Source organism: Cellvibrio polysaccharolyticus, assembly GCF_015182315.1.
Taxonomy (GTDB): Bacteria; Pseudomonadota; Gammaproteobacteria; order Pseudomonadales; family Cellvibrionaceae; genus Cellvibrio; species Cellvibrio polysaccharolyticus.
The window spans coordinates 3,224,771-3,282,441 of record NZ_PRDL01000001.1; the positions used below are offsets into that span (position 1 = coordinate 3,224,771).

General features: G+C 50.6%; 41 protein-coding genes and 2 pseudogenes. 19 read left to right on the forward strand and 24 right to left on the reverse strand.

Annotation, left to right across the window (positions count from 1 at the left end; all coding sequences use genetic code 11):
* Positions 1–381 precede the first annotated feature (381 nt).
* Together C4F51_RS13675 and C4F51_RS13680 are read left to right on the forward strand one after the other, a co-directional pair.
* A complete protein-coding gene (locus C4F51_RS13675) occupies positions 382–1,368 on the forward strand; it encodes a hypothetical protein (protein WP_193910692.1) in 987 nt (328 codons plus the stop codon).
* A 212-nt stretch (positions 1,369–1,580) separates the two neighbouring features.
* The gene (locus C4F51_RS13680; protein ID WP_193910695.1) at positions 1,581–4,178 is read left to right on the forward strand and encodes an AAA family ATPase; all 2,598 of its coding nucleotides are present in this window, start codon (positions 1,581–1,583) and stop codon (positions 4,176–4,178) included.
* Positions 4,179–4,389: 211 nt separating this feature from the next.
* On the opposite strand, the gene C4F51_RS13685 is transcribed toward C4F51_RS13680, so the two are convergent.
* The 8 genes from C4F51_RS13685 to C4F51_RS13720 form a co-directional block, all read right to left on the reverse strand.
* Positions 4,390–6,282, reverse strand: coding sequence for a methyl-accepting chemotaxis protein (locus tag C4F51_RS13685; RefSeq protein WP_193910697.1), 1,893 nt, complete (start codon positions 6,280–6,282; stop codon positions 4,390–4,392).
* Between the two features lie 215 nt (positions 6,283–6,497).
* On the reverse strand, positions 6,498–9,263 hold the full coding sequence (locus tag C4F51_RS13690; RefSeq protein ID WP_193910699.1) for a family 78 glycoside hydrolase catalytic domain: 2,766 nt from the start codon (positions 9,261–9,263) through the stop codon (positions 6,498–6,500).
* Between the two features lie 576 nt (positions 9,264–9,839).
* Entirely contained in the window at positions 9,840–10,976 is a 1,137-nt protein-coding gene (locus C4F51_RS13695) for a sialidase family protein (protein WP_193910701.1), read from the reverse strand.
* 34 nt (positions 10,977–11,010) lie between these two features.
* On the reverse strand, positions 11,011–12,495 hold the full coding sequence (locus C4F51_RS13700) for a tripartite tricarboxylate transporter permease (RefSeq protein WP_193910703.1): 1,485 nt from the start codon (positions 12,493–12,495) through the stop codon (positions 11,011–11,013).
* Positions 12,492–13,073: a tripartite tricarboxylate transporter TctB family protein gene (locus C4F51_RS13705; protein WP_193910705.1), complete on the reverse strand. Its 582-nt coding sequence runs from the start codon at positions 13,071–13,073 to the stop codon at positions 12,492–12,494. The genes C4F51_RS13700 and C4F51_RS13705 overlap by 4 nt, the downstream gene beginning before the upstream one ends.
* Positions 13,070–14,026 carry a Bug family tripartite tricarboxylate transporter substrate binding protein gene (locus C4F51_RS13710; RefSeq protein WP_193910707.1) on the reverse strand — a complete coding sequence of 319 codons (957 nt, stop codon included), beginning with the start codon at positions 14,024–14,026 and terminating at the stop codon, positions 13,070–13,072. Before C4F51_RS13710 ends, C4F51_RS13705 begins: the two co-directional genes overlap by 4 nt.
* A 39-nt stretch (positions 14,027–14,065) precedes the next feature.
* Positions 14,066–14,995, reverse strand: coding sequence for a dihydrodipicolinate synthase family protein (locus tag C4F51_RS13715; protein ID WP_193910709.1), 930 nt, complete (start codon positions 14,993–14,995; stop codon positions 14,066–14,068).
* A complete protein-coding gene (locus tag C4F51_RS13720) occupies positions 14,995–16,653 on the reverse strand; it encodes a signal transduction protein (protein ID WP_193910711.1) in 1,659 nt (552 codons plus the stop codon). The genes C4F51_RS13715 and C4F51_RS13720 overlap by 1 nt, the downstream gene beginning before the upstream one ends.
* Before the next feature lie 179 nt (positions 16,654–16,832).
* On the opposite strand from C4F51_RS13720, the gene C4F51_RS13725 reads away from it, so the two are divergent.
* Complete coding sequence (locus C4F51_RS13725; RefSeq protein WP_193910713.1) at positions 16,833–17,834, forward strand: LacI family DNA-binding transcriptional regulator; 1,002 nt, start codon at positions 16,833–16,835, stop codon at positions 17,832–17,834.
* Between the two features lie 40 nt (positions 17,835–17,874).
* Here the strand turns inward: C4F51_RS13725 and rlmF are convergent, their stop codons facing one another.
* Positions 17,875–18,858, reverse strand: a complete 984-nt coding sequence (rlmF, locus tag C4F51_RS13730) for a 23S rRNA (adenine(1618)-N(6))-methyltransferase RlmF (RefSeq protein WP_193910715.1) — start codon at positions 18,856–18,858, stop codon at positions 17,875–17,877.
* A gap of 27 nt (positions 18,859–18,885) precedes the next feature.
* Here rlmF and C4F51_RS18270 point away from each other — a divergent pair, with 27 nt between their 5' ends.
* Entirely contained in the window at positions 18,886–19,014 is a 129-nt protein-coding gene (locus C4F51_RS18270; RefSeq protein ID WP_268905040.1) for a hypothetical protein, read from the forward strand.
* A 5-nt stretch (positions 19,015–19,019) separates the two neighbouring features.
* A complete protein-coding gene (locus C4F51_RS13735; RefSeq protein WP_193910717.1) occupies positions 19,020–20,408 on the forward strand; it encodes an ADP-ribosylglycohydrolase family protein in 1,389 nt (462 codons plus the stop codon).
* A gap of 65 nt (positions 20,409–20,473) precedes the next feature.
* On the opposite strand, the gene C4F51_RS13740 is transcribed toward C4F51_RS13735, so the two are convergent.
* Positions 20,474–21,340, reverse strand: coding sequence for an oxidoreductase (locus C4F51_RS13740; protein ID WP_193910719.1), 867 nt, complete (start codon positions 21,338–21,340; stop codon positions 20,474–20,476).
* 130 nt (positions 21,341–21,470) lie between these two features.
* Here C4F51_RS13740 and C4F51_RS13745 point away from each other — a divergent pair, with 130 nt between their 5' ends.
* Positions 21,471–22,379 (forward strand): LysR family transcriptional regulator, encoded by a 909-nt coding sequence (locus tag C4F51_RS13745; protein WP_193910721.1) that lies wholly within the window; start codon positions 21,471–21,473, stop codon positions 22,377–22,379.
* Between the two features lie 190 nt (positions 22,380–22,569).
* On the opposite strand, the gene C4F51_RS13750 is transcribed toward C4F51_RS13745, so the two are convergent.
* From C4F51_RS13750 to C4F51_RS13760, 3 genes are all read right to left on the reverse strand, one after another.
* Positions 22,570–25,635, reverse strand: a complete 3,066-nt coding sequence (locus tag C4F51_RS13750) for an efflux RND transporter permease subunit (RefSeq protein ID WP_193910723.1) — start codon at positions 25,633–25,635, stop codon at positions 22,570–22,572.
* Positions 25,632–26,756, reverse strand: a complete 1,125-nt coding sequence (locus tag C4F51_RS13755; RefSeq protein ID WP_193910725.1) for an efflux RND transporter periplasmic adaptor subunit — start codon at positions 26,754–26,756, stop codon at positions 25,632–25,634. The genes C4F51_RS13750 and C4F51_RS13755 overlap by 4 nt, the downstream gene beginning before the upstream one ends.
* Positions 26,757–26,845: 89 nt before the next feature.
* Positions 26,846–27,463 carry a TetR/AcrR family transcriptional regulator gene (locus C4F51_RS13760; protein ID WP_193910727.1) on the reverse strand — a complete coding sequence of 206 codons (618 nt, stop codon included), beginning with the start codon at positions 27,461–27,463 and terminating at the stop codon, positions 26,846–26,848.
* Between the two features lie 88 nt (positions 27,464–27,551).
* On the opposite strand from C4F51_RS13760, the gene C4F51_RS13765 reads away from it, so the two are divergent.
* Positions 27,552–29,003 (forward strand): efflux transporter outer membrane subunit, encoded by a 1,452-nt coding sequence (locus C4F51_RS13765; protein WP_193910729.1) that lies wholly within the window; start codon positions 27,552–27,554, stop codon positions 29,001–29,003.
* Between the two features lie 204 nt (positions 29,004–29,207).
* On the opposite strand, the pseudogene C4F51_RS18360 reads toward C4F51_RS13765, so the two are convergent.
* Positions 29,208–30,440 (reverse strand): annotated as a pseudogene (locus C4F51_RS18360) (methyl-accepting chemotaxis protein); the annotation flags it as partial.
* Positions 30,441–30,911: 471 nt separating this feature from the next.
* Here C4F51_RS18360 and C4F51_RS13775 point away from each other — a divergent pair.
* From C4F51_RS13775 to C4F51_RS13785, 3 genes and pseudogenes are all read left to right on the forward strand, one after another.
* Positions 30,912–33,062: a methyl-accepting chemotaxis protein gene (locus C4F51_RS13775; RefSeq protein WP_193910733.1), complete on the forward strand. Its 2,151-nt coding sequence runs from the start codon at positions 30,912–30,914 to the stop codon at positions 33,060–33,062.
* A gap of 417 nt (positions 33,063–33,479) precedes the next feature.
* Positions 33,480–36,284, forward strand: a complete 2,805-nt coding sequence (locus C4F51_RS13780; RefSeq protein ID WP_193910735.1) for an SIR2 family protein — start codon at positions 33,480–33,482, stop codon at positions 36,282–36,284.
* A gap of 437 nt (positions 36,285–36,721) precedes the next feature.
* Positions 36,722–37,883, forward strand: a pseudogene (locus C4F51_RS13785) (IS3 family transposase).
* A 54-nt stretch (positions 37,884–37,937) separates the two neighbouring features.
* Here C4F51_RS13785 and fabF read toward each other — a convergent pair.
* Positions 37,938–39,209: a beta-ketoacyl-ACP synthase II gene (fabF, locus tag C4F51_RS13790; RefSeq protein WP_193910737.1), complete on the reverse strand. Its 1,272-nt coding sequence runs from the start codon at positions 39,207–39,209 to the stop codon at positions 37,938–37,940.
* A gap of 106 nt (positions 39,210–39,315) precedes the next feature.
* Between fabF and C4F51_RS13795 the strand changes: the two genes are divergently transcribed.
* From C4F51_RS13795 to C4F51_RS13815, 5 genes are all read left to right on the forward strand, one after another.
* Positions 39,316–39,936: a TetR/AcrR family transcriptional regulator gene (locus C4F51_RS13795; protein ID WP_193910739.1), complete on the forward strand. Its 621-nt coding sequence runs from the start codon at positions 39,316–39,318 to the stop codon at positions 39,934–39,936.
* A gap of 261 nt (positions 39,937–40,197) precedes the next feature.
* Positions 40,198–41,514 carry an ATP-binding protein gene (locus C4F51_RS13800; protein ID WP_193910741.1) on the forward strand — a complete coding sequence of 439 codons (1,317 nt, stop codon included), beginning with the start codon at positions 40,198–40,200 and terminating at the stop codon, positions 41,512–41,514.
* A 185-nt stretch (positions 41,515–41,699) separates the two neighbouring features.
* On the forward strand, positions 41,700–42,221 hold the full coding sequence (locus tag C4F51_RS13805; RefSeq protein ID WP_193910743.1) for a DUF2569 domain-containing protein: 522 nt from the start codon (positions 41,700–41,702) through the stop codon (positions 42,219–42,221).
* Positions 42,222–42,374: 153 nt separating this feature from the next.
* A complete protein-coding gene (locus tag C4F51_RS13810; protein ID WP_193910745.1) occupies positions 42,375–42,920 on the forward strand; it encodes an ExbD/TolR family protein in 546 nt (181 codons plus the stop codon).
* 50 nt (positions 42,921–42,970) lie between these two features.
* On the forward strand, positions 42,971–43,294 hold the full coding sequence (locus C4F51_RS13815; protein WP_193910747.1) for a hypothetical protein: 324 nt from the start codon (positions 42,971–42,973) through the stop codon (positions 43,292–43,294).
* A gap of 13 nt (positions 43,295–43,307) precedes the next feature.
* Here C4F51_RS13815 and C4F51_RS13820 read toward each other — a convergent pair whose 3' ends face one another.
* Positions 43,308–43,553, reverse strand: coding sequence for a hypothetical protein (locus tag C4F51_RS13820; protein ID WP_193910749.1), 246 nt, complete (start codon positions 43,551–43,553; stop codon positions 43,308–43,310).
* A gap of 277 nt (positions 43,554–43,830) precedes the next feature.
* On the opposite strand from C4F51_RS13820, the gene C4F51_RS13825 reads away from it, so the two are divergent.
* A complete protein-coding gene (locus C4F51_RS13825) occupies positions 43,831–46,335 on the forward strand; it encodes a serine hydrolase (RefSeq protein ID WP_193910750.1) in 2,505 nt (834 codons plus the stop codon).
* A 55-nt stretch (positions 46,336–46,390) separates the two neighbouring features.
* Here C4F51_RS13825 and C4F51_RS13830 read toward each other — a convergent pair whose 3' ends face one another.
* Both C4F51_RS13830 and C4F51_RS13835 read right to left on the reverse strand, forming a co-directional pair.
* On the reverse strand, positions 46,391–46,978 hold the full coding sequence (locus C4F51_RS13830) for an HD domain-containing protein (protein WP_193910751.1): 588 nt from the start codon (positions 46,976–46,978) through the stop codon (positions 46,391–46,393).
* An 18-nt stretch (positions 46,979–46,996) separates the two neighbouring features.
* On the reverse strand, positions 46,997–48,355 hold the full coding sequence (locus C4F51_RS13835) for an MATE family efflux transporter (protein ID WP_235992338.1): 1,359 nt from the start codon (positions 48,353–48,355) through the stop codon (positions 46,997–46,999).
* 302 nt (positions 48,356–48,657) lie between these two features.
* Here C4F51_RS13835 and C4F51_RS13840 point away from each other — a divergent pair, with 302 nt between their 5' ends.
* From C4F51_RS13840 to C4F51_RS13850, 3 genes are all read left to right on the forward strand, one after another.
* Complete coding sequence (locus C4F51_RS13840; protein WP_193910752.1) at positions 48,658–50,649, forward strand: AsmA family protein; 1,992 nt, start codon at positions 48,658–48,660, stop codon at positions 50,647–50,649.
* A gap of 77 nt (positions 50,650–50,726) precedes the next feature.
* A complete protein-coding gene (locus C4F51_RS13845; protein WP_193910753.1) occupies positions 50,727–51,779 on the forward strand; it encodes an endonuclease/exonuclease/phosphatase family protein in 1,053 nt (350 codons plus the stop codon).
* Between the two features lie 293 nt (positions 51,780–52,072).
* Positions 52,073–52,711, forward strand: coding sequence for a nitroreductase family protein (locus C4F51_RS13850; protein ID WP_193910754.1), 639 nt, complete (start codon positions 52,073–52,075; stop codon positions 52,709–52,711).
* 57 nt (positions 52,712–52,768) lie between these two features.
* Here the strand turns inward: C4F51_RS13850 and C4F51_RS13855 are convergent, their stop codons facing one another.
* From C4F51_RS13855 to C4F51_RS13880, 6 genes are all read right to left on the reverse strand, one after another.
* A complete protein-coding gene (locus tag C4F51_RS13855) occupies positions 52,769–53,488 on the reverse strand; it encodes a DUF6445 family protein (protein WP_193910755.1) in 720 nt (239 codons plus the stop codon).
* A gap of 402 nt (positions 53,489–53,890) precedes the next feature.
* On the reverse strand, positions 53,891–54,304 hold the full coding sequence (locus C4F51_RS13860; protein WP_193910756.1) for a lysozyme inhibitor LprI family protein: 414 nt from the start codon (positions 54,302–54,304) through the stop codon (positions 53,891–53,893).
* A gap of 41 nt (positions 54,305–54,345) precedes the next feature.
* A complete protein-coding gene (locus C4F51_RS13865; RefSeq protein ID WP_193910757.1) occupies positions 54,346–54,774 on the reverse strand; it encodes a VOC family protein in 429 nt (142 codons plus the stop codon).
* 17 nt (positions 54,775–54,791) lie between these two features.
* Positions 54,792–55,508, reverse strand: a complete 717-nt coding sequence (locus C4F51_RS13870; protein ID WP_193910758.1) for a hypothetical protein — start codon at positions 55,506–55,508, stop codon at positions 54,792–54,794.
* A gap of 246 nt (positions 55,509–55,754) precedes the next feature.
* The gene (locus tag C4F51_RS13875; RefSeq protein ID WP_193910759.1) at positions 55,755–57,050 is read right to left on the reverse strand and encodes a PQQ-dependent sugar dehydrogenase; all 1,296 of its coding nucleotides are present in this window, start codon (positions 57,048–57,050) and stop codon (positions 55,755–55,757) included.
* Positions 57,047–57,481 carry a DUF2231 domain-containing protein gene (locus C4F51_RS13880; RefSeq protein WP_202987692.1) on the reverse strand — a complete coding sequence of 145 codons (435 nt, stop codon included), beginning with the start codon at positions 57,479–57,481 and terminating at the stop codon, positions 57,047–57,049. The genes C4F51_RS13875 and C4F51_RS13880 overlap by 4 nt, the downstream gene beginning before the upstream one ends.
* Positions 57,482–57,671: the final 190 nt, after the last annotated feature.

Here is a 57,671-nt window from a genome sequence, read left to right on the forward strand (position 1 = left end):
TACCTTAGCAGCAAATTTCATAAAGAGTGCGAAAACAAAGCCGCTAAAAGTAAGTAAGCCCTCACACCTAATGAGGATCTGTTTGATACAGAGAGTGAAACTGATTTTTTCGATCGGATGCGAGTTTATTAATTATCGGAATTTTTTGTGAGTAGATGTGGCACCAAAAATCGCTTGCAATTATATGCACCACGATTATTATCAATGATTCACACTGGACGGTTTGCAACATATAAACCATCAAAAGGACAATAAAAGATTTACTCTTTATGTTTTGGCCATCAGCAATTGAATCAACAAGACACAGATTCTATCGAAAAATTTTTGCGAACCAGACCGACCAAATCGGCATAAAACTCTAAGGGAGACTAGGTAAAATTTTTGGATTACTCAAAAATAAAAGATTACATATACGAAAATGTTGGGACACTATTTTGGTCTTCCTACCTATTAATTGGTGGAGGAATGTTTGTTTCTTACTATGCATATATCGGATACATGCCCGATTTCGACCTAAAATCATCAATTACAGTTTTATCTGCTGCAGCAATTACCACTATTATCACTGTTTTCTTGCTATTGCTCATTCTCGTCATTCCTGGCGCCTATTGGAGTAATGCCTGGGCAAACAGCTCCAAACTTAAACACCTATGGGAAAATGAAAATGGCGATAAAAAACACCTAGGCGTAGCCAAGTGGTTTCTGGCACCTATGGTATATTTTTATTTTCTATTGTTTTTTACATCCATTAACTGGCCAGCAACTCTAGCGTGTACAGCATTAGGTGTTGCACTTCTTTGGTTATTAATTAGAAAGGAAAGACAACTGACAAAAAAGGAGCTATCTGAAGAGATCGGCTCTTTTCTCGCAACCTCATTATTCACTAGTTGTTTGATGCTGCTACCAACTTTTCTTATCATTAAGATTACGTCATCTGCTCATAACACACCAAAGGGATCGCCATTAATTATTGGCATTACTGTAGCTGTCATTGTTTTTGTAAACTTCCTTGTAGCAGTAAAGCCTGGCAATATAAAGGCAATAAAATATTACCTAGCTTTAGGGCTTGGAGTTTTGATTTTCATCTTGTCATCTTTCGAAGTTATACATCGCATACCGACCGGAGTTATGGAAGCATATAAATTCGGTAACTTTAAAGCAGAATCAATCGTGCTAAAAGAATCTGCATGCAAAACCATAAAGCTATTAGGAATCACTCCATCAGAGAACGAAACAAATCAATGTGTTTTAAAAGACTCTGTAATACTATCGAGGCTTGGAAACGAGCTTTACATCCGAAATGGTGGCATTGAATTTACAATACAAACCAATCAAGTGAATTCATGGTCAATAATAAATAACAAATAAAATTGAGATCAAGACGGGGGTGCACAGCACCGCTTACTGACAGATAAAGAGTATATGACGGCCAAAACTCATCTATACAACAGTTCATGCGCCATTTGGTGAATTGTTATTCAGAGCAGGATAGCAATCTCTCATCGTCATTGTATTAATTCATCGAAATTATAAATTTATAACAAAGCTTTATAACTACCTCGATAGAAAGGAACGCAAGGATGTCTGATCTAGCGAATGAAGCGGTTGGAGTCAGTGACTTCGAAAAGTGGCTGAATGACCGTAATGGCTGGCTTCAGACAGCCGCCAAACAGCTCATCGATAACAAACGCTTGCCGAATGAGGGTGAGCTTGCAGAGCTGGTTCGACTCTGCAAGCTGGAGGCGGCCAAGCAGGGTGACCCTGGGTTCCTGAAGGTGGCTCCTGGTGCATTTTCGGCTGGGGCGGTGCAACGGGTTGTGCGGGTCGAAGAGGTAACCCAAGTCTTCGGGGTTAACGCGATAAAACTTGGGGCATCTCTACCATTCGGAACGGGCAGTTTGACTGTCATCTACGGGCAAAATGGTTCGGGGAAAAGTGGTTTTGCTCGTCTGCTCAAACAGCTTTGTGGATCTCGTTCACGGGACGAAATCCGCCCGAACGTATTCAGCGATGAAGAGCATGCTTGCAGTGCTCAATGCCGAATCACGATTGATGGCAATTCCCGAGATATCAATTGGCATCCTGGCGCCGAGCCCCATGCGATGCTCAAGTACGCCCAAGTATTTGATTCGAAAGCCGCAACTCAGTACATGGGGCGCACTGAGTCAAGCTATGAGCCGAGCAGCATGCGGTTCATCTCCATGCTCATTCAGATTTCGGGCATGGTTTCTGATGAGCTGGGGCGGGAGAAGGGAAAGCTCGTTAGTGCCCTTCCACAGTTCCCAGGTGATCTCTCAGATACCGCTGAGAAGGCCTGGTTCTCCTCTCTCAAAGCCTCCGCTTCTGCTGAGAAGGTCGAGGCGTACTGCCGGTATGGAAAAGATTTGGACGACGAGCGGGTCAAGGCTGAGGCTCTGCTCGCGGAAAAAGACATCGCGGGTCGCTTGGTTACTATTGGCAAGGAAAGTGTTGCCACCGAAAGTATCAAGCAGGCAATGAAACTGTTGAAAGAAGGCCTCACCGACGAGAAGGCTGATGAGCTGTCGAAGGCAAAAGTATCGGCGGTTGCGGCGAGAAAGACGGCCAACGAAGTTGCGCAGCAGGCATTCGCGAATGCTCCTCTCCAAGGCGTTGGTGAGGCGGCCTGGAAACTTATGTGGGAGCAGGCGCGCGCCTATTCCGTTGCTCATGCATACCATGGTCACGAATTTCCCGTTACTTCAGACGGTGCGCACTGCGTGCTCTGTCAGCAAGAGCTTACGGCTGAGGGCGCCACTCGGCTCAAAAGCTTCGAGGCTTTCGTCACCGCGGGTCTCGAGACTGCGGCGAAAACTGCGGAGGCCGCCAGTGCGGCACTGATCGCGAAGGTAATTCAGGTGCCTTCGATTGAAGACTGGATTGCGCGCCTGGCTCAGTTGCAGTTCGACGAAGCCACGGCCCGTGCCTGGTATGAGTCGTTGAAGTCTAGGCGAGCACAGTTTGTGGAATGTGCTGCCGTGGGAGATATCTCTGTGTTCGGTTGGGCTCCTATCGATCAGGCACTGGAAAAACGAGCTGCCGACTTGCTTGCTGAGAAGACCAGCCTCGCCCAGCTGCAGCAGGATGGGCAGCGGCAGCAGGTCGAGAAGCGAGTGAAGCAACTCAAGGCGCTTCAGTGGCTGTCCCAGAACAAGCCAGCGATTCTCGCAGAGCGTGAGCGGCTAGTAGCTGTCGATCTGCTGGATAAAGCTACTAAGTTAACGGCCACCAATTCGTTGACAACCAAGCGCACCGAGCTTGGGCGTACCGAGCTTGATGCTGGATATCAGGCCCGCTTTGATGCGGAGTTGAAGTCCCTTGGTGGACGGCGGTTGCCAGTTGTGCCGCAGAGCAGGGCTCAAGGAAAAGGAGTTATCACATTTGGGCTCGCCCTTGTCGGTGCTCGGGCTGGATTCACTCCCGATGTCGTACTCAGTGAAGGCGAAACCCGCATTGTTGCGCTGGCGGCATTCCTGGCTGACACAACTGGTTCGAACCAGCTTGCCCCGTTCATCTTTGACGACCCGATTTCGTCTTTAGATCAGGATTTCGAGGAGAGGGTTGTTACCCGGCTTGTCGAGTTGGCGAAGACCCGGCAGGTCATCATCTTCACTCACCGCCTCTCGTTGATTGCACTCGTTGAGGCTGTAATCAAAAAACACGGTGAGAATCCGGCTAACGAGAAAATTACCCACACCGTGCAGTCGCTTCGACGGCTGGATAAGGTTTCGGGAATTCTGGCGCAACACAGTCTGCGGGACGCCAAGCCCGACAAGGCACTTAATGCGGTTAGAGATCACGTCATCCCGAGGCTCAAAAAGCATCAGGCCGATGCCGACGCAGACGGTTATGACCTCACCGTAAAGAGTGCATGTAGTGATTTTCGAATCATCCTGGAGCGAACAGTGGAGTTCATTCTTCTGAACGACGTAGTTGTGCGCTTCAGGCGTGACGTTATGACCAAAGGGAAGCTGAGAGGTATCGCCAAAGTTGTGACAGAGGACTGCGATCTCCTGGATGGGTTGATGACAAAGTACTCGGTTTACGAACATTCGCAAGCGGATGAATTACCCCAAGTTCCGCTGGAGATTGAGGAGTTCGAGCAAGATGTACTGGAACTCATTAAATGGATGGAAAACTTCAAGCATCGAGTAATCTAACTTCAAGCATCGAGTAATCTAAAAAGAAAATGGCAATCGAGCCTCTCGAACAAAGCAGCATTCAGATCAGAATGCTACTTTGTTCGAAATCAGAATTTTCCAATAATCAGATTGAATGGTGAATTCATTTTATACAAGTTACAGCTACAATTTTTAAGTAGGATTTTCCAATTTTACTTTCATCTCTTTTAAGACTTATCCAATAACAGCCTCAAAGCTTAAACCGCCCCACCTCATGCTGCAGTGACTCAGCAAGCCTCGCCAATTCCTGAGACTGCGCTTTGGAAGCCAGTGCTTCTGTGGATAGGTTTTCTGAAACAGCGCGGATAGATTCGGTGTTGCTGTTGATTTCGCTGGTGACCGAGGTTTGTTCTTCGGCGGCGGTGGCGATTTGGATGGCCATGCCGGAAATTTCGTTGATGGCCAGGCTGATTTTTACCAGGCTTTCGCTGGCGGAGTTAGCGTCGGTTACGCTGGTTTCGGCCATATCGTGACTTTGCGTCATGGACTTTACGGCTTTGCCAGCGGTTTGTTGCAGGGTTTCGATCATCTTTTGAATTTCCTGCGTCGATGAATGGGTGCGTTGCGACAGTACACGCACTTCATCGGCAACTACCGCAAAGCCACGCCCCTGATCACCCGCACGCGCCGCTTCAATGGCCGCGTTCAATGCCAGCAAATTGGTTTGCTCGGCAATGCCGCTGATGGTGGACAAAATGCTGTTGATTTCCTGAGAGTGGGCATTCAACTCGCCAATAATAGCACTGGCGGTATCCACTTCATTCGCCAGATTGCGAATGGAGTTCTGGCTTTTGAGTACTTGCTGTTTACCGTGATCGGACAGGCTTACCGCATCCTGTGCGGTTTGCGCGGTGTGTTCGGCGTTGCTGGCAATTTCCTGGGTGGCGGCGGCCATTTCCGTAACAGCGGCGGCAACCATAGTGACTTCGTCCTGCTGTACTTCAATACGCTGGCTGGTTTTGTTGGCGGAATCGCTGGTGTTTTTTGCCTGCCCTTCCAGCTGACCGGCGATATCGTGCATACGCGAAATCATGCCATGCAAGCGTTCAACAAAGCGGTTGAAGCCGGACGCAAGTTTGCCAATTTCATCGTGCTGGCTGGCGGTTTTGATACGGACGGTAAGGTCGCCCTCACCTTCGGCAATGTCGTGGAGCGCCTGGGCAACACGCTCCAGATCGCGGAATTGCAGTTTGAAAACGGCAACCAGAATTAAACCAAACAGCACAATTAGAGCAACACCAACCGCAAACATAATCCACGCCAGCTGAGTGGAATGCGCCATGATTTCCTGCTTGTCCATTACGAAAATCAGCGCCCAATCGGTGTTGGGAATTGCCGTGGTGTACACCAGTTTAATGGCGCCATCCAGGGTGTATTCGTGCAACGCGGTGCTGCTCAGCGATTGGGACAACCAGGCCGTTGTAAAACCCGGAGTGACATCGGTGATTTGTTTTTCATTCAGGGCTTTGTCGGGATGGCTGATAACCAAACCGTTTTTGTGCACCATAATCCCGTAGCCATTGCCGGGAACATGCAGTTTTGCAACCGCGTCGGTTAATTGCTCAATGGTTAAATTGGCTGCAACCACACCGAACAGCTGACCGGAAACCCTGACCGGCTCGGCAATGGTGACGACCTGTTTTTGAAGGGAAGAGCTGATGTAGGGCGCGGTAATTGCCATGGCACCGGCGGCTTTTGCATCTATATACCAGGGGCGTGTGCGCGGATCGAGACTGGCATTATCCAGCGACGCATCCTGATACATCATTACGCCGTCTTCGTTGCCAAAAAACGTGGAGCCGAATTCGGCGGCGTTTTGCGCTTGTAGCAAGTGAGGCCGGACATTGACTTCCGGGTCTGCCTCAATCATCAGTCTTACGCTGTTGATGGTGTTTTTCCGATCCTCCATCCACTGACCTACGCCGCTAGCAAAGGTCGTTGCCAACTGGTCTATTTTCTCCTGCGTATCCGCCATCGCATCCTCGCGGATGAAGTAGGTGGTGAGGCTTACCAGGGTGATGACCGTGACCAGAACGGCGGCCAGGCTGCTGATAAGCAAACGCATTTTGAGAGTTGTGTGCATGGTGATCTTCTTTGGGAGTGGGAGGGTCTGTCGAAAAATCCAGTGTGCGAAAAAGTCTGGCGTGGGCAGTCTTCGAAATACTATCGGCGGCGAGTGCAAAAGCTTAACACTCTACTTGCGGGATTATTACTCAACTCACAACTTTTGACAGATTTTCCCCTCCCGGGGTGCATTCCTGTAGAAAATGCACCCCGGAGGCGAAGCAAAACTACACCTTACTCATTGGCTACAAAAAAATCATAGCTGCCCGAAGGTACCCGATAAACCTGACGCAAACCGTTACCCGGTAACGGCTCAATGGTTTTGGTATCGGTTACAGGCTTGCCATTCAGGGTTACCTCACCCTTGCCGGGCAAGTGAACCTCGGCGGTGGTGTTGGCAGGAATGGTTACGCGATAGCGCCAGCCGTTGTTTTCAAAATCCCACCGGGCGCTGATTGGCCCCTGCACCGATTGATAAGTGGCTTGCGCCCAACCCAGCTCGCGAACCGGCTGCGGATAGAGGCGGATTTTTTTGAAACCAGGTTCATCCTGGCTACTGCCGATCCCGACCAGATCCTTGTAGAACCATTCAATAATATGCCCGAGCATAAAATGGTTGTGCGAGGCGGTGTGGTTGGCGTCCCAGGATTCGGTCAGCGCGGTTGCGCCTTTTTTAATTTGATAACCGTAACCGGGTTTGTCGCTCTGGTTGATCATGCGGTAAATCACATCCGCCCGGCCACCGTTGGAAAGCGCTTGCAACAAAAAGCGGAAGCCAACATCGCCAGCGGTCATGGCATAGTCGCGGTCAATAACGTCTTGCACCAGGTTGGCAAAAACACGATCCCGCTGGCTTTCTTCTACCAGCCCCAACTCCAGTGGCAAGGCATTGGCGGCTTGCGAGTTGCCAGCGTAATAACCTTTTTCTTCATTGAAGAAAGTACTGTTGAATTTTTTACGAATTGCAGCCGCTTCATTGCGGAAATTTTCTGCATCGGCTTTTTCATGCAGTACGTCAGCAATTTTCGCCAGCACACTTGCATCATAAAACAGGAACGCGGTTGCGGTTAAATCCGGGAAGGTTAACTGCGCCTTGCCGGGTTTTTCCGGCCCCAGGTCATACCAGTCACCCAAACCTTCGCTGAGAATATAATCATCCGCTCGGGTTTTGAGATGGGCAAAGTAGGCTTTCATGGCCGGGTAATATTCACGTAATAAATCGGTATCGCCTTCAAATTGATACTGCTGCCAGGGCACCAGAATCAGAGAAGCGCCCCACTCTGCCGCGTGGCGAAACGTACCTTTGAATTGAACGTATTCCGGCGCGATATTGGGCAACGCACCTTCTTCGGTTTGTGAATCGCGCATGTCGCGCAAACTTTTGGTGAAGACTCTGGCCATATCAAACTCGTAACGAATGGAAGGGCCGTTCAAATGGTACTGTTCAAGCCAGCCCAATTTTTCCCGGTGTGGGCAATCTGTCAGTACCGATACAATATTGGAACGCTGCGCCCAACGCACCAGGTCGCGAATTTGATTCAGCAGCGGATTGGCTGCCGAGAACTCGCCAACCGGCGAGGCAATGGAATGCACCAGCAAGCCTTCAACGGATAATAATTCCGGCAACACATCACCCGCTTTACGAGCTGGCACTTGCGCCGAGGTTGGCACCAGACCATGCGGATCCGCCGGGAATACATCCAGTTTCAAATAACGCGAACCCACATAATAAAAATGCGGCGCCCATTCTTCGTCTTCATCGGTCGCTTTGGTGTATTGCCACCAGGCACTGCCGCGATGCGACAAACCGGTGGTATCGCGATTGATGGTGCCATCAGCATGGGTGATTTCAGAAGGGGTCAAGCGCACCGTAGAACCCGCCGGGCCACGCACGCGAATACGCGGCATCCAGGTGGTATTTTGGCCGAGGTCATAAACCCTGGTGCCATCGGCGAAATCCTGCACGGCCTTTGGCTGGCGGGTTTCAATAATGCGAATCGGTTCAGCAGAAACGCTCTGCCCTTTCAGCTCGCCTTTTGGTCGCATAATGATTACCGCATTCAACCAGGCGCGATCATCAAATGCGGCGGTGCTCCAGCCAGCGGGCAGTGCACGCGCATCGTAATCTTCACCGCCGTAAATACTGTTAAACACCCAGGGGCCGGTGTGTGCTTTCCAGCTTTCATCGGTGCCGAAAAATTCGGTTTTTCCGTTGGCGTATTCCAGTTGTAAATGCAGGTTGGCGCGCAGCGGGCCGAATGAACCGGCGAATTTGGAGAAGCGGTTGCGGGGCACAACATTGTACATACCGTTGCCAAGCATAAAGCCCAACGCGTTATCGCCTTCCTGCAATTGCTCGGTGATATCCCAGGAGGAATACAAGGCGGTTTTGTCAAAGTTGGTCCAGCCAGGAGACAGTAAATCTTCCCCCAGTTTGCTGCCATTTAAATGCAAGTCATAAGTGCCCAAACCTACTGCATGTAGTACAGCGCTTTTCAGCCCTTTGTTAACCACAAAATTTTTGCGCAGCAATGCAGATTCCATGGCTTGCGGTGGCGTAATCCAAACGCCTTTCCATTCTTCCTGGCTTAACACGCCCATGGTCCAGCTTGAGGTTTCACTCCAATCGGATGCTTTACCATCGCGATCCCAGACTTTTACCTTCCAGAATACTTGCTGGGAAGATTTAATAGGTTTTCCGGCGTAGTGTACGTGGATATTTTTGGAAGAATTTTGCTTGCCACTGTCCCACAGGTCGCCGCGATTGCGCTGCAATTGCGCTTCGCTACTGGCGACCAGAATTTGCCAGGCCGTTTGCTTTTGCCCTGCGTCTTCGCTTTTCAAGCGCCAGTAGAGTCGCGGGTCAGTGCGGTCAATACCCGTGGGGTTGACCGTGTTTTCTGTTTCGAGGTGATAAACCTGCAACCCCGCAGCATGAACAAGCGTTGCTCCTGCCAGTAAGCAGAGTGCCGTAATAGTTGATAAAAACCAGCGTTTCATAAAACACCTTTTTTATAAAAGTCAAAAGCAGGTGGTGCTTGAGAATTGGAGTTCAGTCATCCGTTTACCGTCGGGATAAGAGCATTTCGAACACGCGTGAATACGTCCATGTAGCTCCGCAAGCCATCCATGGCTTGCAAGGTGTCGAAACGCTCTTATCCCGACGGCAAACTCGCATTGGAGCGAAGCAAACCTTATAAGAAAAAACGGAATGCCAACTCATCCCTTAGATGGGATATTTAGATTTCTTTGTTAAAGCCTTCAATCCCAGATTATATAAAGAAGAGAATCTGTATATTCCGAAGTTGAGAGAAACACAGTTGGACGAAATTTATGCCGCACGATTACTCAAGATACGCACAATGTAGTTTGCCGTCAGGATGTTTGTTTCAAAGCCTTCAAGCCATGGACGACCGCCATGGATGGCGGAAGTTAGAGCAACGCAGGAGCAGTTGCCGTTGGCTTGATGGAGCTACATGGATGTATTTATGCGTATTTGAAACAAACATTCTGACGGCAAACGGTCGGTATAACATCTCCCGTTTCAATAACCCCCAAACTGCCTCTATCAAATAATCAAAGCTTCGCCGGATCAACCACTACGTGTTTGATACGTTTGCGATCCCATGTGTAAGTTAAATGCACCAAACCATCGGCGCTTTGAATCATCGCCGGGTAGGCATAACCGGAAACCAGAGGTTTATCTTCCAACGTTAAAATCGGAGTCCAGCTAATGCCATCATCAGAAATTGCCAGGTTCAACGGATAACGAACGCCTTTGCCAGGAGTATCCGGACGGTGGGCGGAATGATTGTAAATAATTAAATGACGACCATCTTTCAAAGTTACCGCATCAGTACCCGAACTCGGGTTTGGCAAATCAATAGCAGAAACCGGTGTCCAGGTAATGCCGCGGTCGCTGGACCAGGCGGATGCCAGTGCGCCCTGTTTGGTGCGGGCGACAGCTTGCATACGGCCATCGGCGTGTACCAGAACACTTGGCTGAATAGCATCAATACCCGGGCCGCGATTTACCATTTCGCTTTTGGTCCAGGTTTTTCCCTGGTCTTTGCTGCGTTCAAAATGCATGTGCCACACTTCCATGGTTTCCGAACTGGAAGGTGACAGCCAGCTGCCGTCGTTGGTGACGATAGGTTTGTTTTTAATCGGGCCGAGAATGCCGTCCGGCAAACGCTCCGGTGTGCCCCAGGTGCGGCCGCCGTCAGCTGAGCGCATTACCATGCCCCACCATTCACGCGGGTTGGGGCCGACTTTGTAGAACAGCAGCAAGTCACCTACTTCCGGCTGGAATAACACCGGGTTCCAGGTCGGTTGGAATGTGCCGTCCGGCTGTTTGCCGTTGGCGACTTCCACCGCTTTTTGCCAGCTGCCATTTTCAAAATGGGCAATATAAATACCGACATTCGGATGGCGTTCGTGCACACCGGCAAACCAGGTCGCGACCAGTTTTCCGTCCAGAGTTTCGGCAATGCTCGAGGCATGCGCTTGTGGATAAGTTGCATCGCCGTCAATCATTTGTGCCGATAAGATGGCGGATACCGGTTCGCCTTTATTGGCGGTTGGCGATGAGGATTGCACGGCGCAGCCGCTTAATATAGCGGCGGCGAGGATGCCGGCACAAAATGTTGTTACACGTTTGCTAACCGGCACAGAGCGCGTGGCCGTTCGGCGTGAAGACAGTGTAAGTAACATGGTTGATACCTCTCAATTTATTATGGGAAAACGGTTAGCGGGCGCGACGGGCACGCCAGACACGACGCAGCAGAGGCAGTAAAAACAGCAGCGCCATGAGTGTCAAAAAGGTTAAGGCGATGGGGCGTTCCAGTAAAATCCAGGCACCCTGATCGTAGAGAATAAACATGCGGCGCAAATTCGATTCCAGCAGCGGCCCAAGCACCATGCCCAACACGATGGGCGCAACGCCAAAGCCCTGGCGAATTAAAAAGTAACCGACGATACCGCTGACCAGCATAACGCCAACATCGAATAAGGTGTTGTTGACGCTGTAGGCACCGACCACGCACAGAATAAGAATGACCGGGTTTAACCAGTGCAGCGGCACCTGATTTAAACGCGAGAATAAACGCACGCCGAGCAAACCGAAAATTAATACCAGCAGGTTGATCAGTAATAAACCGGCGAATATCATGTACACGGTTTGTGCGTGATCCTGAAACAGCAAGGGGCCGGGTTGCAGTCCGTGCACCATAAAGGCCCCGAGAATAACCGCTGCGACGGTATCGCCAGGAATACCAAGCGTTAATAAAGGCACCATTGCACCACCGGTAACGGCATTGTTGGCGCTTTCGGCAGAGGCCAAACCGTCGAGGTTGCCTTTACCAAACGTTTCCGGCTCTTTGCTGACGCGTTTGGCTTCGGTGTAGGAAAGAAATGCGGCAACATCACCACCGGCACCGGGCACGGAGCCGACAAAAGTGCCAATTAAACCGGAACGAAACATCGGCCACTTGAGGCGCTTGCCCACTTTCAAATGCGATAAGGTGCCGCGAATGGAAACCGGCTTTACCGCATTTTTAGGAATGGAAGATGGCGGTTGCAGGTAGCTGGTCATCAAGGCAGAAAAGGCAAACAAGCCAATCAATACCGGCACAAAAGAAATGCCGCCCAGCAGATAAAAATTATCGAAAGTAAAACGGGTATAACCGGTAAAGGCATCCACGCCCACAGTGGATAACAATAAACCCAGCGCGCCGCCAATAATGCCTTTTACCGGGTTGTCAGAGCTGATCAAAATAATCGCAGAAAGCCCAAGCGCCGCCAGCGCAAAAAATTCCGGTGCAGAAAATTTCAGCGCGAAGGTGGCGAATACGGGCGCGAGAAAAATCAGCACCAGTGCGCTCAGTGTGCCTCCCACAAAAGTGGCCAGTGTGGATATCGCCAGCGCTTTATCGCCCTCGCCCCGTTGTGTCATGGGGTAGCCTTCAAAGCAGGTAACTACCGACGCCGGTGTGCCAGGCGTGTTTAATAAAATCGCCGGAATTGAGCCACCGTAAATGCCGCCAACATAAATACCGAGCAGCATAATAATGCCGTCTGCACTGTTCATGCCCAGCGTCAGCGGAAACAACAAGGCCACCGCCATGGTGACAGACAAGCCCGGCAAGGCGCCGAGAATAATCCCGATCAGTACACCGCAAACCGCTGCCAGCACGCTGCTCCAGGTGAGCAAGGAGGTGATCATATCCATCATGGTAAAGGCACTCCCAGCACCTGCAGGAACAACACATAAATCGCCAGCGTAATGGCCGCAGAAACTGCGGCGATGTGCAGCAAGGCTCGCCAGTTAATGGATGGTTTGAACAGTGATGGACGGGGCGACGGCATAAACAAAGCCAGCGCCATCAACATAAAAAAGGTGGCTATTAAAAAACCGGCCCATGCCAGCGCCGGAATATACAACAGGGTAAGCAGGGGTAATAACCAGGCGATGTAACGATTCGATGCAGGAGCCGCATCATTTACCTCAGTTAATACATTCGGTTCTTCAGCAGGCGCTTTTTCGCCAGACGGCTTTTCAGCAAAAATTTCCGCAGCGCTGGCTTCCGGTTCGGCAGCGGCAACAGGCTGTTCCGGTTTGCGAAAGGAGCGCCATAATAAAACCAGCGCGCAAATCAGCAACAACACGGCCATGGCGCGCGGCAAAAACATCGGCCCCAGCGGATCGGTTAATACGGTTTCAAAACCGATGGCGTAGAGGAGTACCGCGGCGGCAATGAATAACAGCACACCGGCGGTAATGCGTTCGGCAATAGCGGGAGAAAATGTCATTGTACGCCGAGCCCCTCAACCAGAGTTTTATAAAAGGCATCGTCTTCTTTAATCATGGCATTAACGGCGGCGGTATCGGCGGTGTTAACGACGATGCCCTGCCGCGCCATATAATCCACATACTCCGGGTCTTGCAATGCTTTGGAAAAAGCCTGCTGCAAAATCAAACGGCGCGATTCAGGCACACCCTTGGGAACACCCAACGCGGCCCAGGCGCGAATGGTAAGGTCAGTACCCAGCTCTTTAAACGTAGGCACCTCGGGGTAGAGCGGCATGCGGCTGTCATTCATTACGCCGAGCAATTTCAATTGACCGGCAGCAATTTGCGCGGTTGCGTTAGCGGGGCCTACGGTGACCGCATCAATATGCCCGCCGACCAAAGCAACAATGGCTTCTGCACTGCCACCACTGTAAGGCACATCAACAAATTTCACAGCGTAATGGTCTTTTAAAGACATCGCCGACAAATGCCAGATGGAACCAATGCCGGAATTACCCACGCGCAATTTCCCCGGGTGCTGGCGCGCGTAGGCCATAAATTCTTCAACGCTGTTAAAAGGGCTTTTGCTGTTGACAATGAGCGCGCCCGGCTCAGCAATGGGCGCGACCAGAAAATCGAAATTTTTATAACTCATGGGAGAGCGGCGCAGGTGCGGCAGAATCGCCAATTCCACCGTCGCCATCACCAGCGTGTAACCATCAGGTTTTGCCCGCGATGCGGTGAGCGTGCCCACAATACCGGACGCACCGGAGCGATTAACCACGCGAATTTGCGCCGGTAAATATTTTTCGGCAACCCGTACCAGACCACGCGTACTGATATCCGTACCGCCACCGGGGGCGTTAGGCACAATAATAGTGATGGGCTGCGCCGGAAAATCTTCAGCACTCACCGCGGTACTGACCATGGCGATAACACACACCGCCAGGATCAGCCATTTTTTAAACTGCATGGACGCTCTCTCGTTATGATTATGACCGGCGTTATGCTACTACAACCACTGCTGCGCCAGGGTTTCCACCAACGCCTGCATTTGTTCAATCGTTGCACACTGGGCCTGGTCGCGCACAAACGGCTCGGCCGGGCGCACACGCGTAACAGTGGTGGCGAAGTTACCCAGGGTGGTTTGCCAGTGCTTGGCGCAAACCGGGTAGTGCAAATGCTCCGCCATGGATGCGGTGGTCAATGCCTGGGAAAGCTGCAACGCCGCCTCGGGATGCGTGCGGTAATTTTCATACAGCCAGACGTACAGCGCCGGGTGAAAATTCGCCATCACGCCGCTGTAACCGGCAGCACCGGCTTGCAGTGACGACAACAAGGTTGTGGTGTTGGCATTCAACAAACGCAGCGAGCTGCCTTCGGTTTGTACCAGCCGCTGGCGAATGGTGTCGATATTGCAGCAGGTGTCTTTGATGGCGCGGTAGCGACCGTCTTCCAGGCACCAGGACAAAATTTTCGGCGTTAGCAAACGTTTGTACGGCGCCGGACATTCATAAAAACCGAGTTTGGTTTCCCGCTTCAAATCACCGGTAACCTGGCGGAGGTTATCCAGCCAGATATCGTCGGATTGAAACGGCGTGGCAAAGCGATTGGAAATAAAAATCAGCGCCGCCGCACCCAACTCCTCCATGCGCAACATCTGCTCGCGTTGCTCAGCAACCGATTCAGCGGTGTGACCGGATACCACCACTGGCACACGGCCATCGGCGATATCCAGCACGAATTTGCCAATCAGCAATTTTTCACGATCGCTGAGGGCAAAAATTTCGCTGGACTGGCAGAGCGCAAACAAGCCGTGCACACCGGCATCAATGTACCAGTTGATCAGGCGCTCAAGGCTGCGAAAATCCACCTCACCGCGCTGATCAAACGGCGTCAGCATAACCGGCCAAACACCTTCAAAAATATTGTCGCTATGCATTAATGGCGCTCCCCGGCTACTGCAGAACCGGTCAAATAAACCTTCATACCATGCGCCAGTGCCTGTGCAGCAAACGCACGCAATAATTCTTCCAGCTGATTTTCCGGCACATAAGCCAGGGTAATGTGGTTACTCTGATGCCCGGCCATTAACTGGTCGCGATCCACACCGTGCAGCACCGCGTTCATCAACGGCCACTGCGGCGTGGTCGCTTGTGAGCGGCGCTGGAATTCGGCCTGAGGTAATTCAACGGCGGTACCGCTGCCAATATGCAGATGCACATCGGTGCCTTCGTAATGCGCCCGCGCCCACAGGAAAGCACCCGCCTTACACTGTCCGCCAATGGTGGAACCACCACGCGGGAAGAACATCGCTGGCTGGCGATAACCGATAGCACCGGCAATGCCGCCCTTAATGTGCGAGAAAGGCACCGCGCCGGAAATTTCGAAATCCCAATAAAAAGTGCCTTCGTATTCGCTGCCCCAGCGAATATCGTGCAACGTGGTTTCAGCATTCAGGCCTACGCTGTCGAGCAAACGGAACAGCAGCGTTTGCGGAATGGCGGTGCCCATATCCACTTCGTTGATCACCGGGATCGGCTTGCCTTCGCGAATCACCTGCCCTTGCGCGTTTCGAATCGGGAAACGTTCGGTAGAACCCAGCGCCCCTTCGGCAAAGTCGGAGGCGGCGCAAACATCTTTCAAGCCCTGCTGGTATTGCACACCCACACAGGTAAGGCCGAAACGCTCGGTAAAGCGGGCCATGGCAATCATCATAGCGCACTGTTCCAGCACCTGGTCGCGGGTCAGTTCAGTGGCAGAATCGCTACCGTACTGGAATTGCATGCCGCGCTCTTCGTACCAGCGCAAGCACTCGTCCCGCTCGGCGTCCGTGACCAGGCTCATTTCATACACCAGCGCCGATTGCGACAGGCCTTCCAGCGGCATGGCGATGTCCATCAATGCTTTTTGCGGGAATACGCCGTTGATCATGCCCATGCAGAAAGTATCGAACAGCCCCATGATTTCTTTGTGACGCAGGCTCCAGGCAGCCACCTCACGCCCGGCGTCCGCAGCAGCGCCCTGCACAAAGGCATCGCTGGCAGACAGCGGTTTCAGGTGGCTGGTGTCGTGCTGGATGGCTTTGTGATCAATCCACTCTTGCAGTTTTTGCAGGAAGAAGTCGTCTTCAAACTTTTCTGACCAAAGGCGCGAATGCTTCACCCCGATACTGGTCAACGAACCGCTCAGGCAGAGCAAACCGACCAGCCCCGGCCAGGTGCCGTCGAAGTTGGCAATCAGCAGAATCGGGCCTTTGTGGTGCGCCAGGCTCACCGCCACATGGTGGGAGTATTGCCATACCGCCAGCATCACCACCAGCGGCGCATCGGCAGGAATGGAAGCGCAAATATCCGAACCTTCACGCTGGCTGGCGATAAAACCGTGGCCACGCCCCTCTTCCACCGGCATGGCGCGGCGCAGGTTGTAACCGAACTGATCCTTGAATACCTCGGCCAGTTTTTGCTCGCAAGCCTGCTGTACCGGCCAGCAGGTGAGATTGGCAGAATCGCGCAAGTCACCGCTGTTAATCATAAAAATGTCGTTTTCAGCGCAGGTTTGTACGGCTGGCAAGGGTGGCAAATGTACAGCGAGGGCCATGGAGTTACTCCGGTTGATCATCTGATTTATTGTTGAAATAAAGCTAATTCGAGTTAGCAAAAAATTTATCACGAATAAAATGACAAAAGCAATCACTGAAACAGTAAATATTTTTGTTGCAAACTCGAGTTAGCACTGGCTTAATCGCCAAAACCGTGAAACACAGAAGAAAGGGAACCATGGCTAAAACGGTCGACGAAATCGCCTCCGAGCTGGAAATATCCATCACCACCGTACGGCTGGTGCTATCCGGCAAGGCCCGGCAGTACCGCATTAGCGAGCGCACCGAGAAGCGTATTCGCGATTACACCGACGAGCATGGCTACGCCCTCAACTACACTGCCCGCAGCCTGAAGTTGCAGCGCACCGATACCCTGGGGCTGATCATTCCGCGGCTTTCCAACCCGTTTTTCGCGGCGCTGGCTGAAAAGCTGGAGATTCGCTGCCGCAACGCCGGGCTGCAATTGATGGTGTCTTGCTGCCATAACGACCCGGACACTCAAATCCATTTGATAGACACCTTCAAGCAGCGCAACGTGGATGGTTTGTTTATTGTTCCCAGCGATAAAAACAGCTTGAAGCACTGCCAAACCCGCTTCGAAAACCGCACCCTGGTGCTCGACCGGGACTTCAAAGCCAAACTGCCGCTGGTCATGAGCAACAACGAAAGCAGCGGCGAACAGCTCACGCACAAACTGTTGACCGCGATTACCGGCAAGCCGAATATTGTGTTTTTGATTGGCAACCCGCAATTACCCACCATCGCCGCCCGTTTAAAAGGCTTCAAGCAGGCGTTGAAAAATCACGGCATCAAACGCAGCCAGGTAACCTTGCTGGAAAGCCCCAGCAATCGCGATGAAGATGGCAAACAATTGATGTTGCAGTGGCTGGCAGAAGGACGAGGCGTGCCGGATATTTTACTGACGTCATCACTGCCGGTTTTTGAAGGCGCGCTGTCTGCGGTGCGCCAGCAGCTGCGGCAGATCCCAGAAAGCATGACGCTGGGCACCTTCGATGATCACACCATGCTGGACTTTTTACCCAACCGGCTTTACGCCGCCCGCCAGAATGAAGACGACCTGGTGCAGGCCGCGCTGACCGGCATGAGCGCATTGTTAAATGACCAACCGGCACCGGAAGATTACATTGCAGATATTGAAATTGTGGAGCGGTGGGAATAAAAAGCGGGGCGGTTTTTTTCAGAAACCATCACCAAAATTTTTACATAAACGTCCACGCCAGTATTCGGGTAATTTTATTACCCTGCACCATTTCTATTTCGCGCACATCCAGTGCACCGGTTTTAGCCAGCAACTTTTTAGCGGGTTTCAGGTTGTCGGCTTTGGAAACCAGGCTGGTAAACCAGCGGCATTGCGCTGCAAACAACTTGCTTTCCTGAATCATTTTTTTAAGAAACAGTTGCTCACCGCCATTGCACCACAACTCCGCTTCAAGACCACCAAAATTCAGCGTCGGCGAATTGGCTGATGATGCGTTAGTAGCGCTGTTTTTATTGCCGCGCACATTACCGCGATTGCGCGCAAGGTTATCCAGCTTGCGCTGGCTGCCTTTTAGCGCTTCTTGCAGCGACTCATGAAAAGGCGGGTTGCATACGCTGACATCAAAAAATTCGCCAGGCTGAATGATTCCCTGAAAAATATGGTTTTTATCGGCTTGTTTACGCAGCGTGAAACGCTCTTTCAAATCCGGGTTGTTAGCAATAATCGCAGCGACGTTTTCCAGCGATTGCGCATTAATGTCGCTGCCCACGCATTGCCAGCCGTATATTTTGCAAGCCAATAGCGGATATATGCCATTAGCCCCGGTGCCGATATCAAGCAAGCGAACTGCCGGTTTGGCGTTAAGCGAATTGCCGGCACGCTCAGCGGCTACCAGTAAATCGGCCACATAATGTATGTAATCCGCACGGCCGGGAATCGGTGGGCAAAGCGCACCTTCCGGCAGCTCCCAACCAACAATGCCATAGTGGTGCCTTAACAGCGCAGCATTTAAAGATTTCACTGCCAGCGGGTCAGCAAACTCGATAGAAAGATTACCGTAAGCGTTTGGTTTCACATAAGCCGCCAGGGGCGGATGGCTTTTTACCAGAGCGGGAAAGTCATAACCCTGGTTGTGGATATTCCTCGGGTGCAGGCTTTTTGAAGCTGTTGCTGTTTTATCTTTATGTTGACGTGGTGTGCCCATAGGAATATGCCGGAAAGGGAAAGCCAAATGGCGATGGATGCTGCTATTATCGGCGATTATAACCCTAATAGACGCATTCAGCAGACAGCTCTTGAACCACCCATCGCCGTACACATTATGAGCAACCGCCTGTTGAATAAAAACCCGCAGGAATAAAACCTATGCGTTACCTGACCGCTTGTCTTTTACTGTCCGGATATTGCTTGTTATCCGGCTGCGCCGCCTCGCCGGAAAAATCTGCCCTTGCAGAAAAAGAGCAGACCACAAACCCACCAACAACCATTGAGATTTCCCGCAGCGAATACCGCGATGCGCTTTATGGTTTCTGGCTGGGGCAATGCATTGCCAACTGGACCGGACTGGTTACCGAGATGGATAAAATCGGCGATATCGGCGCGATAAAAACCGGGCCCTTTTATACCCGCGACGATTGGGGCAAGCCGGATCAACCCAGTATTTGGGGGCAAGGTGTGCCGAGCAATCTTTCTGCAACCATTGATTTTGTGCTGGTTGGCCCGGACGGCATTTGGGGCTCTGATGACGACACCGATATTGAATACATTTATCAGCACCTGTTAAAAGACAGCGCCTCGGTCATCTTGACGCCGGAACAAATCCGCGATGGCTGGTTTAACCATATTTACTCCGACAAAGAACCGACACCTTTTGGCCGCGACCCGGAGGGAAATTATGAAAACTTTCTCTGGGTTGCCAACCAAAAAGCGTTTGATTTGATGAAAGACGGCGTTCTGCCGCCGCACACCGGCAGCCATCAACTTAATAATCATTACGACATGATCGATGCGCAGCTCACCACCGAAATTTTCGGATTTTTTGCCCCGGCGCGGCCAGACGCCGCGCTGAAAATGGGCGAGCTGCCGGTGAGAACCGTAGCGGATAAAGAAGCCGCCGATATTGCCAATTTTTACATCGTGATGTATTCGCTGGCCTCTGCTGTGGATAAATCCAAACCGATAAAAGAGCAAACCTTCTGGATGGCCGAACAGGCGAGAAAAGGATTACCCGAAGGGCAATACCCGGCAGCAATGTATGACTTTGTAAAAAACCTGTACCTCGCCAAAACACCCTGGGAAGAAACCCGCGATGCGATTTATGCGAGATACCAGCAACAGCAGCAAGACGGCTACGACATCACCTCGCGGAATTTGTACTGCAATGGCTGCTTTGCTGCAGGCATCAATTTCGCGGCAAGCCTTGTAAGCCTTTTTTATGGCGAAGGCGACTTAAAAGAAACCATAAAAATTGGCGCCCTCACCGGCTGGGATTCCGATAACCCCACGGCAACCTGGGGCGGGCTATTAGGTTTTATGTACGGCAAAGAGAATATTGAAGCCGCCTTCGGCCAAACCTTTTCCAACCGTTTCAATATCCACAGAACCCGCAAAGGCTTTCCGAATAACGGAATAGATTCTTTTGAAAATATGGCAGATGCTGGCCTGAGCATTGTCGATAAAGTGGTTGTTCAACTGCTCAACGGAAGCGTCGATACCGCTAATGATCGCTGGATAATTCCGCAGGCACATCAGTAGCGAGTAACCCGGGAATTATCGATTGAAAACCCGGGCGATGGCGCCCGGGTTTCACAGGAATTCCGCTAGATACTATCCAAGGCCAGCAACGCCTCAGCATCCAGGCGCAACGCACCCGCCGAGATATTTTCGCGCAGATGAGCCGGGGATGACGTACCGGGAATCACCAGTATATTTGGTGCCCTTTGTAGCAACCAGGCCAGAGCTACCTGCATCGGCGTAGCATTCAGTGAGCCTGCTACCTGGCTCAAGGCATCCGACTGTAATGGCGAAAAACCTCCCAATGGAAAAAAGGGCACGTAAGCAATGCCCTGCGCGGCCAGCGCATCAATCAAAACATCATCTTTACGGTGCGCGAGGTTGTATTGGTTTTGTACACAAACAATGTCAGTAACCGTTTGCGCCTCGGCAACCTGGCCTGCATCAACGTTGCTAATCCCGATGTGGCGAATCAGTCCCTCTTCCTTTAACCGCACCAATACAGACAGCGAATCTGCAATGGAGGAACCATCCGGACCGGCTACGCCGGGAGCCCGCAGATTTACCACATCGAGTACGTCCAGCTGAAGATGGCGCAAGTTGTCATGAACCGCCTCGCGCAACTGGTGTGGCGATGCAGCCGACTGCCAGGACTGATCGTCACCGCGTAAAAAACCCACCTTGGTAGCAATGACCAGATCATCCCGATAGGGGTGCAGCGCTTCGCGGATAATCAGGTTAGTGACATGCGGTCCGTAAAAATCGGCGGTATCAATATGGTTGATGCCAGCTTCGATAGCATCGCGCAGCACCGCGACCGCAGCGGTTCGATCCTTTGGCCAGCCCCACACATGAGGCCCTGCCAGCTGCATGGCTCCGTAGCCCATCCGGTTAAAACGCAGGTTGCTGCTGGCAACTGTAAATTGATCAATGGCGGGAGAATAAGTGGTCATGGTTAATCCTTGACGAGTCATGAGACAGATGATTATCAAACACAACCACATGGTAGGGGCAAGTCAGTCGTGTGATAATCCGGTCAATCACGTACAGGCTGTACGAAATTCCGCACACCAGGTTTTCCCAATGAGCATTGAACTTCACTCCATGGCTGATTTGACCGCTTTCGTTTTGATTGTCCAACACGGCGGATTTCGTCAGGCGGCACGCGCGGGCGGACACTCAGCCTCGGCACTTAGCGAAGCCATGCGGCGGCTGGAAAACCAGCTGGGAATTCGGTTGCTGGTGCGCACCACCCGTAGCGTGACGCCGACCGAAGCCGGAACATTGTTACTGAACCGGTTACGCCCTGCGTTGAGTGAAGTATCCAGCGCGCTGGACGTTTTAAATGAGTTGCGCGCAAGTCCACGCGGCACCCTGCGCTTGAATGTGCCGGTAATTGCCGCGCGTTTTTTCCTGCAGCCGATAGTAGACGGCTTTCTGAAGGCCTACCCCGACATTTTACTGGAGCTGGTTGTCGATAATAATTTTATCGACGTGGGCGCCAGCAGCTGCGACGCAGGCATCCGCTATGGTGAGCATCTCGAACAGGACATGATTGCCGTCCCTATTGGTCCGCGCACGCAACGTTTTGCTGTGGCCGCCGCGCCATCTTATTTGCAACAGCGCGGCCTACCCGTACACCCACGCGACCTGTTACAACACGCTTGTCTGCGAGGCAGATTTCTCAGCGGGGCCATGCCACCCTGGGAGTTTGAGCGTGACGGGCAAACGCTGACCTTGGAACCGGGCGGCCCCCTCATTGTTACCCCGACCGCCGCCGACCTGGCAGTGAGTGCCGCTATAGCCGGGCACGGAATCGTTTACCTGTTTGAAGAATGGTTAACCCCGCATCTTTCCAGCGGCCAATTGCAACCGCTATTAGAGGATTGGTGGCCGAGTTTCACTGGGCCTTTTTTATATTACTCCGGCAAGAACCATCTACCAGCACCACTGCGTGCGTTTATAGATTTTGTTAAAACTTTGCCATGTTGAACCAGCCGGCGCGTGTCAAAACATATAACCGGCGCGCAACCGTTATTCACTATTAACGCAGCGAGACACAAGGGCCGGAAAAGAACCAGCCGTAGTGCAAAATACATTCGCGTTTGATACAAAACGCCCGATCAAATCTATCGGGCGTTTTGCGATTCGGTGTCAACCTCTTAAAGGACGGGACAACCCATTAACCAGCCGCTTGCGGCTGGATTTTGTACCAGATGGCGTACATTGCAGGCAGAAACATTAAGGTGAGAAGCGTACCGGCCAGCGTACCGCCAATTAATGTATAAGCCAGCGCGCCCCAAAACACCGACTGGGTAAGCGGAATAAACGCAAAAACGGCGGCCAACGCCGTCAAAATGACCGGGCGGGCGCGCTGCACGGTTGCCTCAACAAGCGCATCGAAAGGTGCCAACCCCGCTTGCTTGTTGTGCTCAATTTGCCCGATCAGAATCAGCGTGTTGCGCATCAAAATTCCTGATAATGCGATCAACCCCACCAGCGCATTAATACCAAAAGGTTGCTGAAACAAAAGCAACGTGGGCACCACACCGATTAATCCCAGCGGGCTGGTAAGAAACACCATCACCATGGCGGATATCGAGCGCACCTGAAAAACAATAATGAGCAGCGTGATGGCCACCATGATGGGAAACAGCGGCAACATTGCCGCCGATGCTTTACCGGATTCCTCAATGGAGCCTGCCTCCACAATACGGTAGCCCTCCGGCAATTTTTCCATCAGCGGTTGCAGCTGTTTGGTAATTGCGGCTGACACATCCGGCGGTTGCAACTCTTCGGCAATGTCACCGCGTACAGTAATCGTCGGCAGGCGGTCGCGACGGCGGATTACCGGCTCTTCGGCGCGCACTTCAAACTCACCCAGTTGTGATAGCGGAATACGCTGGCCGTTGGCACCGGCCAGGGTAAAGTCGGCGATGCGGCTCGGGTCGAGCCGCGCATCACCGGCGGAACGCGCGATAACTTGCACCGTGCGAATGTCTTCACGCACCACCGTTACCGGCACACCACTGAGGAAAAATTGCAGTTGCTGCGCCACGTCACTGGAGGTTAGCCCCATGGCTTGCAAGCGGTTTTGATCCAGTACAAAGTGTTGCGTCGGTATGCGAGAACCCCAATCACTATTAACCGTGCGCATTAACGGGCTTGCACGCATCACTTGCTGCACATCGGCGGCGATTAGGCGCAGTTTTTCAGGGTCCGGGCCGGTAACCCGGTAAGCTACGGGGAAGGGACTGTAAGGACCAAATACCAGTTGCGTAACGCGCACGCGCGCTTGCGCGGCGAGGCCGTCGGCAACGGCTTTACGCAAGCGGTGCTTCAGCGCTTCACGTTCGGTTTCGCTATCGGTGCGGATAACAATTTTGGCAAACGATGGATCAGGCAATTCCGGCCCCATCGCAAAATAAAAGCGCGGAGCCCCCTGGCCAATGTAGGAGGTAACGATGCGAGCCTCCTCCTGTTTCGCCAGCCAGGTTTCTATCTCAGCCGTGGCCGTGCCGGTTTGCTCGATGGACGCCCCATAAGGCATTTGCACTTCCACAATTACTTCGGGCCGATCAGAGATAGGGAAAAATTGTTTTTTGACGATCCCCATCCCCAGCACCGCCAACACAAACAACCCGACTACCACACCGGCCACCAGCCCTTTGCGAGCAATAATGCGACCCAGCAAATGACGCATTTGATGGTAGCGGGGCGTATTGTAAAGCGCGTGGTGCCCCCCTTCGACCTTCTTGATACCGGAGAGCAATTTCACGCCGAGATAAGGCGTAAAAATGACCGCAACAATCCACGAGGCAATCAACGCAATGCCGACAATCCAGAACATATTGCTGGTGTATTCGCCGGCGGTGGATCGCGCAAAACCGTTGGGCATAAAACCCACGGCTGTTACCAGCGTGCCCGACAACATGGGCGCTGCCGTGTGGCTCCAGGCATAGGCGGCTGCGGCCACGCGGCTGAAACCTTCTTCAATTTTTACTACCATCATTTCGGTGGCAATGATGGCGTCATCGACCAATAACCCCAACGCCAGAATGAGTGACCCGAGGGTAATGCGGTCAAAATTTTTCCCGGTCATCGCCATGATAATGAAAACCAGCGCGAGGGTTAGCGGCACCGCAGCAGCCACCACGATACCGGCGCGCCAGCCCATACTCAAAAAGCTCACCAGCATCACTACCATCAAGGCGGCGAAAAATTTAATCATAAATTCATCGACAGACGCAGCAATGTTAACCGCCTGATTGGTAACGCTGGTCAGGCTCATGCCTAACGGCATATCGGCGTTGATGGCAGCCACTTTTTCTTCCAGCGCTTTGCCCAGGTCAAGCCCATTCCACCCTTCTTTCATCACAACGCCGAGCAACAAGGCGGGTTCACCGCCATTGCGAACCAGAAAAGTTGCCGGGTCTTCATAACCGCGCTTCACCTCGGCAATGTCGGAAAGCTTCAGTGTTCGATCTTGTACAACAATGGGCGTATCGCGGATGGTTTGGAGTTCGCTAAACGCACCATCGACACGAATAAAAACCTGTGGCCCGCTGGTTTCTATGGAGCCAGCGGGCGTTAGCAAATTCTGATTATTAAGCGCGGCAAAAATTGCTTGCGGGCTAACCCCCAAGGTTGCAAGGCGCTCTTGTGAAAACTCGACGTAAATTCGCTCGGGCTGCTCGCCCAGGATGTTGACCTTTTTCACGCCCGGCACATGCAACAATTGTTGGCGCAACACTTCTGCATCGCGCACCAGCAAACGCTGCGGCTCGCCTTTGGCTTTTAGCGCGAACAACGCAAAGGTTACGTCCGCATATTCATCGTTAACCATCGGGCCAATCACGCCGGGCGGCAGGTTGATGGCTTCATCGCCTACTTTTTTGCGCGCTTGATAAAATTGCTCCTGCACCTCGGCTGCCGGTGTGCTGTCGAGCAAGGTTAAAACGGTGAACGCCAAACCCGGTTTGGTGTAGGTTTCGGTGCGTTCGTACCAACGCAGTTCCTGCAGGCGCTTTTCGATTTTCTCGGCAACCTGATCCTGCATTTCCTGCGCGGTTGCGCCGGGCCACGCGGTGATGACGGTCATTACCTTGATGGTAAATGCCGGGTCTTCCGCGCGCCCCAATTTGAAAAATGATACCAGCCCGGCCACCGAGATCAGCACAATCAGAAATAACGTGATGGATCGCTCGCGTACCGCCAATGCGGAAAAATTGAAACGACTTTCGCTCATGGTAATACCACTCCATCAACCGCAGCCGTATTCAGGTTAGCGCCCTGAGCAAACCGGACAGCCATACCTTCATGAAGCAGATGTGCGCCGAGGGCGACAATTTCATCGTTCGGTTGAATGTCTCCGGTCACCAGCGCACCTTCATCATTCAAGCGCTGAATAGCCACCGAACGCCAACTCACCGTGGCGGTATCGCCGTTAATGATCCACACACCCGCGCCTTTACCCGCGTCATAAATGGCGCCCATTGGCACTTGCAAGCTGTTGCTCAACGCAAGCTGCGCATCCGCAATGTTGATCGTTACGGTTGTGCCCAGCGGCGCGTTTGCCAGCTCGCCTTGCAGCACATATCGCGCTTCAAAGGTGCGGGTTACACGGTCGGTGGTGTCTGATAACTGACGGAGAGTGGCGGGGAGCGCAACCGGTTGCGGGCCGAACAAGGTCGCTTGCCCAACAGAACCTATGGCAGGGCGAAGGGTTTCCGGCAATTGAATGATGGCTTCACGCGGCCCGGCATGAGCCAGGCGGACAACGGCTTGCCCGGCGCTCACCACCTGGCCGGGCTCAACCAGGGTTTCCATTACCACGCCGTCGGCGTCGGAAACCAGCTCGGCGTACAGCGTTGCGTTGAGTAAAACCCGCGCCTGTGCGATAGCCGCGCTTACGTTGGCATTGGCGGTGTCGGCAGCGGCTTTAGCCTGGTCATACGCCGACGCGGAGATAGCACCGGTGCCGCGCAGATCGCGGTAACGGGCTTCGTCCTCGTTCGCCTGCTTCGCCAGGGCTTTGGCTGCTGTCACGCTTTCCTGCTGTGCCGTTGCCGCCAGCTTCAAATCAACCGGATCAAGACGCAGCAAAGGCTGGCCTTTTTTAACGGTTTGCCCGGTGTCTACCAACCGTTCCAGCACTTTTCCGGAAACGCGAAAACCCAGGTCACTTTGCACCCGCGCGGCGACGATGCCTGAAAATGAGCGTGATGCTATGCCTGCGTCCTTCACCGCGACAACGCGAACCAGCGGAGCCTCAAGGCGCGAGTCAGGTTGTGATTTTCCACCACAAGCCACCAGCAGGAAGGGTGATGCGAGAATGACCGCGGATGAAATAAGGCTGAACCGAGCCATGAGAAACCTCTTGATAATATAACGAGGCTCTCATTCTTATTCTTGTGACCAATTTAGTCAATAGTCACAACCATGAAAATCCGCAGGTATCAGGGAGAAAGGCTGCGCAACACCAGGTTGGAAAGATGCGCCGGCGCTTCATCGGTGTGGTCAAAATTATGTTGCAGCAGTAATGGGTTGAGGTAAGGACGCAGAACCAGGTAAATGGCTGTCGCGGTTTCATCAAGAGGCGTTTTACGTTCAAAATCCCCCGACTGCCGCCCGGCCAGCAAAATATCCTGAAGCAACCCTTTGATGCGCACTTCATAATCCAGCGTCGCCTGCCATTTTTCGGTCGCGGCAGAGGCGGCAATTTCATACAACTTACGCTCGTCCGAAAACAGCCGAAGACTGGCCGTTACAGCGGTTTTAAACAGCCGGCGCAGCTTTTCCGGCGGCCCATCCGCGCTATCCACAGCAGCGCGAATTTCTGTTTCGATACCCCGCAAACAGTTGGTGCATATCATCTCGCCAATGGCTTGCTTGGACTCAAAGAATTTGTAGATGTAAGCCTTGGAAAAGCCAATGGCTTTGGCGAGATCCGATACCGTGGTCCTGGTATAGCCATAACGGCTGAAATGTTCGGTAGCCGCAACCACAATCTGATCACGGATATCATGCTCGGCCGGGCCGCGTGCGGGAGCTGGTGCATCATTTAATGTATTCATGCAGGCAGTTTACTCACAAGGGGAAATATTGACAATGAGTGACCAAAACGTATTATAGTCACAACAATTTCCCCATGACGGTAAAACCATGCAACCCACCCTTCTCGCCACCGCCCTTTTCGCTTGCAGCCTTGCTGGCTGTGCCGTCGGCCCCGACTATGTGCAGCCCGATGTGGCAACCCCCGAACACTTCCAGAGCCAGAGCGCGATGGAAAACCGTAAGGCGGCTGTCGATGCTGACATAGTGACATGGTGGGCAGGCTTTGCAGACCCGCAGCTCACCCGGTTTGTCACCCTCGCGCTGGAACAAAACCTGGATGTGGCACAAGCCTCGGCCCGTGTGCTTCAGGCAAGGGCCAGTGTTAGCGCCGCCACCGCAGCGCTGCTGCCAGCGGCGAGCGTCAGCGGCCAGGCGACCCGCGCTTTTCAATCCCTAGAAACGCCACAAGGGCAACTTCTCAATGCCACACCTGACTTTGATCGTTACGGCAACCTGTACGAGGCCAACCTTGCGGGCAGCTGGGAAGTGGATTTGTTTGGCAGTTTGCGCCGGGAACGCCGCGCCGCGCTGGCCGGTTACCAGGCCTCGGAAGCCGGTGCCATAGCAACCCGGTTAGCCGTAGCCGCACAAAGCGCCGATATCTATATCAGTATTCGCGGTTTGCAAACCCGCGTTGACGTGGCACGCGAGCAAGTGGAAAAGCAGCAAGAGCTGGTCAGGATGCTGAACTTGCTGCATGAGAAGGGGCTGGCTGCCAAACGCCAGGTTCAGCAGGCGGAAGGTACGCTCACGCAAGTTCAGGCGTCGATACCAGCGCTGGAAGCCGGCCTGCAAGTCGCCATGAACGCCATGGACATTATGCTGGGTGCGTTACCCGGCACGTATAAAGAAGAACTCTCAACCACCGGTATTATCCCCATAGCACCGGGGATCGCCAGCAACGCATCGCCAGCGGAGCTGTTAAGACGCAGACCCGATTTGATCATTGCCGAACGCCGCCTTGCGGCCGCCAACGAGCGTATTGGTGCCGCTATCGGCGAGTATTATCCCAAATTATCCTTGAGTGGCCTGGTGGGGAGCGCCACGTCGGTATCCGGCGATAATGTATTTTCCAACAACGCCAACCAGGCGGCCGGGGTGTTGGGGCTGCGCTGGAGGCTGTTCGACTTTGGCCGCATCAATGCGCAAATTAACGCCGCCAGGGCAGAGGAATCCGAACTGCTTTCCGCGTATCGCCTGGCGGTACTGAAAGCCACGGAAGATGTAGAAAATGCGTTTTCCACGCTGGTAAAAAGCGAGGAGCAAGTGGCATGGTTGGCACAAAGCGTGGACGCACTTCGCGCTGCACGGCAAGCCTCGTTTGCAGCCTATGAAGGCGGGATCGTCAGCGTTATAGAGGTATTGCACACCGACAGCGAACTGTTGCGCGCCGCAGACGCGCAAGCCATGGCACAAACCGCATCGGCACGCGCAGCAGTGAGTGCATTCAAAGCTTTGGGCGGCGGCTGGCAACCGACGGAGCAAGTAGCGCCACCTTAAAGTGACAACACGTTAAAAACCTGAAAGTCGGACACAAAAAAGCCGATGGTTTACATCGGCTCAGCTTATTGACAAAGTGCCTTATTTTTACGGGCTGCAGGCAAGTGCCATTCTGTCCGTTTTACGTCAATTTTATTTCACCAACGTAGAAACCGTTTGGGAAACATTCACGGCGCCTTCGTAAATTTCAGACATCACGCGGTCTACCTGGCTGATTTGCGACTTGCTCGCTTCAGCACTGTCTTTTACCGTTTTCATTTTTTCGGTAACCGACAAAGTCAGGGTTTTATTCTCGGCAACGACTTTTTCAATTTCCAATGTAGAAGCGCTGGTTCTGGCGGCGAGTTGTCTTACTTCATCGGCAACTACCGCAAACCCCCTGCCCTGATCGCCAGCTCTGGCAGCTTCAATCGCCGCATTAAGCGCCAGCAAATTGGTTTGCTCCGCAATGCTGCGAATGGTCGATACAATGGCGGCAATACTCGCGGCCTGTTCATTCAGGCGCAGCAAAATGGTGTTGGCATCGGTCACTTCGCTGCTGATATCGGTAGACATATTCACCGACACACGCAGCAAGTCAGCCCCCTGGCGGGCAATTTGCGCGGTTTCTTCGGCGGTTGAAAACGACAGCTGGGAAACCCGCGCCGTGGCCTGATGCCGCTCTACTTCGGCGGTGATATCAGAAGCGAACTTCACCACCTTGCGAATACTGCCGGTGGCCGAATCGTAAATGGGGTTGTAGGTTGCTTCTACCCACACCGTAGCGCCGGACGATGAAACCCGCTCAAACATCCCGGAGCGAAAAGTACCGCGGGATAGTTGCAGCCAGAAATCCGGATTTTCTTTATAGAACATTTCTGTACAAAAAAGGCGGTGGTGTTTGCCGCGAACCTGCGCCAGCGAATAGCCAAACAGTTTGAGAAAATTATCGTTGGCGGTTAACACGTTTCCTTCTGCATCAAATTCGATAACGGCGGTAGAACGGTGCAAAGCCACGTTCATCGCATCCAGATCATCCAGCTTCAGCTTTTGCGGGGTTACGTTAAAAGCCAGCTTGATAACAGAAACCACATTGCCGTCGACATCTTTAATCGGGATGTATTGAGCTTCAATCCACACATCACTACCGTCCGCTTTTTTACGCAAAAAGGTATCTTCTTGCGCAACGCCTCTGGCCAGATCCATCCAGAATTTTTTGTAATCCGGTGTTTTTACATAATCGGCAGAACAAAAAATACGGTGCGGTTTTCCTACCACGTCAGAAAGTCCATAACCCATCATGTCGAGAAAAATTTTATTGGCATGCCGAATTTCACCCTCGGTAGAAAATTCGATATAAGCAATATTGTTTTTCAAAGACCCCAGCTCGTTGGTTACATAATCCTTTTCACGGATTAAATGCTCCAACGCCTTTTTTCGCTGATTGAAGAGAAACATAAAGAACCTGTAGGGGAAAAACCGGCTTGCCAGAATGGCGATGCACTGCGGGGCGCACACTATATGTCACCTTAACCCGCATATCCAGTACATTTTTTCATCAATTCTGACGAATTTCGCGGCTTCAAGCCGGGTTTATTGGCAGCTCAATAAGGGGCAATTGATTCATAGATACTTGTATACATACCGCTGAACCGCAGCCATAGCGTCCATCCGCAACAGTTAGCGCTCACACACAGGCGTATTTTTCGTATTCGCTCCCCATCAAGAACGTTGATTTTGAGAAAACATGCGTGTACTGTCGAATCAGGCGACAGCTGCTTATTATGGAGCACCCTCTTTAAGTTAAGCGAGTCGCCTGCACCGTACAATTGATCGCTCCAGCCTGACAATACAATGACACACGGAAGTGAGCCAATGCCGGTAAATCTTATAAGGGCAACGACCGATTAACTGTAATGGAGAAATTGCATGGCATCCCTGCAAAGCCATCAAATGAACTTGTCTTCGGCCGAAAAACGCTGGCTACCCATTTTTGGTAGAAACGGCAAAATTCGCCTGGGCTGGTCCTGTTATCTGAACCGCACCATTTACCCCGTTATTGAGCAGATTTTTGAAAGTATCGCCACCACGCGGGTAAAAATTTTGCAGCAATGGGCGGTGAGCCATTGGGGTCATCTGGCCGATCTCGCCAGCCAATGCAGTACCAACCCGACCGAACAATGGTCGGAATTGTTGCAGCGCTGTGGCCGACAAGTGGCCGACTTTTCCGAGCTATTTATTGTGGATAGCCAGGGTCATATTCTGGCATCCACCCGCGCCGATCGCGCCGGTGCAAACCATAAAGGCGAGCAACTTGCACGCGCATTGCAAGAAGGTTTAAAAAAACCGTTTTTGCATGGTCCTTATAGTGACGCAGTAACGCTTGACCTCGGCCCGTCTACCTCCAGTTTTCACGATGCCGTTACGCTGATGTTTTATCAGCCGCTAATGGTCAATGGTAAAACCATCGGCTGCATTTGCGGGCGGGTCCCCAACGATGTGATCGGCGATTTGATCCAGCGCGAAGCCGGCCATGTTTACCCGGAGTCTGGCGATAACTATATTTTTATGGTCAAGCCAGGGTTCGACAACAATATCCAGCCCGGCACGGCGCTGTCGCGTTCGCGCTTTGAAGACAGCACCTTTTCTCACGGCGAAAACCTCAAGCAAGGTATTCACACCGCCTGGGGCGTGGTGCGGGTTAACCACCATACCGAACTGGAATTGCGCTTTACCGATCCGGCCACCGGGCAATTGCACCCGGGCGTGCGCGAAACCATGGCAAAGGGCAGCAACCTGTACATCACCTACCCCGGCTATTCCGACTACCGCCATATTCCGGTAATCGGCAAAGGCGTTACCTTTCAATTGCCAGGCTCGCCGGATCGCTGGGGCATGATGTGCGAAGGCGATCTCGAAGAAGTCTATCGTCGCCGCTCCATCAGCATCGGGTTGGTGAACAGCTATTTACTCACGGTCATCGCACTGCTCACCAGCACCACCTTGATTCAGCATTACGCCAATCCAGGCTTGTTACCGGCACTGGGAATTAATGCAGTACTACTGGGAATTTTTTCGCTGATATTCGCCAACACCGGCCCGAAACGGGTTGCCGAACGTTTGCGCAACACCACGCAAATCATCCGCACCATTGCCGAAGGTGAAGGCAATCTGAAACAACGCCTGAACACCGAACATTTAAAACCCGACGAAACCGGCAACATGGGGCGCTGGTTCAACAGCTTTCTAGATAGCCTCGACGGCATTGTTGGCCAGATTATTCGCAGTACCAACACCGTAAAAAATAATAACGACACCATGCTCACCCGCACCGGCGAAGCAGAACACACCAGCCGCGAAGTGAGTGATGTAATTGGCCGCATGCTAACGCTGGTGGAAGAACAGCTCACCGAAATCAATCAGGCATCCGACACCGCACACACCATGAAAGGTGCTATGGATGAAGTCGTCGCCAATGCGCGGGCACAATTTGAAACCGCACAAAAAGGCACGCTGACCATTCGCAAAGTGGTAGACACCACCGCGCAACGGGTGCAAAACCTCGACAGCCGCATGAAAGACATTGGCGATATCGTCTCCATGATTACCGCCATCACCAGCCAGACCAATTTGCTCGCGTTAAACGCCGCTATCGAAGCAGCGCGCGCCGGTGAAGCCGGCCGCGGTTTTGCCGTGGTGGCCGACGAAGTACGCTCCCTCGCCAACCGCACCGCCGACGCCGCATCGGACATTCAAAACACCGTAAGCAGCCTACAACAGGAAACCCGTGCCGCAGTAGACTTTATGGAAAGCGGTGTAAGAGAAGTAGACCAACGCCTGCGCGACGCCGAATCTGCCAACGCCGAAAACACCGAACTGCACCAGGCGGTAGAAAGCATGTTCAACATCATCACCCGCCTGAACGAACGCAGTCACATCTACAACACCTCCATCCGCCACGCAGAAAGTGCGTCGGGAGAATTAAACCTGGTCATGAACGAACTGCAAGACAGCGCCCGGCAGGTGAAGCACTCAACGCAAACGCTGGATCAACTGGTGGGGAAATTTACGGTGAGTTAGTGGTGTTATATGTGTAATATTTTTTATATGCTCAAGGATATGTGATGCATTGACAAAAAAAGATAATGAAGCGCTTGTTTATTTTGTACAGCTTTCATTATCTTTCTTGATTTTTTTAAAATCACTTTAAAGTCAGCCACTCATCCATGCGATTCAAAAAAATAGCAGACACGATCAATCGGGATAACGCGTACGCACGTTTTTTTCCTTGGCATCACAAGGAAGAACGGGATCAAAACCAAGTATCTCAGGCGGCTAAATTCAGTTTATTAAATATATTCAAGGATTGATGACGAGCATGCTCGTCATACAAATGCTATACGATACAGCACTGTACAAGAGACTATTTTCAAGTCAAAGTGAACATTAACGCTTTCTCGAGCTAAATCGATTGCCGAAAACCAAAGGGAATTTATAATGCACCTAAAAAATGTATATATTAAAAACATTAGGCAAGCCAATGAAGAAGACAGACTGGCTATATTTGTAGGTTCAGGCGTATCAAAAAGCTCTGACACTGATTACATAAGCCTACCTTCGTGGAATGATTTAATTGATGAACTTAAATCAGAATTAGCAATAACTGAAAACCTTGACTATTTAAAACTAGCTCAACTACATTATCTTGAATTTGGAGAGCAAAAATACAACAAAACATTGAAAAAATATTTTCCTGAAGACATCGCCCCATCGAGTTTACATCGCACAATTTTGAAGTTAAACCCACACGTAATAATCACCACAAACTGGGACTGCATTATCGAAAATGCAATTGAGCAAGAAGGCCACTTATATGACACAATCTGCACAGATAATGACTTGGTGAAATCAACAAGCCATAACAAGTTTATTAAAATCCATGGGGATTTCAAAAACCACAACATTGTCTTTAAAGAAGATGACTATATTAATTATTCAAGAAACTTCCCACTAATTGAAAATTACATTAAATCTATATTCTCGACACACACAGTTCTTTTCTTAGGATACTCCTATAACGACATAAACCTTAAACATATAACGAAATGGATACAAAGCCACTCCAAATCAGTCCCGCCTATGTATTTGGTAAGCTTCTTAACGGATAAATCTCAAGAAAGCTACTTAAGGAATCATGGAATTACCACATTAGTGGTAGACAGTGAAAATTATTCTATTAATGATATTAAAAGTTTAAAGGGAAGATCAGCACTAACCCAGTCATTTTTAACATCTATAATTAATGACGACAGCGCAGCATTCACGCATGATGACCAAGAAGTTATCAGTTTTTTTTATGACCGTCTAAAGCACCTAAAGCAGCAAAATTCGGTCAGCCACAATCAAATTAAAAGAGCAATAACAAACTGTGGCCTCCTTTACGACACTGATGGATTAGGTGTATTTGAGCTATTCAAATCTAATGGAACATTGACCACTGACTACAGTGAGACCATAAGAATTATTCATGAAAAATTCTTAAATATCCTTATCCCCCTAGAGCGTTCCAGCCCAGAAGAAAAGGAAGAATTTTATCGAAAGAACCCTAAGTTCAATGACATATTTTTTATATTATCTCTTGCCAATATCAAAGGCGTAGCTTTACCCGATGAGCATCATCTTGGAAAAACCAGGTACTTTGTAAATTATAAAATTGACTCATCTGAAAGCCTAGAATTGAAAGATAGAGAGCATATTTCTTTTTCAAAATGCGAATGCGAAAGCAACGATTTTGTAAAATTATTATCATCAGAATCGTATGAGAGCTATAGAGATGGAGAGTATGAATTAGCATTCAAAAAAAATTCAGAAATTATTCTGGCCTGCAAAAGGCATCGAATATACTCAGTGCTATTAATAGCACTGTTCAACAAAAACTCTATACTTTGGAAACTAAAGCACTCTCTTTTTTCAGATCAAGAAAGTAAATTTGAAAAAGAATTTGAAGTAGACCTTCAAGATGAGTTTTTTAAATTTCCAAGAGCAGAAATAAAAAAGAATCAAGTTTTATATGACTTTTTATCACTAAACTCCGTCCATCAGAAAGCTTACGAATGCTCAAAAAAAATACTTGAACTTACCAACACTGTTAAAATGATAAGGGCAGGAGGTGTGAGCTTTAATAACAATGCAGATGAACCAGCTTCTACACATACCAACCTGTTAATGTTTGCTTTGAAAAATCACATTATGATTGATCATTACGCACCTTACAATGCAGTAATGAGAGACTTTGTAAAAATTTCAATACTCCGTCAATCAGTTAAAAATATAGTAAAACTCAATCAATATGAAATTTACTCTGCCATTCAATTTTACTCTTCAAAAGAGCTTAAGTCAGAGCTTAGCACATTCTTTAAGAGAAAAGACTCCACCCAGCCTTACTTAGAGATCAGTGATGAACACACTCAATGGATTATTTCTACCATTTTGCCAAAATTTACCGACCTATTAATACAAGATAGAAGTCTGCGTAACAATTATGAAACCGGATTTGAGAACTGCGTGCGGATACTGGCATTAATTGATTTAAGTGAAACCATTATTTCGAAAGTTATAAGCGAGTTTTCCCGATTGATTTATAGCCCTTCAACAACCATCGGAATTTATGAGGCAATAAACGACTTTTTAGCTCATCAACATAGTTTATTTAATCGAGATATAGACACTGACATACTTATAGCAGTTTTAAACACCCTTATTGACAAAATTACTTTCAAAAAAGCCCATGCTTGGGATCATCACGCGATACTTCGCGGCTCTATAAGCAATTTATACGGTTACATCCAAGTAGCAAAAGGTAAATACACTGATGTGGAACGAATCCGCCGGCTCTTATCTGAGCTTAAAACATACCCACCAGAGGAGCAGCGTAATTTTTCTAGATCTCTGCTTTACAGCGTCTTTAATATTTCCAATTCTACCGTTAAAAATATGATTAAGAGATTCATTTTAAGAATCATTTCCAAACAAAATTCAAAAGAAATTAATAATTGGGAGTTTGAACTTTGGTCTATCGCAGCAGGGTTTAAAGATTTTAAATTGGACTCAATTATGAAATTTAATTCCTACCTGGAGGAATTTCGTGATGGGAGAATTTTTTCATCTCAACTATATACGCTTAAGGAACTAACTAAACATCTAATCGATAATAAAAAAATTAACGAGCTAGAAGATGTAGATAAAGAGTTGCAGCACCTAATAGATTGCTACGAACGTCGCCCAAACCGATCATTAATTTGATCCTTAATAGAAACTGCCAGAATGTGGAAGGAAAATTCACAACGCAACAAAACACTGTTGTCGAATAAATTTTCCGCCACATTCCAAATTTATAGCAGAGCGCGGCGTTAAAACTCCGAGTTAGAGCATAAAAATTGAAAGCAACCAATTTTAAATTGTCATCGAATTTAATAAGGTCAGAAATCCCAATAAGGTTTCCATTCCATGACTGACCTCACTAATATTTTCAATAGCTTGATACAACACTGTCAAAAGTAGTTGGAGTTAATGAGAAAACTCTAAAAGTAAAAAGACTGACCACCTAGGAACATCCAAATGGGTCTGATCTTTACCCGATAAAACGGACACCGAAGTCCATCCACCCTATCCAGAGTGGATAATCCCTGCCACCAAATGTGGACACCCCAAAAAGGTTAAAATAACCCCAGAGGTGACCTATGAGAAAGAAACCAACCACACAATCGAACAAGAAGCACTCATCCGAGTTCAAGGCAGAGGCGCTTAAACTGGCGGAGCGCGTTGGCGTAACGGCTGCTGCCGAACAGCTAGCCATTCACAGAAGCCAGCTCTACAGTTGGCGAACTGCTATCAATAGCAGCGAACATTAAGCGAGCGAGAGTCGCTGCTGACAACAGAAAATGTCCGCCTAAAACGCCAGTTGGCCGAGCAAGCGGAGGAGCTTGAAATTCTAAAAAAGGCGGCCATCTACTTCGCGAAGCATCAACGATAAAACGTTTTGAATTTATGCGTATGCACAGTGCTATTTTTTCAATAACACGCATGGCGCATGTTTTAAGCGTATCGCCAAGTGGGTATTACCAGTGGCTCAGCAATAGCGTTAGACCAGTAATGCGTGAACAGCAAAGAACGCGTATTGATTGCCTGGTTAAATCCGCTTTTGATGCCAGCAAAGCGCGTAGTGGAGCCAAGAGAATTGCAGTGGATTTGCAGGAGTCTTGAGAATCGCTAAATATCAAAACCATCCGAAAAAGCCTGAAAAGACAGAGTTTAGTGCCGAAGGCTGCACGGTTATTTAAAGTGACTACCGATAGCAATCACCCATATCCAGTTGCGCCCAATTTGCTTGAGCGAAACTTCAATGCCAGCAAGCCAAATGAGAAATGTTTAAGCTACATCACCTATATTCAAACCACGGAGGGCTGGTTATATTTGGCGATGATGATTGATTTATTTTCACGAAAAGTTATTGGTTGGTCGATGAGTGAGCGTATTGATGCTAATTTGGTTTGCAATGCTTTAACCATGGCGGCGCTATGGCGACGAAAGTTTCCTAAAGGCGTTATTGTTCATAGTGATCGTGGAAGCCAGTACGCATCCAATACATTCAGGAATAAAATTTCCGAACACGAACTAATTCAAAGCATGAGTCGCAAAGGTGATTGCTGGGATAATGCTTGTGCAGAAAGCTTTTTTCACTCATTGAAGGTGGAGTTATTAATCGGTGAGCCGCTCATGGATCGAGAAAAAACACGAGAAGATATTTTTGAATACATTGAAGTTGACTACAATCGAGTGCGCCGCCATAGTACCAATGGTTGTTTAAGCCCTGAAAAGTTTGAGGCACGTTTTAAAAGTTAATTGACTGTCCACTTTTGGTGGTAGGCATCACGAGCCCATCCAGCGTAAATGAAACTACTTCTCCCATTTACTCACCAACAACGCCGCATTTACCCCACCAAAACCAAAGCCGTTACACAGCGCATGTTGTATGTGCTGTTTTCTGCTTTTCAGCGATACCAAATCCAGATCCTCCAAACCTTCATCCGCTTGTTCCAGATTTAACGTGGCTGGCAGCTGATCATTAATGGTCGCCATGATGGTGAAAATACTTTCTACGCCGCCAGCTGCGCCGAGCAAATGGCCGGTGGCGGATTTGGTGGAAGAAACCGGCACTTGCGGTAGATGTTCGCCAAATACAGCGCGCAGGCTGGCGACTTCGGCGCGGTCGCCGACCGGTGTGGACGTTGCGTGGGCGTTTACGTAATGAATATCGGTGGGCTGCAAGTTTGCCATCGCCAGTGCGCGGCGTATGGCGGCTGCGGCACCGGCTCCGTCTTCGGGGCCGGAGGTAATATGGTGTGCATCGCTGCTGGTGCCGTAACCGCTTAATACTGCCAGGGGTGTAGCACCGCGCGCCAATGCGTGTTCCAGTGTTTCGATGACCAACAAACCGGCGCCCTCGCCCATCACAAAACCGTTGCGTTGCGCATCAAAGGGGCGCGAGGCAGTTTGCGGTGTGTTTGCTTCGGTCGATAGCGCTTTCAGCGCATGGAATCCGGCCAGCGAAAGCGGATCAACGCAAGCTTCTGTACCACCGACCAAAGCCACTTTGGCTTCGCCGCTGCGAATCAACCGCATGCCATCGCCAATCGCCTGGACCCCGGCAGCGCAGGCGGTAACAGGGGTGCCCAGCGGACCTTTGAATCCATAACGAATAGATACATTACCCGCCGCCAGGTTGGCGAGAAACGCGGGCACGGTAAACGGCGATAGCTTGCGATAGCCGCGCTCATCCAGCGTTTTTTGTGCGTGTGTAATAGTAGGAAAGCCGCCGATGCCGGTGCCAATAATGGTGGCAGTCGCCTCCTGGTCTTCCAGGCTTTGCGGCTGCCAACCGGCTTGCGCCAATGCCTCTTGCGCGGCGGCCAGCGCATAGAGCGAAAACAAGTCCATTTTCTTGCGCTCTTTGGGCTCGATTACCGCATCGGCATCGAACCCGGCTTCGGCATCTTTACTGATATCCGGCACCAGACCGGCAATGCGGATGGGGAATTCACTGGTGTCGAAACGGTCAATAAAACCGATACCCGACTGGCCGACAATCAGCCGCTGCCAGACCGGCTTGACACCACAACCGAGAGGGCTGACCATGCCCATACCAGTGACTACGATGGGTGAATTCATGAAATACCTCTTGTCTCGCTCAGTTGTTGGGTTGCTCTTAAATTAAAGAGTTAACTCTACTCCTCAACACCTTATGATCAAGATCATATTCAGGTACTGACACACCATGCCCTACCCCAAAGATCAAAAAATCAAAACCCGCGCCCGTATTCTCAAGTCGGCCACGGAGCTGTTTTTTCGCTACGGCTTTCAGAAGGTTTCCATCAGCCAGATCATGAAAGAAGCGCGCATGACCCATGGGGCATTTTACGCGCACTTTGAATCCAAGGAGGCGCTGTTTTCGGCTTCGTTTCTGGAAACGCTGAGAGATCGCGGCCGGGCGCGGTTGGTTAAAGCACCACTGTCGGTTAAAAAACTGATCGCTCTGGCAACCAGCTACCTCAACCTACGCCAGCAGGAGAACCTGGAACCGGCACCGGAAACCGTGCTGTTTAATGAAATTGGCCAACACGACGAACGTATCCGCCCGTTGTTACAAAACTCTTACGATCACCTGCGCAAACTGCTGGAAAACCGCATCACCGCCATCAGCCGCCTGCAAAAACTCGAACTCAACCCCGGCCTGATCAGCGACCGCGCCCGCGCCATCCTCGCCTCGCTGGTAGGCGCCATCACCCTCGCCCGCATGCTCCCCGACGAAACCGAACGCAGCGCCATTTTGAATGCTGCACAAATGCAGATTTTGGCGTTGATGGGTGTGCAGGCACTGCAACCGATAGAGGGTTAAGCGAAGCTGCTACCCCTCACGGGTAATAATGCCTTGGCGCCCTTGTGGCATCAGGTTTTTATACAGCCTATTCCCCAAGTTGGCTCATTTGCCCTCCATTTCGCTTAAAACCCCGCTTTACTCCTTCGAATCAGTGAATAAACACTTTAATGCGCATAATTAAGTTGAAAACCACATTTTTATGCGCATAATAATGCAAATATCCACATTTATATGCGCGTAATTTTGTATAAAGCCAGCGACAAGAGGACTTGATTACTCATGAAACGTTCATTGCTGGAGAAGCTGTTGGCATGGAAGTCACAGAAAACCCGTAAGCCATTGCTGATAGATGGCGCGCGACAAACAGGGAAAACCTACCTGTTGCAAGAATTATTGGGCAGGGAGTTCACCCGTGTGTTGCGTGTGGACTTTCTCGAAACCCCGCAACTGGCAGATGCCTTCGCAGGATCACTCACGCCGGAAGACATCATTTCCGGCATTGAGTTGATTACCGGTCAGGTTTTCTTCCCGGCATCGGATTTATTGATTCTCGATGAAATTGGCGAATGCCCAAGAGCAGTGACTGCACTTAAATATTTTGCCGAGAAAACACCGGACTGGTTTGTAGCCGCCAGCGGTTCAAATATCGGGCTGCTCAATAGTTTCCCGGTGGGAAAAGTTGAACAACACAACCTGCGCCCGCTCAGCTTTCGGGAATTTTTGTGGGCATCCAATGAGCCAGCACTAATCAAGGCTTACGAGTCACAAGCCAACTCCGCCGTAGCGCACAACAAACTGTTCGACAAATTAACCGATTATTACTTTACCGGTGGTATGCCTGAAGCGGTCGCGAGCTGGTTTGGCAATAATGAAAAAAGCATTGTTGAACGCATTAATGCTGTACAAAAAATCCATGCAGATCTGATTGCCGGTTATCAACGCGACTTTGGCAAGTACGCAGGAAAAGCCGATGCCCAACTCATAGAGGCAGTATTCAACAATATCCCCTCACAGCTTTCATCGGTCATGGATGAATCGGTTAAACGTTTCCGTTTTAAAGGCGTGGATGAAAGAAAATCGCGCTACGCCGATTTTGAAACGGCCATCAACTGGCTACACCGATGCCGATTGGCACTGAAAAATTACCCGGTTGAAGGAACACCCAAAGCGCCATTGGCGGCCTACCAAAAAGATAACCGGGTAAAATTGTTTTTATTCGATACCGGCTTGCTCAACCACATGCTGAACAGCGGCTACCGGGAGTTAAAGCAGCAAACTTACGAATATAAGGGATACATCGCGGAGAACTTTGTGCAGCAGGAGTTGGCCGCTTTAGGGATTGAGCCAAGCTATTCCTGGACGGACGCCCGTGCGGAAATTGAATTTATCATCGCTAACGAAACCGGCGACCTGGTACCGATTGAAGTCAAAAGCGGCAAGCGCACCCGTGCAAGATCCTTGCAGTCCTACATCACCAAATGCAACCCGCATAAAACTATCAAACTGACAGGAACCCAGGGATCAGGGCCGGAGGAAAAACAGCATATTGTGATGCCACTGTATTACGTGGAGTACATACAGGAAAGAGTGATTTGAAGGGGAATTGAGATCAATTAGTGCAGATAGGAGCTCAATATAGGCAAGTTCAATTAAATGCTTACAAGCATATTCTATGTCGAAATAGAATGGAAAAAACCTTGCAATAATGCGCGCCAAGACTATCATCCGTGACTGACGCCGAATCACAGAAACTCGACAGACTAAGCACAGGGAGATAACGAATGGAAAATAATAGAGAATTACAAGGGTTAGGCGGCTGGCTAATATTGGTTGGGATCGGGGTTGTAATGAGCCCTTTCAGATTGCTTGTTAACCTTGTGTCAACTTACAAGCCAGTATTTGAAAACGTAACCTGGGAAGACTTAACTACAGAGGGGGCTGAATTCTATGTCCCCTACCTCAGCTCTTTGTTAGTCGGCGAAATCACCTTTAACGTCATTATGTTTGTCGCCTCCATTATTTTGGTATATCTCTTCTTTTCCAAGCATTACTTATTCCCAAAATTGTACATAGGAACCCTAGTCGCATATTTGATATTTATTCCCCTGGATGCTTGGGTTGTTACAAAAACATTTCCAGATACGGAAATGTTTGACCCAGAAACAATAAAAAACTTTTCCCGAGCCATTGCCGTGGGCATTGTCTGGGTTCCTTACATGCTCCTTTCAAAAAGAGTGAAAGCGACATTTGTAGAAAACCTACCCCGGAAAGAAGCTCAGCCAACCACTGAGAGCATCGGCTAATTTTTTTCGGCAGAAGAACTGTGATACCAATAAAAATGAGTGCTTTTCAAAAAACCAGCCTATGCAATAGATTTGGCAATTGAGAGCATTCATTTTTTCATCTGGTGTACCAGTCATCTTTCACGAAAATCCAGTTGTACAAGGAGCAATACCATGCTGTTAAGGATACTTGCCAGTGTTTCTATTTTCTTGCTCGCCATGAGCTTTCTCTATTTTACTGCCCTCCTATTATTCGGTAGTTTCACCTTATACAGCACGGCAAGCGATGTTTGGGTTGACAACCTCAAATCAGTCGGCCTCATCGCGTTTACCATTCTCGCGGGCGGGTTAACTTCTGTAGGCTACTTTCGCAAATATTCTTTGATCAAACTCCCTTACCAACCTTATGCGAACCTGGCTGCGATTATTCTAACCGCAGCACTCACTCCTCAAATTGAATTCGGAGATGAGTCTACGTCTGCTGAATTAATTGAAATTACGGTATTGCCTGAGGAGTTCAGAATTGAGGGGCGTTCAGGGATTGATGTTATTGCTCTGCTGGCAGAAGTAGAACCCTCGGAGTCTAGCGATGGGAAGCAAGTCGTTTTATTTGCATCGGGCGAAGTACACTACGAACGAGTTCAGAACACATTACAACGCCTGCATGAAGCTGGCTATAGCAATGTCGGATTATTGAGTGATGCGCCCGAAACTAACTAACATAATGTCAATAGGCACTATGAGAGACGCTAAGTTACCGAGTATTCAAAATGAAATTTACAGAAAGCGGCATTCAAATACTTAAAAGATCCACACATACACTTTATACATTTTGTGTGCAGCATGAAATCGAAGAGACGCATGTCCACATGCTCACTATAAAGTGTTGTCTCAATCATTTGGAGGCTGGAAACGTAGAAAAATCCTATGCTGCATATAAAAAAGTGCCGATTGGCGGAATGGGATGCTTTAACGACAGGGATATTAAACCATTCTTTGCAAACGAAACCCCCGGGTATGTTAATGGGGTCTTTGAGGTTATTATCTTTTATTGGTGGCAGTGCATGGAGTCAGCAGTTTTAAAAAATAATTAACCATTCTTCATTTTTATAATTGCCGTTGGGGGGCAGTGTAGCGATGGCGGGCAATAACGTCTGACGTAATCAGCACCGGGCCGGATGGCAAAGTGTATTCCTGAATGAATCCCTCCATCAGACAGATTTGCTCGGGCGATAGTCGTTTATCGCAAGTGTCCGGCATGTCGTAGCGAAAACCGTAGCGCTCTCCCATGCGCCCAAAATCAGCCAGAGTAAAACGGATTCGCGCAGGCGAACGGGAAGTGGGTGTATTCATGGATGCGATGAGCCGGAGGGATTGACGGAAACCAATAAAACGAATAATTCTCATTATTATATTGAGTTTACTGGCGAAAGCGAAGACTTTCCTGCGAGGGTTCTGTCACAGCATGGTGAGATTACCGCCCCTCTGTAATGGCAAACGGCTGCATAAACAAATTATTTGTAAACCGCCTTACAAAGTTCATACAAAAACAGCGCAAGCTTCATACAGCTCTGGCGGCGGGTTACTTATAAAGTGACCCGCAGTTATTACCCCACCAGAGGAAACTGTTATGAAGACAGCAATGGGATTGGCAGTACTCGGCACCGCATTATTAATTACCGCCTGCGGCAGCGACGACAAGAAGCCGAAACACCATGAGAAGCCCGCAACGTTGGCGGGGACTTACGAGCAACCCGGTTATGGCAGCATTGTGGTGTTTACTGATACCACCTATAAAACTTACCACGCGCTGGATAAATTTTGCTGGCAAGGTGGAGAAGGCTCGCTGGCCGATTTGAATATTTCAGAGCAGCGCTTCACCGGGCAAGGCCGTCGCCTCAGCCTGGCTATGGCAGGCTCCGAGGCATTTCCGTTGCAATTGCATCGTATTAGCGGCTTACCGGAAAAATGTCGCAACCCTATTTCAGAGACGCAAGACCCCGTTCAAAACTTTGAATTGTTCTGGCACACCATTAACGATTTGTATGCGTTTTTCCCGGAGCGCCAAATCAATTGGCAGCAAGCTTATCAAGAGTATGCGCCGCAGGTTAATAGTCATTTAAGCGATGAAGCCTTGTTCAGCATTTTTTCGGAAATGCTTGCGGATTTTAATGATAGCCATACAACGCTGGAAGCAGAAATCCATGGTGAAGCGTTTGATTTCAGTGCAGCGCCTGCCAACGCTATTTCCGAGTACGCCGCCGAAACAGAAACTGCAAAGGAAGACGTCGTTTCAGAAATGCTGGAAAGCTCACTGGAATTAATGCAGTTGTATGCAGGAAAAGAATTAACACAAGCCGGGGAAGAACAGCCTTTGTGGTGGGCAAAAAGCGACGATAATGTCGGTTATATTATGCTAAGTGCCCTGGGTGGTTTTGGCGCAAATGAGGGTGATGTCGCCGACGACTTTGGCCAGGCAAAAGCAGCCTTTCAGGCGATGATGGCAGATCTTGCCGATACCGACGCTATTATTATCGACAACCGCTTTAACGGCGGTGGTTATGATGATATTAGCAGCGAATTGGTGCGCTACTTTTTAAGCAAACCACAAGCAGTATTGCAAAAACAGGCTAACAACCGTTTGGCGACCACCGATTTGATCAGCCTGAATCTTACTCCCGCCGCCACAACCTATAGCAAACCGGTGTTTTTGATTAACAGCAAACTGAGCGTTTCTGCCGCCGAAACTTTCAGCATTATGATGAAAAGTTTGCCGCAGGTAAGGCTTCTCGGTGAAGCCAGCAATGGTGCGCTGTCCGATATGTTGCCAGTCACTCTGCCCAACGGCTGGTTGTTAACCTTATCCAACGAACGTTATCTGGATATGCAAGGCAATAGTTACGAAGTGACTGGCGTACCGGTGGATATCGAAACGTCGGTTTTCTCCCGGCAAGATTTTGCGTTATCCCGCGTTCAGGCGTATGACAAGGCACTTTCGTTAGTCGGTAAGTCTTACGCGCTGCCGGTCAGTTTTGACGATGTGGAAGAACAGATAGAGAAGGCATTGCAACAAAAAATATTCCCCGGTATTGCGCTCGCCGCCCTGAAAAATGGCGAGCTGATTTATAGCCAAGGGTTTGGCAAGGCGTCGGAAAACCGGCCAGCTACCGCCGACACGCCGTTTTTTCTGGCATCGGTCAGCAAAGTATTTAATGGCACGCTTGCGGCGATAATGACAGCGGAAGGGGAAATCAGCCCGGAGTTGCCGGTGTCTGGCAATATCGGTTTCGAGCTGACACCACCGGCACATTTTTCCGAACCCATTTTGTTCAAACATTTGCTGTCGCATACCAGCGGCATTCTCGATAGCGAGTATTTTAATTGCGGCTATTACCTGAGTGCTGACGGTAGCAGCTTGTATAACGTGTTTTATGAAGATCTGGATTGCCCGGAGCCGGCTTACCAGGCGCTGAGCGAGTTTTTGCCGAATTACTTGCAGCAATCTGGCAACCGTTACACCGACGGTAATTACCAACAGGATGATAGCCTGCAACCGGGCGAACATTTCGAGTACTCGAATGTCGCCACCGCAGTGGCAACCCTGTTAATGTCAGAGGTAGCTGGCCAGTCTTATCCGACATTGTTTGAAGAAAAACTGACAATGCCGTTACAACTTTCTCACATCCGCTGGGACTTGACCGGCGACACCCTGCCCAATGTCGCAACCCGCTACGCAAAATCCGGAGATGAGTTTGTAGCCTACCCCGCTTACGGCACCAATAGCTGGCCGGATGGATTTTTAACCGCGTCAGCCAATGACATGGCGAAATTCGCCGAGGCGCTGCTGGCAAACAATCACCCGGTTATTACCGATGAAGTAAAAGCGTTGATGTTCAGCCCATTGCTGAAAGAACATCTGGGACAAGGTATTGGATATTTTTGGGGATTGGACAACAGCTACGCCTCTCATGAAGGCGCTGATCCGGGCGTGACCACTTTGTTGCTGCTGGACAGAGCGAGCCGTAATGCGCTGATCGTACTGATCAATGCAGACGATATCAACAATGAAGCAATCAATGATTTTGTCGAACAACTGCAATTAACCGCATGGCACGCCATTCAGGCGGCCAATTAAAAATGTCAGGCTCAGTCTCTGATGGGACTGAGCCTGATAATTTTCGTCGAACACATCAGACCTTGTTTAAAATACCTTCCGCAAATGCCTGCTCCAGCCTGCCGCGAATCACACTCCACACAGCTTCGCTGCCTTCACCGATACGTGCATTCAAACCGAGGATGCGCTCTGGCGGTACGGCGTTTTGTCGCCAGCTGTGACCATCGCCGTGGAGGTTTTGCAGTAACGGGGGAATACGATCGATAGCGCGGGCGTAGCGTGCATCGCTGGAAGTACCCGCATCAAACTCATCCCATAAATCTTGCAGCTCTGCGGCTTGCGCTGCCGGTAACAAGCCGAGCAAACGGGCAACGCCAGCTTTTTCTTTGGCTTTGATTTCCGGCGTTTCACCGGCGTAGACCAAGGTATCACCGGCATCAATTTCGCCGAGGTCGTGCACCAGCATCATGCGGATGACCCGGTCAATATTAACCGGCTCGTTGGCGTAATCTTTCAGCAGCAGCGCGGTTAAACACACGTGCCACGAATGTTCGGCAGAGTTTTCGTAACGCTCCAGCCCTACCGGGCGGCTTTTGCGCAGCACATTTTTCAGCGCTTCAATTTCAACAATAAAGGTAAGTACCTGGGTAATGGATTCGGTCATCCGTTGGCTGTGCTCCGGTTAGTGTGTGAAAAGTGAATGTTGTTCTATTTGCCGTCTCATCGCAGGCAGGTAAACCGCCAGACAGACGGCACGGGCTACCACGTAAACAATAAAGGCCAACCATAATCCCTGGTTGCCCCACAGCGGTGTTAGTAGCCAGGCGAGCGCCAAAAACACCAGCAGTGCGTAAAAAGACGCATTGCGCATCTCGCGGCTGCGGGTGGCACCAATAAAAATGCCGTCCAATTGAAACGCGGCAAAAGAAAGCAAGATATAGGCCGCCGCAAAGGGCAAGAGCAACGTCGCTTGCTGGTTAACACTGGCTATGCGTGTTAAACCGTCAATCAGGTAAGAACCAAAACACAACACCAGCGTCGCCAGTAAAATCGCGGTGATGCCAGCAACTTCTGATGAACGTTTTATGACGTGATCAAACACCGCACGCTGCCGTGCACCCATTGCCCGTCCCACCAGCGACTCAACCGCAAAGGCGTAGCCGTCGAGAAAAAAGGCGGCGAAAGAAATGAACTGCAACAGGATATGGTTAGCCGCCAGCATCGTATCGCCAAAGCGCGCGCCCTGATTGGAAAACCAGGCGAAGCCAATCAACATAAACAGCGTGCGCCAGAAAATGTCCGCGTTGGTTTTCAGGGTTTTCAGTAAGGCATCACCCGCAAACAGATGACGCCATAGCGTAACCGAACGGCTGATGCCGGTTTGCGAACGGAAGATACGGCTGACCATCCAAAGCCCCAGCAGTACACTGGACCATTCGGCAACAATGGTGCCCCAGGCAATGCCGCGCACGCCCCAGTCCCACACCATTACCAGCCACACATCCAGCACCAGGTTAACGCCGTTCAACCACAACTGCAGCCATAACAAGCGACGCGTTTGCCCGAGGCCAATCAGCAAACCGGTAATGGCATAAATTGACAGCGCTGCCGGTGCGCCCCAAATGCGAATAGCGAAATAATCCCTGACTCCCTGCTCTACGGCGGAGCTGCCATCCAGCAGCGATAGCGCGAACAGGCTGATCGGGTATTGCAACAATAGCAAGCAAAGGCCGATGAACACCCCCATCACCGCCGAGCGCAAAAATACCCGCCGCACTTCGAGGGCGTTGTTCGCGCCCTCCGCCTGGGCGACGAAGCCGCTGGTAGACATACGCAAAAAGCCGAAGGCCCAGTAGATAAAGCTGAACACCAGTGAACCCAGCGCAATAGCACCCAGATCGGCGGCTGTGCCGCTGTGCCCCATGACTGCGGTGTCTACCAACCCTAATAAAGGGACGGCGGCGTTGGCGAGGATAATCGGAATCGCCATTTTGATAATGGCAACACGGGAGAGAAAAACCGGGGCAGCGAGCGTGGACAAGAGCGAGTTCCTTAAGCAATTGGCCGCGTTGAAAAACGTCGGGTTATCAACGCTGTGAAGATCGGTGCTGGTCGGGTTACAAAAGCGACCGAAATGAGGCCTGCATCATACGCCAAAGCGTGATCTGTGATGCAGAATCGCAACGGCTTTTTGTCGTTTGCCATCCCTGACAGCGACTCTTCGAGCCATCGTTCACAATGTCAAAAATGGCTCCCGGCCATTTTTTGAAACCTGCGGGCAATGTGCCAGGCTTGAACATAAGCCTCTTCAACGCACTTGCCCCAGGTATCGCCATGAGCCGGATGATGAAACGAATTTTGATTGCGGTCGCATCGCTACTGCTGATTATTGTATTGGCCCTTGCCCTGTTGATTTACTACTCCGAAGATATTGTGCGCTCGGTTGCTGGCAGCCAGGGCAGCAAGCACCTGGATCGGCAGTTAACCATTGATGGCGCACTGGATATTCAGTGGCGCTGGCGCGATACCCGGGTGCACGCCGAAAATATTCGCCTGACCAATGCGCCGGGATACGACGGCGATACCATGGCCAGCATCGCCTCGCTGGATTTCACCTTCAACCCGTCGAAACTGCTGATCGGGAAATTGGAATTTGGCGATATCACCGTCATCCAGCCTTACCTGTCCTTGCAGCGGCTCAGTGAAGACGAGGCCAACTGGAATTTTCCGTTCATGTCCAAAGCCCAGGTTGCCACTGAAGCGGTTACGCCGGAAAACCGCTTTGAATTTCCGGTGATTGGCAAACTGACATTAACCGATGGAGAGTTTGTGTACCGCGATGCGGTACTGGCGCTGGATCTGGACTTAACCCTCGACACCGTTATTGGTGATGGTGGCGACGGCGATGCCGATACCCTCGACGTTAATGACCCGAACGGTTTCTCGGTGGCAGGCAGCGGATCTCTGCAACAGCAACCGTTTGATATCGAGGCCTCAGGCGCGTCCCTTGAAACCCTGCGCGATACCGCAGTTCCCTTCCCGTTGCGCGTACTGCTGACCATGGGCGCAACCCGCGTTCAGGTGCAAGGCACCTTTCAGGACCCGATTCAGCTAACCGGTATTGATGCCAGCCTGCATGTCAGCGGCGATAGCCTTTCCGATTTATTCTACCTCACCGCCATTCCGCTGCCGCCAACGCCTCGCTACTCACTGGAAGGGCAACTCACCAAAGAAGGTACCGTATGGGGTTATCAGGATTTTCGCGGTCTGGTGGGTGATAGCGATCTCTCCGGTGATCTTTCTTACGACACCGGCGGCACACGCGGCTACTTGAAAGCCAATGTGCACTCCACCGTGCTGGATAGCGGCGACCTGGGCGGCTTTATCGGCTTGCCGCCACCGGAAGACGTGGCTACCGAAGAACAAAAAGCAGCCATTGCCGAGCGCGAAGCCAGTGCCACACTGATTCCCGATGTGCCGCTCACGCTGGATCGCTTGCGCGCTACCGATTTGGATATCACCCTGGATGCCGAAAAAATTGATGCACCGGCGATTCCTATTCGCGGCATGAATGTGCGCTTTTTGCTGGAGGATGGTTTGCTCACCCTGGAACCGTTACAAATTGACCTGGCCGATGGCTCGGTAGACGGTCGTGTTCAGGTCGATGCCAAGCAGGACATTCCCCCCATGTCGATAGATTTGAATTTACGCCAGCTCAGTCTGGGGCAATTTTTTGAAGAGACGCGTTTTGCCGAATCGACCGGAGGCATGTTTGGTGGCAAGGTGGAATTGTCCGGCACCGGCGCCTCACTGGCCGAAGTGCTCGCCAGCAGTAATGGCAAGGTGTCTATTATTATGACCAAAGGCACCATCAGCTTACTGCTGGTGGAAGCCGCTGACCTGGATATTGCCCAGGCCATTCCGTTATTCCTTGGTCGGGACAGAGCCACCGATATTCATTGCGGTGTGATGGATTTTGCCGTCACCGATGGCGAACTCAAATCCAACATTATTGTGATTGATACCAAAGATTCGCGCATCGTCGGCGATGTGGATATCGACCTGAAAGACGAGCGCATTGAAGCGCGACTCAAACCCCGCGCCAAAGACTTCAGCCCCTTTTCCGCACAAACCCCGATTACGGTTTCCGGTCAGTTAAAAGCGCCTTCCGTAGGCATTGATGCTGGTCGCGCCGGAACCCGCGTACTGGCCGCAGCCGCGCTGGGCAGCTTGTTAACGCCGCTGGCGGCGCTGATTCCCTTTATTGAAACCGGCGGTGCAGAAGATGCAGACTGCCGCGCATTGTTGACCGAAGCGCATGCCGACGAGCAGTAATAAGGGCGAAAATTCAAAAAACTGTGCCACACTTTAACGACCGTGGAGATGCATTGGTTAACTTTGGAAACGTTGTCATGTCATTATGGATTTTAGTAAGCGCCACCTTGTTGCTGGCTGTTGCAACCGCTGTACCGCTACTGGAAAGTGAAAAATGGTGGGTTAGAAGCTGGGATTTCCCCCGTCTGCAGCTGGCAATTTTGTCGAGCATTGTGCTGGTGGTAGCGATTGTTGCAGAGGGCGTCAGCTCGACCTTGCAAACCTGGTTGGTAGTGATAAACCTCGGAATTCTGGTTTATCAATTGTGGTGGATTCTGCCTTACACCCTCTTCTGGAAAAAAGAAGTTAAAAAAGCCCGCCCGGGCGGCGAAGAAAAGCGGCTGCGTGTTCTCGCCGCCAATGTGCTAACGCCCAACAAACACCCGGAAAAACTGATTGCGCAAATTCGCCAACACCAACCGGATATTTTTGTCACGCTGGAATCCGATGCCCGCTGGCAAACCCATCTCGATCAACTAAGCAACGATTACCCTTATCAGATCAAACACCCTCTGGATAATCTTTACGGCATTCACGTTTACTCGCGGCTGAAACTTAACCAGCCACGGGTAGCATTTCTGGTAGAAGATAGCGTTCCTTCGGTTCATGCCGAAGTGGTCATGAAAGATGGTACGCCGGTGCGCATGCATTTTTTGCACCCGGCACCGCCCAGCCCGACAGAAAATGAAGAATCGCTGGAGCGCGATGTTGAACTGCTGATGATTGCCAAAAGCCTGAAACATTTTGATGGCCCGGCCATTGTCACCGGCGACCTTAACGATGTTGCATGGTCAACGACCACCCGGCTGTTCCGCAAAATCAGCGGCTTGCTTGACCCCCGCGTGGGGCGCGGCATGTTCAACACCTTTCATGCCGACTGGTTTTTTCTGCGCTGGCCGCTGGATCATTTATTCCACAGCCACCATTTTACCCTCGTCAATATCCAGCGCCTGCCGCACATGGGCTCTGACCATTTTCCGGTATTGATTGAAGTGCAATACGAAGGCCACCACACCGATCAGGAAGGTCTGGAGGAAAGCGAAGGTGATCAGGAAAAAGCTGATAGAAAAATTGCCAAGGCGGAAGACTGACCTGAAACCCTCACTAGTTTGTCACTGCTTCCGCTATCTTCTGCCGGGTAGCGGAAGGTTGTTTAAATTGAAATGGGGAAATTGATACCGAAAAATTGATATCGGAAATTGATATCGGAAATTGATATAGAAAGGCTCGTTAGAAAGCTGGTCAGCGTTATTATTCCGCAGGTTTATCACCCTTGGGGTTGGTATTTTTTGACTTAACCCCCATATCGCTTACGCAATCATTGCGAGTGATACACCAAAAATCCGCAATATTTACCCTTCCAACGTTTACAGCGAGACCATCCATGGCACTTCTCGATGACCTGAACTGGCGCCACGCCACCAAGGCTTATGACCCTTCCAAAAAAATCAGCCCCGAAAACCTGTCCAAAATTCTCGAGGCAGCTCGCCTCGCGCCCACCTCATCCGGCTTGCAGCAATTCCGGGTGCTGGTTATCGAAAGCCCCGAGCTGAAAGAAAAACTGCGCGCTGGTAGCCTCAACCCCGCGTGCATTCAGGACTGCTCCCACCTGCTGGTATTTGCCGCCTGGGACGCTTATACCACCGAGCGCATTGATGATATTTACAACAAAACCACGGATGTCCGCAGTCAGGACCGTGGACGTTACGACAGCTATACCAACGGTTTGAAAGCAGACCTGGCGCAACAAAACGAGCAGCAACATTTTGAACATGCCGCCCGCCAAAGCTATATCGCGCTGGCGATGGCATTGGCCCAGGCTGCCGAGTTGAAAATAGACAGCACCCCCGCCGAAGGGTTTGATAATCAACTGGTTGATGAAGTACTCAATCTGAAAGCACTCGGGTTGAAGAGCGTCACCTTGTTATACCTCGGTTACAGCGACCCGGAGCGCGACTGGCTGGCCCCGCTGGCCAAAGCGCGCAACAGCCTGGAAGAGTTTGTGATTTATCCGCAAAATTGATAGCCACTGAAAAACACAAAGAGGGCGTGTGCATTTATTGCACACGCCCTCTTTGATTTAAAAATAATAAAAAGTATTCAAGGTCAACCGCCCGGTTCCAGGATTGCTGTCGAACGGGAAGTCAGCAGCAATATTTCCCGAGTGAAAATTGAAACCCCGGTACATTACCAGCCGGTTAAACGCGGCCTCATAGCTGGCGGTGCGCTCAAAAATTGGCGTTGAGCCATTGATATAACCGGATGGCATCCCCTGACGTTCAAAATCCGCTTGCAATGCATTCCGATAAGCATCCTGCCGCTGCACATTGACATTTTCGAAGCCGGTACTGACATGACGATACAGGGAGGTGCCGCCATGTTCCGGGCCACACAAATAATGCACACACGCGAGGGTGTTTTCGTCCGCCGAGTCGCAATGAGGAATACGCTGGAGCAGGCCCAGCTTTTCCGGGGGAGTAACCACCATGGAATACACGGACCTGGCTCCCCGAATGCGATCTATCGGCGCCCCGAACACCTGCTGGATTAATGACCGTAATTGAACAGCCAAAAACTTGTCGTAACCTTGCGGCCCGGACATACGAATACCCGGGTAAAAGCTGTCTGCGTTATGAAAGTTGAGATTACCAACGCAGTAATCCACCAGCTTTTCAGCCTGCTGAAATACATTATCGATAATCAAAACCGGTTGTCGTTCACGCCCGACATAATCCACACGGTAGTGGAAAGATTCAGGCTCAAAAGACGTACGTCTGCTGGTGTTAGCTATTGTTATCATGGGTTAAACGTCCGTTTACTACAAAAATCCTTTCCGGCGGGCAGGTTTTCGCGCTGCGGAAAACAGCCTGCCTTCAGACATTTTCAGTTTTATTTTTTGTCTGCGAATACCTGCGTACAAGAGCGAATGTGCAGCAAGCATCTACTGTAAGCTTTTGATGGTTCAGTATTTTTTAACAACACATCAAACTTGAGCGCACAGCTAAAGTATTTTCGGAACATGGCTCAGCATTGAGTCATGCGATGATCAAGCGTTCTATTGTTATTAAAATCAACCGCTGAAGTCTTATAACGGCGCAGTGTTAATGAGCGCCGTTACCGCTTCAGAGGGAAAAGCTGTCACCAGGGGTATACAGGCCCCTTGGTATTTTATTGTTAAACACGCGATGGCTGTAAACTACACCTATTGACCCGGTTCAGGCAAGACCGGCGGGGTGTCGTCCATGTAGGTCAGGAAGCTTTCCCAGAGTTCATGGGTACGCTGTTTTGCCAGTTTGGTTTTACAGGAGAAGGCCATTACATCGCGAATAGTACCGCCTTGCCATTGGGTGTAAACAGCACCGCAGTGTTTGTTTTGATAGTTGTCCCAGCCATCCTGAGCTTCTTTGATAGCCGCTACCAGATTTTCGTTTTCTTCATTGTGCTTCAAGCTCGCCTCAAGATACTGCTCCATGGTTTGCCGCGCCGCGTCCCAATCCTGAGAGGCGCACTGGTTGAGCTCGGCGGTTCTGAAGGCATTGGCACAATCCAGTGCGGGTTCTTCAGCGCAGGCGGAAAGGCTGGTGAGGCAGGCTACGGTTAACAGAATTCGTTTCATGTTTTCTCCACGAACATAAAGATGGACAGTATGCGTTTCGGTCAGTCGTTCTCAGTGACCAGCAGTTGCGGATTCCAGACTATCTCCCACACATGCTGATCCGGGTCTTGAAAATAACCGGCATAACCACCCCAAAAGGTTTTTTGAGCCGGTTTAATAACCCTGGCACCGGCAGCGATCGCTTGCTGCATAATGATGTCAACTTCTTCTATGGAGTTCACATTATGGCCAAGGGTAAATCCGGTCGGGGCGGGGTTGGACGCCTGTAGCCCGGTATCGCTGGCAATACTCTTGCGCGGCCACAGCGCCAGCTTCAAGCCCGATTGCAGTTCAAAAAAAGCCACTGCGCCATTCTCAAACTCAGTGCCAACGATGCCCGCTGTTTCCAGACCGAGCCCGTCACGATAAAAACTGACGGACTTTTCAAGATCATCAACACCCAGCGTAATAACGGTGATATGTGGCTTCATAAGATGCTTACCGTGAATTAGTGATATTTTCGCGTCAGGTTACCTTCCATGTAGATAGCAGCACGATTTTCTATCTCTTCTGCCTCGGCTTTCATACCGATTTTGGAAGTAACATCAATCAGCGCTTTGACATCTTTATTGAACTGCGTATTAATAAATGGTAACTCGTAAAAACGTTTATTTTTTCGCATTTGGCTTAACGATTGCTCGCGGGAGTGGCGGATCGTTTCATATTCATAAATCGGATCATTGGCATTTCTCGCCACTACATCCAACTGCTTTTCCTGTACCAAAAGCTTTTTCATCGCCGGGTAATACCCTGCGGCCTGATCGGGAAAATTCTTCTCAAGCTGAATAAAGGTTGCTACGGTTTCCTTGCCTTTATCCAGTACATCGTTGATGGCTTTATACTCGTGAAAAACGCCAAAATCCGACTTTCCCTCCTGAATAATTTTGCGATGTGAGGCAGACAAGTCATTCAGCGCGTCCATGGCAGGAGGGTAAGCTTTGCCCAGGTCAACCCAATCGAATAACGCGAATGACAAGCGCACGCCCGCCATACCACTCGCACTTCTTGATGCTTCAAAAAACTGCTGATGTGCAGCCAATGCTTCGGGGTACTTTTTTTCCTGCGTTAACTGTCGAATGTGTTCGAGATCATCCATGGCTCCCTGTGCCCAGGCGAAGTTAACCGAGATCAAAAAAACGATAAAAAGCGTAGCGATTTTTTTCATGTTTATGTCCTTATAAAAAGCACTGCAGATGGAGTTGGTCGCTGGCAGAAATTCTCATTCTGTCCATATCAACAGGCAGCAAAAACCTAAAGTGTCCTGACACACTATTGTTTCTGAAAGCGAGTGGTGAATTATTGATAAAATTAGATCCGCCTTCAAAAACAACAGCTCCGAATGTTGCCAGCAAAGCGTCAGTGTGACAACCCGTTCCCTGGCCGGTTGTCACACTGACACACCCCACATCCCTTATTGCGTGCGAGTCACCCGCCAGACAGTGTTGGAAAGATCATCCGCGAGAATCAGCGCACCGCGAGGATCTACTGCCACCCCCACCGGTCTGCCGCGGGTTTTGCCATCGTCACCCCGAAAGCCGGAGACGAAATCAATCGGTTGTCCGGATGGCTGGCCATTACTAAAAGGCACAAAGCTGACCCGGTAGCCAACCGGCTCTTTACGGTTCCAGCTGCCGTGCTCACCCACAAATACACCATCGGAAAATTCTGCCCCCATTACATTATTGGAAAAGGCCAGACCCAGCGCCGCCACATGAGAACCCAGACTGTAGTCCGGGGTTATGGAGACAGCGACTTTTTCCGGATTTGCCGGGCGCACACGGGTATCTACATTCTTGCCCCAGTAAGCCCAGGGCCAGCCGTAAAAACCGCCCTCCTGAACCGAGGTAAGGTAATCAGGAACCAGATTCGGGCCCAGCTCATCACGCTCATTCACCACCGACCAGAGCACACCGGTGCCCGGTTGAATAGCCAGCGCAGTGGGGTTGCGCAACCCGGTGGCGTAAGGTTTGTAAGCGCCGGTTTCGGCATTGATTTGCCACACCATGGCGCGGTCAACCTCTGCTTCCATACCCCGTTCGGTAATGTTGCTGTTGGAGCCGATACCAACGTACAGGAATTGGCCATCGTCACTGACGGTAAGCGCCTTGGTCCAGTGGTGGTTAATCGCCGAGGGCAAATCAGCGACTTTTATCGGCGCGCCGCTGGCCTCGGTCTGGCCGTCCTGATAAGGAAAGCGCACCAGTTCATCCTGATTGGCAACATAAATATTGCCGTTGGCCAGCGCCAAACCATAGGGCGCATTCAGGTTATCGGCAAAAATACCCTGTTCTTCATAAACCCCGTCACCATCGCTGTCGCGCAACAAGGTCAGGCGGTTACCACTCTCCACCTGGGTATTGCCCTGGGCTTTGATATAACCGGCGATCACATCCTTGGGCGTCAGGCTTGCCGCATTACCACCGCGCCCCTCGGACACCAGAATATCGCCGTTAGGCAATACCAGCAGCTGACGGGGAATTTTCAGGTCGGTAGCAATGGCGGTAATGGCATATCCCGACGGCACAATGGGCAGCTCATCACCCCACTCTGCCGGTTTGGCAATGGTCATGCTCGGTAACAAGCCACGCTGGGGTTTCGGCAAATCTACATTGGCACCGTATTGATTCGGATCCGGGTCTTTACCACTGCAAGCCGTTAACAAGGAAACAGAAACCAACAAAGTTGCGCACCCACGTAATAATTTCATTTTGCACCTCCTGCACGACAACCACAGCCGGTCAGGCCGATCCAGGCGGCAGCACTGATCAGTACCGCCACAATGATGGAGAGAATCAAACCGGCTGGCATAGCCGCCCAGGCATCTTTGGCGTGCACCAGCGCATTAATAAAACCCAGCACCCAGGTTACCAGCAAGAGCAGCGGATAAAGGCATGTTCGCCCCTGATGACGACCAAAACGAAACCAGCCGATGGCCGCGCACAACAAGGCCAGCCCGCTAAAAACCAGCGCCCCGGTAATCAACCAGGCGGCAAAATTGGTCCATTGAATTTCGTAGCTGATGGCATAAGCGATATCGCTCAGCAGTGCGCCCAGAAAAAGCGGCACGCTGCCGGCGAGCAACAGGGTGTGTATCGGGTGAAGTGTCCCTGGCCAGGTTCGGGCAACAGTGGTTGTCACGAGAGTTATCCTCATTGGTGGTGAAATTAAACATTGCCGCCACCCGGCAATAACCGGACGACGGAAGCCGCATTTTTTACCCTGGCACCGTTTGAAAATGAGGAAGCTTCGCTTTTATACTTTTTTAAAAAAACCGGAGACAGATCGCACTTTTCCGGAAAAAATCCGGTTGGTGCGCGGTGCACTCACC

Bases quoted from the DNA above. Each gene is read 5' to 3' on its own strand.
- C4F51_RS13680 (WP_193910695.1), top strand. From the start codon at position 1,581: ATGTCTGATCTAGCGAATGAAGCGGTTGGAGTCAGTGACTTCGAAAAG.
- C4F51_RS13685 (WP_193910697.1), bottom strand. From the start codon at position 6,282: ATGCACACAACTCTCAAAATGCGTTTGCTTATCAGCAGCCTGGCCGCC.
- C4F51_RS13690 (WP_193910699.1), bottom strand. From the start codon at position 9,263: ATGAAACGCTGGTTTTTATCAACTATTACGGCACTCTGCTTACTGGCA.
- C4F51_RS13695 (WP_193910701.1), bottom strand. From the start codon at position 10,976: ATGTTACTTACACTGTCTTCACGCCGAACGGCCACGCGCTCTGTGCCG.
- C4F51_RS13700 (WP_193910703.1), bottom strand. From the start codon at position 12,495: ATGATGGATATGATCACCTCCTTGCTCACCTGGAGCAGCGTGCTGGCA.
- C4F51_RS13705 (WP_193910705.1), bottom strand. From the start codon at position 13,073: ATGACATTTTCTCCCGCTATTGCCGAACGCATTACCGCCGGTGTGCTG.
- C4F51_RS13710 (WP_193910707.1), bottom strand. From the start codon at position 14,026: ATGCAGTTTAAAAAATGGCTGATCCTGGCGGTGTGTGTTATCGCCATG.
- C4F51_RS13715 (WP_193910709.1), bottom strand. From the start codon at position 14,995: ATGCATAGCGACAATATTTTTGAAGGTGTTTGGCCGGTTATGCTGACG.
- C4F51_RS13720 (WP_193910711.1), bottom strand. From the start codon at position 16,653: ATGGCCCTCGCTGTACATTTGCCACCCTTGCCAGCCGTACAAACCTGC.
- C4F51_RS13725 (WP_193910713.1), top strand. From the start codon at position 16,833: ATGGCTAAAACGGTCGACGAAATCGCCTCCGAGCTGGAAATATCCATC.
- rlmF (WP_193910715.1), bottom strand. From the start codon at position 18,858: ATGGGCACACCACGTCAACATAAAGATAAAACAGCAACAGCTTCAAAA.
- C4F51_RS18270 (WP_268905040.1), top strand. From the start codon at position 18,886: ATGGCGATGGATGCTGCTATTATCGGCGATTATAACCCTAATAGACGC.
- C4F51_RS13735 (WP_193910717.1), top strand. From the start codon at position 19,020: ATGCGTTACCTGACCGCTTGTCTTTTACTGTCCGGATATTGCTTGTTA.
- C4F51_RS13740 (WP_193910719.1), bottom strand. From the start codon at position 21,340: ATGACCACTTATTCTCCCGCCATTGATCAATTTACAGTTGCCAGCAGC.
- C4F51_RS13745 (WP_193910721.1), top strand. From the start codon at position 21,471: ATGAGCATTGAACTTCACTCCATGGCTGATTTGACCGCTTTCGTTTTG.
- C4F51_RS13750 (WP_193910723.1), bottom strand. From the start codon at position 25,635: ATGAGCGAAAGTCGTTTCAATTTTTCCGCATTGGCGGTACGCGAGCGA.
- C4F51_RS13755 (WP_193910725.1), bottom strand. From the start codon at position 26,756: ATGGCTCGGTTCAGCCTTATTTCATCCGCGGTCATTCTCGCATCACCC.
- C4F51_RS13760 (WP_193910727.1), bottom strand. From the start codon at position 27,463: ATGAATACATTAAATGATGCACCAGCTCCCGCACGCGGCCCGGCCGAG.
- C4F51_RS13765 (WP_193910729.1), top strand. From the start codon at position 27,552: ATGCAACCCACCCTTCTCGCCACCGCCCTTTTCGCTTGCAGCCTTGCT.
- C4F51_RS13775 (WP_193910733.1), top strand. From the start codon at position 30,912: ATGGCATCCCTGCAAAGCCATCAAATGAACTTGTCTTCGGCCGAAAAA.
- C4F51_RS13780 (WP_193910735.1), top strand. From the start codon at position 33,480: ATGCACCTAAAAAATGTATATATTAAAAACATTAGGCAAGCCAATGAA.
- fabF (WP_193910737.1), bottom strand. From the start codon at position 39,209: ATGAATTCACCCATCGTAGTCACTGGTATGGGCATGGTCAGCCCTCTC.
- C4F51_RS13795 (WP_193910739.1), top strand. From the start codon at position 39,316: ATGCCCTACCCCAAAGATCAAAAAATCAAAACCCGCGCCCGTATTCTC.
- C4F51_RS13800 (WP_193910741.1), top strand. From the start codon at position 40,198: ATGAAACGTTCATTGCTGGAGAAGCTGTTGGCATGGAAGTCACAGAAA.
- C4F51_RS13805 (WP_193910743.1), top strand. From the start codon at position 41,700: ATGGAAAATAATAGAGAATTACAAGGGTTAGGCGGCTGGCTAATATTG.
- C4F51_RS13810 (WP_193910745.1), top strand. From the start codon at position 42,375: ATGCTGTTAAGGATACTTGCCAGTGTTTCTATTTTCTTGCTCGCCATG.
- C4F51_RS13815 (WP_193910747.1), top strand. From the start codon at position 42,971: ATGAAATTTACAGAAAGCGGCATTCAAATACTTAAAAGATCCACACAT.
- C4F51_RS13820 (WP_193910749.1), bottom strand. From the start codon at position 43,553: ATGAATACACCCACTTCCCGTTCGCCTGCGCGAATCCGTTTTACTCTG.
- C4F51_RS13825 (WP_193910750.1), top strand. From the start codon at position 43,831: ATGAAGACAGCAATGGGATTGGCAGTACTCGGCACCGCATTATTAATT.
- C4F51_RS13830 (WP_193910751.1), bottom strand. From the start codon at position 46,978: ATGACCGAATCCATTACCCAGGTACTTACCTTTATTGTTGAAATTGAA.
- C4F51_RS13840 (WP_193910752.1), top strand. From the start codon at position 48,658: ATGATGAAACGAATTTTGATTGCGGTCGCATCGCTACTGCTGATTATT.
- C4F51_RS13845 (WP_193910753.1), top strand. From the start codon at position 50,727: ATGTCATTATGGATTTTAGTAAGCGCCACCTTGTTGCTGGCTGTTGCA.
- C4F51_RS13850 (WP_193910754.1), top strand. From the start codon at position 52,073: ATGGCACTTCTCGATGACCTGAACTGGCGCCACGCCACCAAGGCTTAT.
- C4F51_RS13855 (WP_193910755.1), bottom strand. From the start codon at position 53,488: ATGATAACAATAGCTAACACCAGCAGACGTACGTCTTTTGAGCCTGAA.
- C4F51_RS13860 (WP_193910756.1), bottom strand. From the start codon at position 54,304: ATGAAACGAATTCTGTTAACCGTAGCCTGCCTCACCAGCCTTTCCGCC.
- C4F51_RS13865 (WP_193910757.1), bottom strand. From the start codon at position 54,774: ATGAAGCCACATATCACCGTTATTACGCTGGGTGTTGATGATCTTGAA.
- C4F51_RS13870 (WP_193910758.1), bottom strand. From the start codon at position 55,508: ATGAAAAAAATCGCTACGCTTTTTATCGTTTTTTTGATCTCGGTTAAC.
- C4F51_RS13875 (WP_193910759.1), bottom strand. From the start codon at position 57,050: ATGAAATTATTACGTGGGTGCGCAACTTTGTTGGTTTCTGTTTCCTTG.